Annotated in this window: 45 protein-coding genes and 2 tRNA genes (1 of these 47 running past the window's edge); 25 read left to right on the top strand and 22 right to left on the bottom strand. The window is 43.4% G+C overall.

Annotated elements, in window-relative coordinates; genetic code table 11:
- From K7G75_RS07685 to K7G75_RS14765, 7 genes are all read left to right on the top strand, one after another.
- Positions 1-301 carry the 3' end of a peptidyl-prolyl cis-trans isomerase gene (locus K7G75_RS07685; RefSeq protein WP_222983662.1) on the top strand. Its footprint begins 581 nt before the window's first position, so the window shows 301 of its 882 coding nt (coding positions 582-882); its start codon lies off the left edge, out of view; its stop codon occupies positions 299-301.
- Complete coding sequence (locus K7G75_RS07690) at positions 294-1,691, top strand: peptidylprolyl isomerase (protein WP_262420285.1); 1,398 nt, start codon at positions 294-296, stop codon at positions 1,689-1,691. Before K7G75_RS07685 ends, K7G75_RS07690 begins: the two co-directional genes overlap by 8 nt.
- Before the next feature lie 4 nt (positions 1,692-1,695).
- Entirely contained in the window at positions 1,696-2,649 is a 954-nt protein-coding gene (locus tag K7G75_RS07695; protein WP_222983664.1) for an AAA family ATPase, read from the top strand.
- Between the two features lie 101 nt (positions 2,650-2,750).
- On the top strand, positions 2,751-5,021 hold the full coding sequence (locus K7G75_RS07700; RefSeq protein WP_222983665.1) for an aconitate hydratase: 2,271 nt from the start codon (positions 2,751-2,753) through the stop codon (positions 5,019-5,021).
- Positions 5,022-5,093: 72 nt separating this feature from the next.
- The gene (locus K7G75_RS07705) at positions 5,094-5,654 is read left to right on the top strand and encodes a TlpA family protein disulfide reductase (protein ID WP_222983666.1); all 561 of its coding nucleotides are present in this window, start codon (positions 5,094-5,096) and stop codon (positions 5,652-5,654) included.
- 3 nt (positions 5,655-5,657) lie between these two features.
- Positions 5,658-6,005 (top strand): TlpA family protein disulfide reductase, encoded by a 348-nt coding sequence (locus tag K7G75_RS14760; protein ID WP_262420286.1) that lies wholly within the window; start codon positions 5,658-5,660, stop codon positions 6,003-6,005.
- Positions 6,006-6,027: 22 nt separating this feature from the next.
- On the top strand, positions 6,028-6,219 hold the full coding sequence (locus K7G75_RS14765; RefSeq protein WP_262420287.1) for a TlpA family protein disulfide reductase: 192 nt from the start codon (positions 6,028-6,030) through the stop codon (positions 6,217-6,219).
- Between the two features lie 7 nt (positions 6,220-6,226).
- Here K7G75_RS14765 and K7G75_RS07715 read toward each other — a convergent pair whose 3' ends face one another.
- The 7 genes from K7G75_RS07715 to K7G75_RS07745 form a co-directional block, all read right to left on the bottom strand.
- On the bottom strand, positions 6,227-6,679 hold the full coding sequence (locus K7G75_RS07715; protein WP_222983667.1) for a sterol desaturase family protein: 453 nt from the start codon (positions 6,677-6,679) through the stop codon (positions 6,227-6,229).
- Positions 6,680-7,519 (bottom strand): phytoene/squalene synthase family protein, encoded by an 840-nt coding sequence (locus K7G75_RS07720; protein WP_222983668.1) that lies wholly within the window; start codon positions 7,517-7,519, stop codon positions 6,680-6,682. It lies immediately after the preceding gene.
- Positions 7,520-7,523: 4 nt separating this feature from the next.
- On the bottom strand, positions 7,524-8,978 hold the full coding sequence (locus K7G75_RS07725) for a phytoene desaturase family protein (protein ID WP_222983669.1): 1,455 nt from the start codon (positions 8,976-8,978) through the stop codon (positions 7,524-7,526).
- Positions 8,978-9,895: a MerR family transcriptional regulator gene (locus K7G75_RS07730; protein ID WP_222983717.1), complete on the bottom strand. Its 918-nt coding sequence runs from the start codon at positions 9,893-9,895 to the stop codon at positions 8,978-8,980. Before K7G75_RS07730 ends, K7G75_RS07725 begins: the two co-directional genes overlap by 1 nt.
- A 149-nt stretch (positions 9,896-10,044) precedes the next feature.
- Positions 10,045-10,128: transfer RNA gene (locus K7G75_RS07735), tRNA-Leu, on the bottom strand.
- A gap of 140 nt (positions 10,129-10,268) precedes the next feature.
- On the bottom strand, positions 10,269-11,615 hold the full coding sequence (locus tag K7G75_RS07740; RefSeq protein ID WP_222983670.1) for a sensor histidine kinase: 1,347 nt from the start codon (positions 11,613-11,615) through the stop codon (positions 10,269-10,271).
- A complete protein-coding gene (locus tag K7G75_RS07745; protein ID WP_222983671.1) occupies positions 11,615-12,979 on the bottom strand; it encodes a sigma-54-dependent transcriptional regulator in 1,365 nt (454 codons plus the stop codon). Before K7G75_RS07745 ends, K7G75_RS07740 begins: the two co-directional genes overlap by 1 nt.
- 198 nt (positions 12,980-13,177) lie before the next feature.
- On the opposite strand from K7G75_RS07745, the gene K7G75_RS07750 reads away from it, so the two are divergent.
- From K7G75_RS07750 to K7G75_RS07785, 8 genes are read left to right on the top strand one after another with little or no spacing between them, the layout of a single operon-like run.
- Positions 13,178-14,521 carry a TolC family protein gene (locus tag K7G75_RS07750; protein WP_222983718.1) on the top strand — a complete coding sequence of 448 codons (1,344 nt, stop codon included), beginning with the start codon at positions 13,178-13,180 and terminating at the stop codon, positions 14,519-14,521.
- A 3-nt stretch (positions 14,522-14,524) separates the two neighbouring features.
- On the top strand, positions 14,525-15,775 hold the full coding sequence (locus K7G75_RS07755) for an efflux RND transporter periplasmic adaptor subunit (RefSeq protein WP_222983672.1): 1,251 nt from the start codon (positions 14,525-14,527) through the stop codon (positions 15,773-15,775).
- A gap of 13 nt (positions 15,776-15,788) precedes the next feature.
- Positions 15,789-16,484, top strand: coding sequence for an ABC transporter ATP-binding protein (locus tag K7G75_RS07760; protein WP_222983673.1), 696 nt, complete (start codon positions 15,789-15,791; stop codon positions 16,482-16,484).
- 32 nt (positions 16,485-16,516) lie between these two features.
- A complete protein-coding gene (locus K7G75_RS07765) occupies positions 16,517-18,916 on the top strand; it encodes an ABC transporter permease (protein ID WP_222983674.1) in 2,400 nt (799 codons plus the stop codon).
- A 20-nt stretch (positions 18,917-18,936) separates the two neighbouring features.
- Positions 18,937-21,321, top strand: coding sequence for an ABC transporter permease (locus tag K7G75_RS07770; protein WP_222983675.1), 2,385 nt, complete (start codon positions 18,937-18,939; stop codon positions 21,319-21,321).
- Positions 21,322-21,344: 23 nt separating this feature from the next.
- A complete protein-coding gene (locus K7G75_RS07775) occupies positions 21,345-23,774 on the top strand; it encodes an ABC transporter permease (RefSeq protein ID WP_222983676.1) in 2,430 nt (809 codons plus the stop codon).
- 17 nt (positions 23,775-23,791) lie between these two features.
- Positions 23,792-26,224 carry an FtsX-like permease family protein gene (locus K7G75_RS07780; RefSeq protein ID WP_222983677.1) on the top strand — a complete coding sequence of 811 codons (2,433 nt, stop codon included), beginning with the start codon at positions 23,792-23,794 and terminating at the stop codon, positions 26,222-26,224.
- Positions 26,225-26,234: 10 nt separating this feature from the next.
- Positions 26,235-26,906, top strand: a complete 672-nt coding sequence (locus K7G75_RS07785) for an ABC transporter ATP-binding protein (protein WP_222983678.1) — start codon at positions 26,235-26,237, stop codon at positions 26,904-26,906.
- Between the two features lie 142 nt (positions 26,907-27,048).
- On the opposite strand, the gene K7G75_RS07790 is transcribed toward K7G75_RS07785, so the two are convergent.
- Both K7G75_RS07790 and K7G75_RS07795 read right to left on the bottom strand, forming a co-directional pair.
- On the bottom strand, positions 27,049-27,204 hold the full coding sequence (locus K7G75_RS07790) for a hypothetical protein (RefSeq protein WP_222983679.1): 156 nt from the start codon (positions 27,202-27,204) through the stop codon (positions 27,049-27,051).
- Positions 27,205-27,246: 42 nt separating this feature from the next.
- Positions 27,247-28,020: a sterol desaturase family protein gene (locus K7G75_RS07795; protein WP_222983680.1), complete on the bottom strand. Its 774-nt coding sequence runs from the start codon at positions 28,018-28,020 to the stop codon at positions 27,247-27,249.
- Positions 28,021-28,130: 110 nt separating this feature from the next.
- Here K7G75_RS07795 and K7G75_RS07800 point away from each other — a divergent pair, with 110 nt between their 5' ends.
- Positions 28,131-28,748, top strand: coding sequence for a TetR/AcrR family transcriptional regulator (locus K7G75_RS07800; protein ID WP_222983681.1), 618 nt, complete (start codon positions 28,131-28,133; stop codon positions 28,746-28,748).
- Between the two features lie 449 nt (positions 28,749-29,197).
- On the opposite strand, the gene K7G75_RS07805 is transcribed toward K7G75_RS07800, so the two are convergent.
- A tRNA-Lys gene (locus K7G75_RS07805) sits at positions 29,198-29,270 on the bottom strand.
- A 106-nt stretch (positions 29,271-29,376) separates the two neighbouring features.
- On the opposite strand from K7G75_RS07805, the gene K7G75_RS07810 reads away from it, so the two are divergent.
- Positions 29,377-29,892: a shikimate kinase gene (locus tag K7G75_RS07810; RefSeq protein WP_222983682.1), complete on the top strand. Its 516-nt coding sequence runs from the start codon at positions 29,377-29,379 to the stop codon at positions 29,890-29,892.
- On the opposite strand, the gene K7G75_RS07815 is transcribed toward K7G75_RS07810, so the two are convergent.
- Positions 29,884-30,381, bottom strand: a complete 498-nt coding sequence (locus K7G75_RS07815) for a phosphoribosyltransferase family protein (protein WP_222983683.1) — start codon at positions 30,379-30,381, stop codon at positions 29,884-29,886. The genes K7G75_RS07810 and K7G75_RS07815 overlap by 9 nt on opposite strands.
- Positions 30,382-30,416: 35 nt before the next feature.
- Positions 30,417-30,788, bottom strand: coding sequence for an RNA-binding S4 domain-containing protein (locus K7G75_RS07820; protein WP_222983684.1), 372 nt, complete (start codon positions 30,786-30,788; stop codon positions 30,417-30,419).
- Positions 30,789-30,865: 77 nt separating this feature from the next.
- Between K7G75_RS07820 and K7G75_RS07825 the strand changes: the two genes are divergently transcribed.
- The gene (locus K7G75_RS07825; RefSeq protein WP_222983685.1) at positions 30,866-31,834 is read left to right on the top strand and encodes an FKBP-type peptidyl-prolyl cis-trans isomerase; all 969 of its coding nucleotides are present in this window, start codon (positions 30,866-30,868) and stop codon (positions 31,832-31,834) included.
- A gap of 54 nt (positions 31,835-31,888) precedes the next feature.
- Here K7G75_RS07825 and K7G75_RS07830 read toward each other — a convergent pair whose 3' ends face one another.
- Genes K7G75_RS07830 through K7G75_RS07840 form a run of 3 tightly spaced genes read right to left on the bottom strand, consistent with a single transcriptional unit; the run spans position 31,889 to position 34,367 of the window.
- The gene (locus tag K7G75_RS07830) at positions 31,889-32,500 is read right to left on the bottom strand and encodes an outer membrane beta-barrel protein (protein WP_222983686.1); all 612 of its coding nucleotides are present in this window, start codon (positions 32,498-32,500) and stop codon (positions 31,889-31,891) included.
- Between the two features lie 49 nt (positions 32,501-32,549).
- Positions 32,550-33,503: a transketolase family protein gene (locus tag K7G75_RS07835; protein WP_222983687.1), complete on the bottom strand. Its 954-nt coding sequence runs from the start codon at positions 33,501-33,503 to the stop codon at positions 32,550-32,552.
- An 18-nt stretch (positions 33,504-33,521) separates the two neighbouring features.
- Positions 33,522-34,367 carry a transketolase gene (locus K7G75_RS07840; RefSeq protein ID WP_222983688.1) on the bottom strand — a complete coding sequence of 282 codons (846 nt, stop codon included), beginning with the start codon at positions 34,365-34,367 and terminating at the stop codon, positions 33,522-33,524.
- 156 nt (positions 34,368-34,523) lie between these two features.
- Here K7G75_RS07840 and tgt point away from each other — a divergent pair, with 156 nt between their 5' ends.
- The 5 genes from tgt (at position 34,524) to K7G75_RS07865 (ending at position 40,775) form a co-directional block, all read left to right on the top strand.
- Positions 34,524-35,654, top strand: a complete 1,131-nt coding sequence (tgt, locus tag K7G75_RS07845; RefSeq protein ID WP_222983689.1) for a tRNA guanosine(34) transglycosylase Tgt — start codon at positions 34,524-34,526, stop codon at positions 35,652-35,654.
- Positions 35,654-36,736: an LptF/LptG family permease gene (locus K7G75_RS07850; protein ID WP_222983690.1), complete on the top strand. Its 1,083-nt coding sequence runs from the start codon at positions 35,654-35,656 to the stop codon at positions 36,734-36,736. Before tgt ends, K7G75_RS07850 begins: the two co-directional genes overlap by 1 nt.
- A gap of 76 nt (positions 36,737-36,812) precedes the next feature.
- On the top strand, positions 36,813-37,766 hold the full coding sequence (locus tag K7G75_RS07855) for an acetyl-CoA carboxylase carboxyltransferase subunit alpha (RefSeq protein WP_222983691.1): 954 nt from the start codon (positions 36,813-36,815) through the stop codon (positions 37,764-37,766).
- Positions 37,767-37,933: 167 nt separating this feature from the next.
- Positions 37,934-39,487 (top strand): replicative DNA helicase, encoded by a 1,554-nt coding sequence (dnaB, locus tag K7G75_RS07860; RefSeq protein ID WP_222983692.1) that lies wholly within the window; start codon positions 37,934-37,936, stop codon positions 39,485-39,487.
- A 10-nt stretch (positions 39,488-39,497) separates the two neighbouring features.
- Positions 39,498-40,775, top strand: coding sequence for an asparagine synthetase B (locus K7G75_RS07865; RefSeq protein WP_262420288.1), 1,278 nt, complete (start codon positions 39,498-39,500; stop codon positions 40,773-40,775).
- Between the two features lie 26 nt (positions 40,776-40,801).
- On the opposite strand, the gene K7G75_RS07870 is transcribed toward K7G75_RS07865, so the two are convergent.
- The 3 genes from K7G75_RS07870 to K7G75_RS07880 form a co-directional block, all read right to left on the bottom strand.
- Positions 40,802-42,160 (bottom strand): serine hydrolase domain-containing protein, encoded by a 1,359-nt coding sequence (locus tag K7G75_RS07870; RefSeq protein ID WP_222983693.1) that lies wholly within the window; start codon positions 42,158-42,160, stop codon positions 40,802-40,804.
- Positions 42,161-42,225: 65 nt separating this feature from the next.
- Complete coding sequence (locus tag K7G75_RS07875; RefSeq protein ID WP_222983694.1) at positions 42,226-43,113, bottom strand: dienelactone hydrolase family protein; 888 nt, start codon at positions 43,111-43,113, stop codon at positions 42,226-42,228.
- Between the two features lie 138 nt (positions 43,114-43,251).
- On the bottom strand, positions 43,252-44,043 hold the full coding sequence (locus K7G75_RS07880; RefSeq protein ID WP_222983695.1) for an HAD family hydrolase: 792 nt from the start codon (positions 44,041-44,043) through the stop codon (positions 43,252-43,254).
- A gap of 98 nt (positions 44,044-44,141) precedes the next feature.
- On the opposite strand from K7G75_RS07880, the gene K7G75_RS07885 reads away from it, so the two are divergent.
- Positions 44,142-44,564, top strand: coding sequence for a secondary thiamine-phosphate synthase enzyme YjbQ (locus tag K7G75_RS07885; RefSeq protein WP_222983696.1), 423 nt, complete (start codon positions 44,142-44,144; stop codon positions 44,562-44,564).
- Positions 44,565-44,614: 50 nt separating this feature from the next.
- Here K7G75_RS07885 and rplT read toward each other — a convergent pair whose 3' ends face one another.
- The 4 genes from rplT to thrS form a co-directional block, all read right to left on the bottom strand.
- Positions 44,615-44,959, bottom strand: a complete 345-nt coding sequence (gene rplT / locus K7G75_RS07890) for a 50S ribosomal protein L20 (RefSeq protein WP_222983697.1) — start codon at positions 44,957-44,959, stop codon at positions 44,615-44,617.
- Positions 44,960-45,056: 97 nt separating this feature from the next.
- Positions 45,057-45,254, bottom strand: a complete 198-nt coding sequence (rpmI, locus tag K7G75_RS07895; protein WP_222983698.1) for a 50S ribosomal protein L35 — start codon at positions 45,252-45,254, stop codon at positions 45,057-45,059.
- A 51-nt stretch (positions 45,255-45,305) separates the two neighbouring features.
- Positions 45,306-45,857: a translation initiation factor IF-3 gene (infC, locus tag K7G75_RS07900; protein ID WP_313777823.1), complete on the bottom strand. Its 552-nt coding sequence runs from the start codon at positions 45,855-45,857 to the stop codon at positions 45,306-45,308.
- Positions 45,858-45,893: 36 nt separating this feature from the next.
- On the bottom strand, positions 45,894-47,834 hold the full coding sequence (thrS, locus tag K7G75_RS07905) for a threonine--tRNA ligase (protein WP_222983699.1): 1,941 nt from the start codon (positions 47,832-47,834) through the stop codon (positions 45,894-45,896).
- Between the two features lie 74 nt (positions 47,835-47,908).
- On the opposite strand from thrS, the gene K7G75_RS07910 reads away from it, so the two are divergent.
- The coding region (locus K7G75_RS07910) for a hypothetical protein (protein ID WP_222983700.1) at positions 47,909-48,167 on the top strand (259 nt) is incomplete at its 3' end.

A 48,167-nucleotide genomic window follows, 5' to 3' on the forward strand; every position in this document is an offset into this window, starting at 1 on the left:
CATTTGGGTGGGCTCTTCCCGAGTAGTGCAGGAAATACCCCCACTGACCCCGATGAATGAGCAGCAGTACTTAAAAAAATCACAATTTTTTGAATTGCAGGATTCCTTAGAGGTATATTTGGGCAAGGTCACAGATGTGCTGGAAATCAACGATACTGCACCGTTTGAATATGTAATTCCCGATATAAAGCAGCTCATCCTGAACAAAAGAAGATTGGACTACGCACGAAGATTGGAAACAGATATTATTGATGAAGCCATTAAAAAGAATGAATTTGAGGTTTATGGAAAAAATGAATAGAAAGATACTTGCCTTGGCCCTGATTGCGACTATCGGTACGCTCAGCGCCCAGGAGGATATAGCGGAAGCGTCACCGGTAAAGGACTCTACCCGGGCAACGACAAGGATAAAGTTGGATGGGATTGCCGCTGTGGTGGGTGACTATGTGATTCTCGAATCGGACATTGACAAAACCCTTATCGATCTTAGAAGCCAAGGTGCCTCTACCGAAGATATAACCCGTTGCGGCCTTTTGGGCAAGTTGATGGAAGACCGTCTATATGCCCATCAAGCAGTGCAGGACAGTCTTTTGGTTTCCGATGATCAGGTGAACGCACAGAGCGATCGACAGATACAACAGCTTTCCCAGCAAATAGGTAGCATAGAGAAGATGCTCAAATATTATAAGAAACCGGATATTGAAAGCTTCAGACAAGAACTCTTCGAAATCAACAAACTGCGGATGCTATCCGAGAAAATGCAGAGCAAGATCGTGGAGGAAATTGAAGTGACTCCCGAAGAGGTTCGACAGTTTTTCAGCAAAATACCAGAAGATGAAAGACCAGTTTTTGGTTCAGAACTCGAAATTGCACAGATTGTAAAACAGCCCACAGCCCCGGAAGAAGAGAAACAGAAGGCCATAGATAGGCTGAAACAGATAAAACAAGATGTTGAGGAAAACGATGCCAGTTTCAACGTTAAGGCCATATTGTATTCACAGGACCCAGGATCAAAATCCAAGGGCGGTTTTTATAGCATGACTCGGGAGACACCCTTTGTAAAAGAGTTCAAGGATGTTGCTTTTAGTCTTCAAGAAGGAGAGATTTCAGAACCTTTCGAGACCGATTTTGGATACCATATCATTTATATTGAAAAGATTCGTGGTCAGGAAGTGGACTTGAGACACATTCTTCTTATTCCAGAAATTCCACAGAGTGCCATTGATGCTGCAGTGAAAGAACTGGACAGCATTCGAGGGCAGGTTTTGGATGGCAAATACACGTTTGCCGAGGCCGCTTTGAATTTCTCGGACGAAAAAGAGACCAAATTCGACGGAGGTCTTCTTCGGAACCCCATCAATTTTGATTCCCGCTTTGAGCTGACCAAGATGGACCCTACCCTCTACAATCAAGTGCGCAACCTCAAGGATGGTGAGATTTCCGGACCTATCCGGGAAGATGACCCAAGGGGAGGGGCGCCCAAGTTCAAAATCATGAAAATCTCCAACAGATTTGATGAGCACAAGGCGGATTTTGCAAAAGACTACCTAAAAATCCAAGAATTGGCGCTTCGTGAAAAACAGTTCAAGGCCATAAAGGAGTGGATGGACGATCATATAGACGATACCTATATCCATGTGAACACAGATAACAGGTATTGCAATTTTGCAAATGACTGGGTAAAGGAATAGATGCATGTCAGACGTAGCAGCAGTAGAAAACCTTGTAAGTAAACACCAGACCCTAAAAAAGGAGATTGCCAAGGTAATTGTAGGCCAAAACAAGGTAATCGAACAAATTTTGCTTTCCATTTACACCGGGGGGCACTCACTGTTGATTGGCGTACCGGGGCTTGCAAAGACCTTGATGGTCAATACCATAGCCCATACCCTGGATTTGGACTTTAAAAGAATTCAGTTTACCCCCGATTTGATGCCCAGTGACATTTTGGGCAGCGAGGTATTGGACCAAAATCGGAACTTCAAGTTCATAAAAGGGCCCATCTTTGCCAACATCATTTTGGCCGATGAAATCAACAGAACCCCTCCCAAAACGCAGGCGGCCCTTTTGGAGGCCATGCAGGAGCGGGCAGTGACCATTGCAGGCCAACGCTATCAACTTAGCATGCCCTATTTTGTGCTGGCCACCCAAAATCCGATAGAACAGGAAGGAACCTATCCCTTGCCCGAAGCACAATTGGATCGTTTCATGTTTGCCATCGAACTCAAATATCCTTCCATTGAAGAGGAGATACAGGTAGTGGAATCCACAACCACGGATGAAGAGATACAACTACAACCAAAGTTCAATGCGGACGAGATCATTGCCATCCAGCATTTGGTTCGAAGAATACCCGTCCCCCACAATGTGGTGGACTATGCCGTCAGATTGGTGAACAGAACACGTCCAGGAACCGAAGGTTCTTCAGAATTTATCAATACCTATGTGGATTGGGGCGCTGGACCTCGGGCCTCACAAAGTTTGGTTCTTGGTGCCAAGGCCCATGCGGCCATTAATGGAAAGTTTTCTCCTGATATTGAAGATGTAAAAGCCGTCGCCCATGGCATATTGCGCCACAGGATCCTTAAAAACTACAAAGCGGAGGCGGAAGGAATCTCCACGGACGACATTATCACAAAGCTGTTGTAAAACGTGAATAGCCCCGACTTTTAAAGCAATTCTAATTCTTTATTTCGTCGGTATTTTACTAAATTTACCGAATTACTAAAATCTTAAAATTTAATTGCAGCATGGCGTTTGACATTGATATGATTAAGGGGGTTTACGCTACCATGGGAGAGCGTGTTGAAAGGGCCCGTGAACTGGTAGGTAGACCTTTGGCCTTGGCCGAAAAAATATTGTATTCGCATCTGTGGGAGGGAACACCGACACAATCATTTACCCGCGGGAAGGATTATGTTGATTTTGCCCCAGACAGAGTCGCATGTCAGGACGCCACCGCCCAGATGGCCTTGCTGCAGTTTATGCATGCTGGAAAACCAAAAGTCGCTGTCCCTACTACTGTACACTGTGACCACCTTATTCAAGCAAAGGTGGGGGCAGAGGCAGATTTGAAAAGGGCCAATGAGAACAGCAATGAAGTTTTTGACTTTTTGGAATCCGTTTCCAACAAATATGGTATTGGATTTTGGAAACCAGGTGCGGGAATCATCCATCAAGTGGTTCTTGAAAATTATGCTTTTCCCGGAGGAATGATGATAGGTACGGATTCGCATACCGTGAATGCCGGTGGTTTGGGCATGGTTGCCATAGGTGTTGGAGGTGCGGACGCCGTTGATGTTATGGCCGGAATGGCCTGGGAATTGAAGTTTCCAAAATTGATTGGGGTAAAACTGACCGGAAAACTTTCTGGATGGACCGCCCCAAAAGATGTAATCCTCAAAGTTGCTGATATCCTGACGGTAAAGGGAGGGACAGGCGCTATAATCGAATATTTCGGAGAAGGTGCCACATCCATGTCCTGCACCGGAAAAGGGACCATTTGCAATATGGGTGCTGAAGTGGGAGCTACCACCTCTACCTTTGGATATGATGAGTCCATGGACCGATATCTACGTGCAACTGGCAGGGCCGATGTGGCAGATGCCGCTTTGAAGGTTAAGGAACACCTTACCGCCGATCCTGAGGTATATGCCAATCCAGAGAATTATTTTGATCAAGTTATTGAAATCGACCTGAACACTTTGGAACCTCATTTGAACGGTCCTTTTACACCGGATTTGGCCACCCCAATTTCAAAAATGGGCGAAGCCGCAAAAGAAAATGACTGGCCTATCAACGTGGAAGTTGGATTGATAGGATCGTGCACCAACTCATCCTATGAGGATATCTCACGTGCCGCTTCACTAGCCAAACAGGTTTCGGACAAGAACTTGAAGACCAAATCAAAATTCACCATCACCCCGGGATCGGAACAGGTTCGGTACACTATAGAGCGTGATGGCTTCATCGATACTTTTAACAAAATTGGGGCTACCGTCTTTGCCAACGCCTGCGGACCATGCATCGGTATGTGGGACCGTTACGGTGACAAAGCGGCCAACGGACCAAGAAATACCATTGTACATTCCTTTAACCGAAATTTTGCCAAACGTGCGGATGGAAACCCCAATACGCTGGCCTTTGTTGGTTCACCAGAGCTGGTAACCGCCATTGCCATTGCAGGACGTCTGGATTTTAATCCATTGACAGACAAATTGATCAATGAGGATGGACAAGAAGTGATGTTGGATGAACCAAGGGGGTATGAGCTTCCACCAAAGGGATTCGAGGTTGAGGATGCAGGTTTTATTCCCCCAAAGGAAGATGGAAGTGATGTAGAGGTTATCGTTTCCAAAGGCTCAGAGCGACTGCAGCTTTTGGATCCGTTTGAACCAATTAAAAATGAAAGTTTAAAGGGCATGAAATTGCTCATCAAGGCCTTTGGGAAGTGTACCACGGACCATATTTCAATGGCAGGACCTTGGTTGCGCTACAGGGGCCACCTGGACAATATCGCCAACAACACACTGATTGGAGCGGTGAACGCTTTCAACAAAAAGACCAATTTTGTAAAAAATCAGTTGACGGGGGAGTACGGCGGGGTGCCCGATACCCAGCGCGCATACAAAAAGGCTGGAATAAAGACAATCGTAGTGGGAGACCACAACTACGGTGAAGGTTCTTCCAGGGAACATGCAGCCATGCAGCCAAGACATCTGGGCGTTGCTGCGGTTTTGGTAAAATCCTTTGCCCGGATACATGAAACCAATCTGAAAAAACAGGGAATGCTGGCGCTCACCTTTGCCAATGAAAACGACTATGATCTGATCCAGGAAGACGATACCATTAATTTTGTCGATATTGATTCGTTCGCCCCGGACAAACCCTTGACCTTGGAATTGGTGCATGCGGATGGCAGTAAGGATACCATCAAGGTGAACCATTCATACAACGATGCACAGATCAAATGGTTCAGGGAAGGTTCCGCACTGAACTTGATCAAAAAGGAAAATGCATAATCAGAAACAAAATCAAAGCAAGAACTCCTGATTACGATCAGGAGTTTTTGATTTGTCCAAACCCAACATAAAATGAAAATCAGTAAAAAGACGGTCCTAAACATCCTTTTGATTCTTTTTGTGCTTTCATTTTTTGTGACCCCATTGGGATACTATGGCAAAATAGCCCTGAACCGGTTGTTTTCGTTTTCACCATCGATCATTGAAACATCGCAAAGAGACCGGATAATGGATTACGATTGGAAACTAAAGGACGCTGATTGGAATTTCTTCAATTTTGAAAAGTCCAAGGGCAATGTGGTCTTCATCAATCTTTGGGCATCTTGGCGACTACCCTGTGAAGCCGAATTGGCCAGTATTCAAGAGCTCTATGATCAATACAAGGGCAAGATTGACTTTTACATCATCACCAATGAAAATAGACCTCCGGTGGAGGAATTCATGGAAAAACACGAGTTCACCTTTCCAGTGACCTATTTGATCATTGGAGAAAAAATGCCCATCGACCCTGATAAGGTACCATCCTCGTATCTTATTGATAAACAAGGGAATATTGTTGTCGATAAAGAAGGTATAGCAGATTGGAGCAATGCGAAGGTCTATGATTTAATTGACGACCTTTTGGCCGAATGACCCATGAAATTATCCAAAGAGCAGATAGGCAATGGCATCTGGATTTTGGTCATAGTCCTCATTATTTTCACTCCCATAGGTTTCCACATGAAGGTTTTGGTAAACAAAATTATCGCGGGAAGCGCATCAACGGTACCTTTGGATGAGCAACAATCCTTGAAAAACTATAACTGGGAGCTTATTGACCTGAAGGGGAATGGGTATAATTTTGAATCAACGAAAGGGAAGGTGGTAGTGTTGAACTTTTGGGCAACCTGGTGTCCGCCCTGTGTGGCAGAGCTTCCAAGTCTGGATAAATTGTATGCGGATTATGGGGGGTCAGGTGGCATTTATCTTTGTTGCCAACGATAAAACGGACCGGGTAACTGCTTTTATGGAGAAGAAAGGGTACAATTTGCCAATCTACTTTCAGATGACCAAGGCCCCAAACCAGTTTGAACATTCCAGCATACCCACTACTTATATTTTGGGCAAATCGGGTAGAATTGTGGTGGATGAAAGTGGTGCCGCCAATTGGAATTCATCGGCCACACGGATGTTATTGGACAGTCTTTTGCGTGAATAGGGCTATCTCACCTTTTCTTGAAATATTTAAAGGGAACAAGCAACATTCCAAAACATTCACCCTCTTCTTTCCCCAAATGCTTATGATGGATTTTATGGGCCCTTCGTATTCCACGGGCATACCAGTTATCCGCATTTCTAAACAGCTTGAACCTTTGGTGAATAAAAATATCATGGACCATGAAATAGGCAATGCCATAGGCCAAAATACCAAAACCTAAAGGCCATCCGTACCAAAACCAAGTATAATTTCCCAAAAAGAATAAGGTCATGCTCACCACGGCATAAAAAATGAAGAACGCATCGTTCCTTTCAAACCATGAATCGTGGTCTTTCCGGTGGTGGTCCCTGTGAAGGCTCCACAAAAAACCGTGCATCACGTATTTATGGGTAAACCAGGCCATGAATTCCATAAAGCAAAAGGTGGCAAGGAAAATGAGTATCCAAAGTGCTATGATCATTTATACGAGTTGTAATTTATAATTGAGGTATGAGTGCGCCAACAATCCAAATTTTTGGTAGTTGGACACCCTGATCCGTTTGTTCTTTATTTCGAGTGGGGGAGTGCTCTGTAACTTTTGCAGCAGTTTTTTATAATAGCGATATGCTGTGTATACCCCAAACTTGGCTTGGTCTGGCAATTTGGCTATTCCAGAGAACCCCAGGGCAAAGTCTGCCTTTATTTCATCCACTATCCTTTTTTTGGAACTTTCGTCCAATTGGGTCAAATCGATATTTGGGAAATAGGTCCTGTTCAACTGTTCATAATCCGATTTTAGATCACGCAAAAAATTCACTTTTTGAAAAGCTGAACCGAGGGCCATGGCCGATTCCTTCAATTCTTCATAGTTTTTCTTGTCACCATCCACAAAAACACAAAGGCACATGAGTCCCACCACATCGGCAGATCCATAAATATATTCCTTGTACTCTTCGTAGGTGTTGTATTCCTTTTTGGTCAGGTCCATCCGCATGCTTTTCATAAAGGCTTCAACCAAATGATGGGGAATCCCAAATTTATGGTAGGTATGCTGAAATGAGTTTAGGATTGGGTTCAGACTTATTTTCTTTTCTAGGGCATCTTCCAGGTCTTTTTCAAATTTGTTGAACAATGTTTCCTTGTCATAATCATGGAAGGTATCCACAATTTCATCCGCAAACCGGACGAACCCATAAATATTGTAGATGTGTGAACGGATTGGGGCGGCCAGCATTTTGGTCGCAAGCGAAAAAGATGTGCTGTACGATTTGGTCACGAGCTTGCTGCAGCTGTAGGAAACGTGGTCAAAAAGAGTTTTCATGGTCTTACTTAGTTTTAATGATCAAGTCAGACACCAACTTACCAGAAATCAATGATGGGGGAACCCCTGGACCTGGAACTGTCAACTGCCCTGTAAAAAACAGATTTCTTACTTTATCACTTCTAAGGTTGGGGCGCAAAAAAGCTGTTTGCCTTAGCGTATTTGCCATGCCATAGGCATTGCCTTTGTATGAATTGTATTGTTCCACAAAATCATTTACACAAAAGCTCTCCTTAAAAATAATGGATTTTTTGACAGCTTGCCGCGTTCTTTGCTCAAATCTGTCCATAATAATGTCAAAATATTGCTCCCGGAACTCTAGTGTGTCCTCTAGACCTGGAGCGATTGGCACCAGAAAAAACCCTGTCTCACAATCTTTTGGTGCCATGGATACATCCGTTACCGAGGGAAAATTGGCATAAAAAAGCGGGTCGCTTGGCCATTGGGGATCATCATAGATTTCTTGGGCATGCTTTTCAAAATCAGTATCGAAAAACAAATTGTGATGTTCAATGTTCTCGAGCTTTTTGTTGAATCCGATATAGAAAAGCAGGCAGGAAGGCGCATAGACCTTTTTGGCCCAATAGGATTCTGGGTATTGCCTGTGCTCCTTGTTGAGCAAGGTTTCGGAGTGATGGTAGTCCGCGCCGCTTACCACATAATCGGCCCTGTGGTCCTTACCGTTACTTTGAATGCCCACCACGGTGTTGTCATCGACCAAAATTTTTGAGACTGGACTGTTGGTGTTGATTTTAACCCCAAATTCCTCAGCTACGCTTTTCATGGCCTTGATGATCTCATACATGCCTCCCTTTGGATGCCAGGTTCCCAGACCAAAATCAGCAAAGTTCATGAAGTTATAGAATGCTGGGGTTTTACTTGGTTTGGCACCAAGAAACAACACGGGAAACTCCAAAGTTGAGACCAGTTTTGGATTTTTGAATCTTTTTCGCACCTCTTGGCTTATGGTCTTAAAGAATTGATCCACGCGCAGCACGGTTTCCTTTGTTACCAGTTCCAATGGAGAGAGTCCGGGTCGGAGGACCACCTTGTTTATGGCGATATCATAATTCTCCTGGGCCTTTCCAATAAAATGCCTTAAATGTTTGGCACTGCCCGACTCAATACGTTCAAACTCCTCGCAAATCTTGTCCAAACTATCACCAACGGTTATGATCTCATCTTTAAAAAAGATTTGGTACGCGGGGTCCAATTTGTCCAATTGATAGTAATCGGAGGTTTTTCTTCCAAAATCACAAAAGAACTTTTCAAAGATATCGGGCATCCAATACCAGCTCGGACCAATATCAAATGTGAAGCCTTCCTTTATCAATTGTCTGGCCCTTCCGCCAACGGTGCCGTTTTTTTCAAAAATCTCAACCGCATATCCAGCTTTTGCCAGATAGCAAGCAGCTGAAAGCGATGAAAAACCGGAACCGATTACAATAATCTTTTTCATTAGGATGCAGTGCCCAGTAGAATGGAGTCCATCAGTTGCTCAATGGAGTTGAATGTTTTTATGTTTTCCGGAAGGTCATCTTTCACCACATATTGTATTTGGTGGCCCAAGACGTATAGTTTGCACCTGCCCAACGGGCTTAGTGCTTTTGTAAACTGATCAAAGTAGTTGTTCAGCTCGTCCTTGGTTGGGGAAACGGTGAAATACGAAATGAAATGCACATTGTCGTAATATTTCAAAAGATCGACCAAGCTTTCTATCGGCATGGTCTGCCCAAGATACACTGTTTTGTAACCATGCAGGGCAATCTCATAGTTGACATATAAAAGTCCAATTTCGTGGATTTCGTTTTCCGGCAAAAAAAGCACAAATACCTTATCCTTTTTGGTTGGCTCCAGCACCTGTAGCTTTTCGGTATTGATATATATTTTTTGTTTGATCAAATTGGTTATGAAGTGCTCATGGGCTGGGCTTATGGTATCGGTTTGCCAGAGCAGGCCAAGTTCATTCAAAAGCGGTATGAAAATCTCGTTGAAAATCTCTCGGAACGACCTTTCGGACAACAGGCTGGTGTATGTATTGAAAAAAAGATTCTGGTCAAAATTGACCATGGCAAGTTTAAAAGCATTTATAGCATGGCTCTTTTTACTGTTGTTGGCAACAATTTCCCGAACCATGACAGGAATCTGGGGCTCTTCCAATTTAGCGATCTTCGATATTTTGTAGCCGCTGTTATAAAGTAAGGTAACGTTCAATAGCTTTTGAAGATTAGCTAAATCGTAGGTCCTTATGTTGGTCTCCGTTCTTTCGGGGGAAAACAGGTCGTATCTTTTTTCCCAAATTCTTATTGTGTGGGCCTTAATGCCAGAAAGATTTTCAAGATCACGGATACTGAAGGATTTCTTAACGTTGTTCATCATTTTGCATATAAACGTTAAACAAATTTACACTTTTAACGTTCACGACCTAATGATTGTCTAAAAAATTATTCAAGATTTAAGAAGGGAAGACAGGATTGAGGGACAAAATCAATTCCACAAAAAAACCGCATGAATATGCGGTTTTGTGCCCACGACTGGAGTCGAACCAGCACGTCCTTGCGAACACTACCCCCTCAAGGTAGCGTGTCTACCAATTCCACCACGTGGGCAAATAAGGCGCGAAGATACCAAAGTTACTTCAATGATTGTCGATGTTCACACCTAGGTTTCCAGAACATCAACCCAATTTTGCCATGTACCTAAGCGAGTGCAAATGTAAATAAATATGTTATTTTTTACGTCCGACCGCTTAGAAATTTAAAACAAATGAAGTCTTCTCAAAAGGTTTGGAATGTACGGCAATATTACCACCGTGAAGATGCATGATCTGTTTTGAAAGACTCAGGCCTATGCCGGTTCCCTTGTCCTTTGTGGTAAAAAACGGGACAAAAATGTCTTCAACAATTTCTTGGGGAATTCCAGGGCCGTTGTCCGATACTTCAATCACCTTTTTTCCGGAATTATCAACAAAGGCGATTACCTGTACTTTGGCTTTTTCCATTCCGTTTAGCGATTGAACCGCATTTTTGACCAAGTTGACCAAAATCTGTGTAATCTGCTTTTCATCAATAAAAAGCTCCAAATCCTCAGGTGTTGAATGCCAGATAATTTCAACATCATCCCCCGTGTTTCGCTGTGTCAGCACCGTTACTTTTTCAAACAGTTTTTTGCAACTGACCAGTGTCCTATCTGGTTTTGGCACATTTAAAAAGCTTCTATAGGATTGGACAAAATCCATAAGGTCGTTGCCCTGACCGCTTATGACCTCCAGCCCTTTCACCGTGTTCCTTATCTTGTCTTCGGTCAACTCATTGGGGGAAACCAGATGCCCATGCTTTCCAAAATACTTTAAAATGGATTCTGATATGGAGGTGATTGGAGTGATTGTATTCATGATCTCGTGGGTCAATACCCGTATCAAACGAATCCAGGAATCCGTTTCCTTTTCATCCAGTTCCCTGTGGATGTCCTGGACCACTACCAAAAGCAAATCTTGCCCATCCAACTGCAAAGGGGTTGACTTAAGCGCCAGTTGTATCTGCTCACGCTCGTTGGTCAATTGCACCAACTTTCTATCAAAAGGTTCCATAGAGGCAAAAATTTGGTACAGCTGAGCGTCTATTTGGTTCAATTGCTTGATATGGTTCAATGGTCTGTAGTTCAACAAGTTTTCCAGGGTAGGATTTGAAAAAAGAATATGGCCTTTCTTGTTGAAGGTCATGATGCCAATATTAGCCTGCCTCATTATCTCCTGATAATAACGTTCCCGTATTTGCAACTGCATGTGAACCTCTTGAATCAGTCCGTTTACCCTGTTCAAGCTTTGGTTCAGTTCCTTGAAGGATTTTATGGAAACCTTTTCGGGAAAACGAAGTGTGAAATCCTCATTTTTAATCGCATCAAAAAAATAGGCTATTTTGCGGTTGGTGCTATTGATGAATAAAATTAGCCAATAGGTCTGCGCAACGAACAACAAGATAAAAAGTCCCAAGACAAGATAGTGTCCCCGGACCACGGCAAAAGCCAGGGCCAATGCCGATAATGCAATCAGCAGAACCCTTACAATGAGGTTGAAATAGAAGTTCCTACTTGCCATTACGTTTTTAGTTTCTTCATTTTGTTATAGAGGGTCTGCCTTGAAATACCAAGTTGTTCCGCAGCTGCGCTGTAGTTACCGTCATGTTGCTCCAAGGCCTTGGAAATCATTTCCTTTTCCATTTCATCCAAGGTAGTGGCTCCCATCTGCAACAAAGGGGTGCTTTTTGAACTGAGCAAAAAGTCCTCTGCCTTTAAGATGTTACCTTCGGACAGAATTACGGCCCTTTCAATAATGTGGTGCAGTTCGCGGACATTGCCCGGCCAACTGTACTGCATCAACTTTTCCTGGCCGGCACTGTTAATCCTAAGACCCGGTTTGTCGTATTTGTTGCCCAATCGCTTTAAATAGAACTCGGACAGGATCAGTATGTCCTCATCCCGCTGGCGCAAAGGGGGTATTTCCACATGAATGGTATTGATACGGTATAGAAGGTCTTCACGGAAAAGACCATCGGCGACCATATGTTGCAGATTGCAGTTGGTTGCACATATAAGTCGAATATCCACAGGGATGGTCTTGTTTGACCCCACGCGCACTATGGTTTTATTTTGGATGGCTGACAGCAGTTTTGCCTGCGTTTGGAGCGAAATATTTCCAATTTCATCCAAAAATAGAGTACCCTTGTTCGCGGCCTCGAATTTTCCGATCCTATCATTTTTGGCGTCGGTAAACGAACCCTTTACATGGCCAAACAACTCACTCTCAAATAGGTTCTCAGAAATGGAACCCATATCCACTCCAATGAAAACCTCGTTCTTTCGTTTGGAAGTACGGTGCAGTTCACGGGCTATAAGTTCCTTTCCGGTGCCGTTCTCTCCGGTGATCAACACGTTCACATCGGTTTTGGCGACTTTTCTTGTGAGGTTAAGAACACTGTGCAACGCCTTTGAATTGCCAATGATGTAATTTTTATCCTCATTGATGACCTGCTTTAGGGAACTCTCTTTTTTCTTCAGATTATGAATTTCCAGTCTTGACTTTCTCAATTCGTAGGCGGACTTCACGGTGGCCAGAAGCTTGTCGTTGTTCCATGGTTTTAGAATGAAATCAGCTGCACCTTCCTTAAGCGCCTTCACCGCCAAGTCAACGGCACCGTAGGCCGTCATCATGACCACCGAAGTGTTGGGAGCCCTTTTTTTGATTTCCTTCAACCAAAAGAGACCTTCATTACCCGTATTGACCCCTGCGGAGAAGTTCATGTCCAGTAAGATGATGTCAAATGTCTCAAGGTCTGGAAAGGACGGGATTTGGTTCGGATTGAAGACCGTTTCTACACTTTTGTATTCGAATTGCAACAAGATCTCGAGAGCGCTGAGCACACTCCTGTTATCGTCAACAACTAAAACTTTCGCATCGGTCATTATACATGGGTATAAAACACTAAACTACAAATAAGGAATCCAGAAATTCAAATCACTGTAAAATAATTGGACAGTTTTTGTATAAAAATTTTACATACTACCAACTGCTTACTTACCTTTATAATTATAATATATTGAAAATCAATTAAATATAAAAATGGCACAACAATAGTGTATATTTTGGCACAGTATATAAACATGCACTTGAGAAAACACATCTTGATCCTGACAATGCTTATTTCAACTTCCGCCTTTGCACAAAAGATATGGACGTTGGAAGCGTGTATCGATCATGCCATAGAACATAATCTTCAATTGAACGATTTTGCATTTAACGCAGAATCCAACCGTGAGACCTACCGGCAATCCGTGAGAAATCTTTTGCCCGTCGTCAATGGTTTTGCAGATTATTCCATCAACTTTGGGCGGTCAATCAACCCCGAGGATAACAGTTTTGTCAATACCGAGTTTTTTTCCAACAACTATGCCCTGCAATCTTCTTTTGATCTGTTTCAGGGTTTTCAGAAGTTAAATGGTATAAAGGCCTCCAAGTTTTTGTACAAGGCGGCCATCGAGGAAAATGTGCAGCAGAGGTTTCTTTTGGCATTTCGGGTCATGTCGGCTTATTACGATATTCTGTTCGTTGAGGGACTTCTGGAAATCTCAAGGGAACAGGTCGACATTTCGCAGACAAACTACGATCTTGTTGAAAAGCAAGTGGAACTGGGAGTTATGGCGGGGGCAGATTTGTATGAAGCGGAATCGCTGCTTCTTGCCGACAAGCTGTTGTTGACACAAAACGAAAATCGCCTGAAAGCCGCCAAGCTTACCTTGCTCCAGACCATGAACATACAGGATGAGACCGACATTTTGTTGATGCCGGAATTAATGCCCCTAACCGAGGTCACCCATGAAGAACCCATTGTTTCCGACTCCATTTTTATGAAGGCAAAGGGATTCATGCCCTCGATCAAGGCACAGGAATTTAGGGTAAAAGCCGCAAAAAAGGACTTGGCCGTTGCTCGAGGCAGCCTTTATCCCTCATTGACCTTGCGCGGTAGCATTGGAACGGGGTATTTCGAGACCATAACGGACACTTTGGGGGTAACCATACCCTTCAGGGATCAATTCAGGGACAATACCTTTAAATTTATCGGAGCGTCCTTAAATGTTCCAATTTTCAATGCATGGGCGTCTAGATCTAGAATAAAGCAACAAAAGATTGCCCTTGATAGAGCCAAGAACAACGCCAAGATCCAAGAACAGGAGCTGTATCAAATCATTCAGCAACTGGTACAGGAAAACAATGCATTGATGGTCGAGGTGACACAAACAGAAAAAAGGGCAGTCTCTCAAGAAATAGCTTTCAAGATTGCACAAAAAAGATATGAAAAGGGCATGATCAACGCAATAGCGCTGGGACAGGCAAAAAATTTGTTCGCCACGGCCCAAAATGAAAATTTGCAGGCACGGTTAAGGTTTAGGGTCAACACAACCACCTTGGATTTTTATAAGGGCATGTCAATTTTTAACATCAATTAGAAAATGGATATACAGTTAGAAAAGAAAAAAGGATTGCGCCCAAAACACTTGGGGTACATAGCACTTGGAATTTTGTTGTTGTTTGTGGGATGGAAGCTGCTTTTTGCCAAGTCCGTCTCCACGTTTAGGACTGAAAAGGAAAAATTGTCCATTGCCGAGGTGGTCGATGGCAAGTTTGACGATTATATTACCATAAACGGTTCAGTGGCTCCAATTTCCACAATTTACATGGATGCCTATGAAGGTGGTCGGGTGACTGAGAAGCTTATTGAGGAGGGGGCCATGGTCAAGAAAGGCGATATCATCCTCAAGTTGGAAAACATGAACCTTTATGAGCAGATATTGGCCAGTGAGAGCAACCTGGCGCTGAAACAAAACGATCTACGTTCCACCCGGTTGACATTTGATGCCCGCCAAGTGGAGGGAAGAAGGTCATTGGCGACCGCAAGTACCGATTTGCAACGGTTGAAGCGAAATTTTGAACAAAATACCGCTCTCTATGAAGATGAGCTGATCTCACAAGAGGTCTACCTGACTTCCAAGGAAAACTATGAACTGGCACAAAAACAACACGAAATCGTGAAGCTTCAGACCGAACAGGACGATGCACTCAGAAAAACATCCCTTGCAGGTTTGGATACCGACCTAGAGCGCATGAAAAAAACACTTTCCATGGTGTATCAACGATTGGATCACTTGAATGTACGGGCTCCCGCGGATGGGCAATTGGGCTTTTTGGATGCCGAGATTGGTCAAAATATAGCACAGGGGCAACGCATAGGCCAAATCAATGTATTGACCGATTTCAAGATTGAGGCCGCCATTGACGAACATTATATAGACCGAGTAAAACGTGACCTGATTGCCGTACTGGAGCGGAATGATTCCATCTATCCCCTTAGAGTTCGCAAGGTGTATCCCGAGGTACGGAATGGGAGGTTTCAGGTTGATTTGGTATTTACCGAGAATAGACCAACCACCATCAGGACCGGCCAAACCTATAATATCAAGCTACAGTTGGGAGCTTCCAATGATGCACTCCTACTGCCAAAAGGAGGTTTTTTCCAGAGCACTGGTGGGCAGTGGGTATTTGTGCTTGACAATAATGAAAATGAAGCTGTTAGGAGGGATATAAGAATAGGAAAGCAAAACTCTAGATATTATGAGGTTTTGGAAGGGCTACAGCCCGGCGAGAAAGTTATTACCAGCAACTATGACAGTTTTGGGGAAGCACAAAGAATCGTATTAAAATAAAATCAATCAAAAAATGATACAGATAAAGAATCTTAAAAAGAGTTTTAGAACCGAGGAAGTGGAAACATTGGCCTTGAACAACGTGAACCTGAAAGTTGAGGAAGGGGAGTTCGTCGCGATAATGGGGCCGTCAGGCTGCGGCAAGTCAACCTTGCTCAATATCATTGGCATGCTGGACAACCCCACCGAGGGCAGCTACAACTTTGCCGGCCACGAAGTGGCAGGACTTAGGGAAAGTCAACGTACCCAGTTAAGAAAGGGAAACCTTGGCTTTGTGTTCCAAAGCTTCAACCTGATCGATGAGCTTACTGTTTTTGAAAATGTGGAACTGCCGCTCATTTATTTAAAGATGAGCAAAAGTGAGCGTAAAGAAAAGGTGATGGCAGTTTTGGAACGCATGAAAATTGCCCATCGGAAGAATCACTTTCCGCAGCAACTATCAGGTGGACAACAACAACGGGTCGCAATTTCGCGGGCGGTGGTCACCAATCCCAAGTTGATCCTTGCCGATGAGCCCACGGGTAATCTGGACTCCAAAAATGGGATAGAGGTCATGAACCTGCTTACCGAACTCAACCAAGAGGGCACCACCATAGTAATGGTGACACACTCAGACCGTGATTCGCACTATGCGCACAGGGTGGTCAATCTATTCGACGGTCAAATAGTCACTGAAAGTCAAAACAGGGCCATAGGGGCTATTATATAAGGAAGTTTATTCATCAATCAATTCAATCAATCATGATCAAGAACTATTTCAAAATCGCTTGGAGAAACCTTTTAAAGAACAAGGGATATTCCATTATCAACGTGGGAGGACTGGCATTGGGTATGGCCGTCACGTTGATCATTGGTCTATGGATTCATGATGAGCTCACCTACAACAGCTACTATAAAAACAGGGACAAGATAGCGCAGGTATTCCAATCCCAGACCTTTAATGGCCAAACGGGAACAGGACCTGCCATTCCGCTTCCCCTTGAACCTGCACTGCGAGATGGCTATGCCGACAATTTTGAGCATATCATGATGTCGTCATGGACCATGGATAGTTATATCAAATACAAGGAGAGCAGCATTGCCAGGCCGGGCAACTACATGCAGCCCATAGCACCAGAGTTTTTGAACCTTGAGATAGTAAAAGGGGAAAAAGACGGTCTTCGCGAAATCAATTCCATTATGCTTGCTGAGTCTACCGCGGAGGCTCTTTTTGGGAATGAGGATCCCATTGGCAAAATAGTCAAGCTCAGCAACCAGCATGATTTGATGGTCACCAGCGTCTACAAGGACATTCCCTTCAACAATGCTTTTAATGACACCGATTTTATCATTCCTTGGGACAACTATGTGGCCCAATGGGAGTGGATCAGAAATTCTTTGGATAATTGGGGCAACAACTCCTTTCAACTTTTTGTACAGATTGCGGACAACACCACTTTTGAAAAGGTGACCGATGCCATTATCGATATTAAAAAGAATGCTGATGAAGAAGTGGCTGAGTTCAATCCAAGAATATTTCTGCTGCCCATGGAAGATTGGCATCTGAGGAGCAATTTTGAGAACGGAAAGCAAGTAGGGGGTCGCATCAAATATGTGTGGCTCTTTGCAATAATTGGAATTTTTGTCTTGCTTTTGGCCTGCATCAACTTTATGAACCTGAGCACGGCCAGGTCAGAAAAAAGGGCCAAGGAAGTGGGCATTCGTAAATCCATAGGCTCCCAGAAAGGACAGTTGGTGAACCAATTCTTGAGTGAGTCTTTTCTTGTGGTATTTTTTGCCTTCGTGGTGGCAGTCGCCATTGTTTTGTTGTCTTTGAACGGATTTAATGAACTGGCACGAAAAGAGATTAGCTTTCCTTGGCAAAATGGCAATTTCTGGGCCATTTCCCTGGTGTTTATCGTGTTCACAGCATTGCTTGCGGGCAGTTATCCGGCTCTTTATCTATCATCATTTAGACCTGTCGAGGTATTGAAGGGCACGTTTCAAACTGGAAAGTATTCGGGTCTTCCCCGAAAGATTTTAGTGGTGTTGCAATTTACCGTGTCCGTTGCCTTTATCATAGGCACCTTTATTGTGATGCAGCAAATAAACTATGCCAAAAATAGACCTGTCGGGTACAACAAGGAAGGATTGATTCAAATACCCACCTTTGCTGCGGAGTTCAGTGGCAAAACCGATTTGATGCGAAGTGAATTTATTAAATCGGGAGCTGCCATTGAAATGGCAACTTCAAGCAGCCCCACCACTAGAATTTGGTCCAACAGAAGTGGTTTTACCTGGGAGGGCAAGCCTGAAGGATTCCAGGAAGATCTTGCCTGGACCGAGGTTTCTGCGGAATATGCGAAGACACTCAATCTAAAGATTGTGGAGGGAAGGGATTTTTCGCGGGACTATGCGTCCGATTCTTTGGGCGTATTGATCAATGAGACCGCAAAACGATACTTGGGGATGGAAAATCCGGTCGGTAAGCTCCTGAAAGATTCGGATGAAGAAGATCCAGGTCCACCATTGAAAATAATCGGGGTGGTCCAGGACATGATTGCCCAATCCCCTTATGAGCCGGTCAAGCAAGGCGTTTATGTTTATGATAGGGAGGACAATTTCAGCTACTACAATCTCAGATTGAATCCAAACAAAAGCGCAAGCCAGAATATTGCCATAATTGAGCGCGTCTTCAAGGAGCATTTTCCTGACATACCTTTTCAATATGATTTTGTGGATGAGGAATATGGAGAAAAGTTTGCGGCCGAGGAACGCATCGGAAGCCTGTCAGGTATTTTTACGGCCCTCGCGATTCTTATCAGCTGCCTTGGCCTCTTTGGGTTGACCTCCTTCGTTGCAGAACAGCGAACCAAGGAAATCGGGGTAAGAAAAGTACTGGGCGCCACTGTTTTCAATGTGTGGAACATGCTTTCCAAGGACTTTTTGAAACTGGTGATCATCTCTTGTTTCATTGCCGTTCCCATTGCCTATTATGTTATGAACGGTTGGCTACAGGAATATCCCTATAGGGTCATATTGAAGTGGTGGATCTTTGCCTTGGCCATGTTGGGCGCCATGGGCATCACCATACTTACGGTAAGTTTTCAGGCCATACGGGCTGCCAGACAAAATCCAGTCAAGAGTTTGCGAACGGAATAGATCATCGAGAAACGAAAAAAATGATAAAGAGCCTTTTTAAAATAGCCTGGAGAAATCTTATCAAGAGAAAGGTGTTTTCCTCTATCAGTATTTTGGGACTTGCCATTGGTTTTGGAAGTGCCATATTGATCTATCTTTTTTTGAGCTACCACCTTTCCTTTGATGATTTTCATCCCAACCAAGACCGTATCTATAGGATGGCGACCGAAGAGCATATGGACGACATTAATTATTCTGCAAGTGTTCCCCCGGCCTTCGCCAAAGTATTTAGGGAAGATTATGCCTATGCTGAAAAAGTGGCCAAAATAGTGGACAGGGAAGGTTTGGTCCTCGATGTGGAGCAAAATGGGGGAATCAATAAATACAGCAAGAATATCATGTTCGCCGAGGAAGATTTTTTCAAGATCTTCAATTTTCCCTTGAAGAACGGTGGCAATGCTGTTTCCCTTTCGGCACCAAATACTGCGGTGATCACTGAAAGCGAAGCGCTTGAAATGTATGGAACTACCGATGTGGTCGGCAAGACCTTTGTTTTGGAAAACGATGCGACCATTGAAATTACCGGGGTTCTAAAAGATATTCCCAACACCTCCTTTTTGAATCACGAAATCTTTATCTCTTTTGAAAACCTCGAGAAGTATTCTGAGTTTGCCCACGGCGAAAATTGGGGGGGCATCACTACCAATCTTCAATGCTATGCCCTATTAAAGCCAAATCAGGACATCGCTACCATAGAAAATGCACTCCTGGAACTTCCCAAGCAGCACAGGCCGAACAGCAAAAACACCCATATATACAAACTTCAGCCATTGTCCGATATCCACCTTAATTTGGAGTATGGAGGTCTTAATCCAGTTTTTCTGGTTGTTTTTGGCATCATCGGTCTTTTTTTAATCGCCATTGCGTGTATAAATTTTGTAAATATCTCAACGGCCCAGGCCTTTTATCGTTCCAAGGAAATAGGAATCCGCAAGGTACTGGGAAGTTTTAAGCGACAGCTGTTTTGGCAATTTTTGAGCGAGACTTTTCTTATCAGTCTGTTCGCCATGATATTGGGGATTGTCCTGGCCATTCTCTTCCTGCCGGCGTTCAATGCCCTGTTTGAAATACAATTGACCATGGAAAGTCTTGTTAGTGTCCAGTTTTTTGGTTTTCTGCTGGCATTGCTGTTATTGGTTTCCATTTTGTCAGGAAGCTATCCAGGTATACTGCTATCGCGGATAGTACCCATTTTGGCGCTAAAAGGGAAACTTAACCATAACGATACTGGTGGTGCCACAACAAGGAAAGTCTTGGTGGTAACACAGTTTGTGATTTCCATTTCCCTTATTGTAGCCACTTTGGTCATTTCGAGACAAATCGAATATGCGACCCAGACGGATTTGGGTTTTGATAAGGAATCGATTGTAATGTTGCAGGTTCCGGAAACCATGGACTCAGCTAAGTTTTACGATTTAAAGGAACGATTGAAGCAGGTGGTGGGTGTGCAACAAGTTTCGGGTTGTTTGACCAGTCCGGGAGCGGGGGACACCTTTTGGGATACCACTGTAAAATATAATAATCGGCCGGAACGTGAAGATTTTAGTATTTCGGTAAAGGTGGGGGACGAGGACTATTTGAATACCTTCAGCATTCCGCTGGTTGCAGGGCGTAATTTCTTTAAGAATGACTCGATAACTGAATTGCTCGTGAATGAAAAGTTCGCGGAAAAGTTGGGAATTTCATCATCGGAAGAATTATTGGGCAAAACTTTGGCCGTGAACGGCGACCGTGTTGAAGCCACGATTGTGGGTGTGGTAAGAAACTTTCATGACAGCAGCTTTACAGATGAAATAAAACCCGTATTTATTGCGCCCACCGTACGATGGTATAACGAACTCGGTATTAAAATCAACCATCTGAACACCAAGTCCACCTTGGAGCAATTAAAAAAAGAATGGTCCCAAACTTTTTCCAACCACATTTTCGATTATCGCTTTTTGGATGAGCGGGTCGCTGAACAGTATGAGACCGAACAGCGGTACCTGTCCTTATCCAAGGTATTTTCAGGATTGGCCATTTTTATTGGCTGTATGGGACTATACGGACTCATACTTTTTTTCGTGGGACAGCGAAAAAAGGAAGTGGGCATAAGAAAGGTCCTAGGCAGCAATATCACTGGCATTCTGACCTTGTTTTCCATAGACTTTTTAAAATTGGTGCTCATTGCCGGTGCCATAGCCGTACCGTTTGCTTGGTATTTTATGGATGTTTGGTTACAAGGATACACCTATAGAACCCAAATTCACTGGTGGTATTTTGCCATTTCGATAGTGGCCGTATTGGTTCTTACACTACTTACCATCAGCTATCAAACCATTAGGGTAGCGATTAAAAATCCAGTGAACAGTTTGCGTACGGAATAAAAATCATCAAAAAACGAACAGTCATGTTTAAAAATCACCTAAAAATTGCTTGGAGAAGCTTACGGAAGCAACCCTTTTTAAGCGTTCTCAATACCTTGGGACTGGCCATTGGCATTGCCGGCACCTTATTGATATGCCTATACATATATGATGAGTTGACCTATGACCGGATGTTCGCTGATGCCGAGCGCATCCATCGCATTAATGTGGATATGAAATTTGGCGGGCCCGACAAACAGGTGTCCCAAGTTTCAGGACCCATGGCCGCCGCAGTGCTACAAGATATTCCCCAAGTTGAACAGACGCTGAGGTTTAGGCCCTGGGGCACGGCTTCCTTGAGTCGTGCGGACAGCAAGGAACTTGTATTGGAAAACAATACAGCTTTTGCAGATAGTACTTTGATTGATATGTTGGGATTAAAGGTATTATATGGAAATCCAAAGGATGCATTGTCAGGTCCAAATAAGCTGTTGTTGACCAAATCTGCTGCGGAAAAACATTTCAATCTTTCCGATGCCGTGGGCCAGGAGGTGGTATTTAACGAGAGTCAGACCTACACCGTAAGTGGGGTTATCGAGGACCTTCCAAAAAACTCCTTTTTATCTACCTATTCCGTATTCATGTCCATGCTCAGTCACCAAGACCAAAATGTGAATTGGGGTAACCATAATTATAACACCTTCATCAAACTAAAGCCGAACACGGACCCAGAGGATATTGCTGCGCCGCTACAGGGGATGGTGGAAAAATATTTGATTCCTTATGCGCAGGAGTTTTTTCCAGGAATAACCCTGGAACAGTTTGAGGCATCTGGCAATTACGTAAGGTATTCTACAATCCCTTTGGTTGACATTCATTTACATTCCAATCGGGAAGCTGACATGAGCCAAAATAGCGACTATAAGGACATCTACATTTTGTCGTTCATCGCACTTTTTCTTATTCTATTGGCAAGCATCAATTTTATGAATCTCTCCACTGCATACTCCTTAAAGCGTTCCAAAGAAGTGGGCATTCGCAAAACACTGGGTTCAAACAAAATGACATTGGTCCGTCAATTTCTTACCGAGTCTGGGTTGATGACTTTCGGATCTATGGTTATCGGAATCGCTTTGGTAATTGTTGTGCTCCCCTATTTTAACGATCTCGCCAATAAATCCATAGCATTTCCCTATCTCAATCCTGTTTTCTGGGGAATATTGTTGCTCTCTGTACTTATATTGGGCCTATTTTCTGGGAGTTACCCAGCCTTTTTCATGTCGAGATTCGTGCCAATAAGGGTTCTCAAGGGCACTGGGGAAAATACTGTTGGTGGTTCCAAATTGCGAAGCACCTTGGTTGTTTTCCAATTCGTGGTTTCCGTTTTTCTTATTATCGGAACCCTGGTAGTTTCCCAACAATTGCAATTTATTCAAAATAAAGATTTGGGATATGAGAAGGATCAGGTCCTGTTGGTCAATAACGTAAACCGTTTGGGCTCTGAGCTGCCTGCTTTCAAGGAACGCGTAAAAAGTTTGGCGCAGGTGGGCAATGCATCGCTAAGTGGCTTTTTGCCAACACCTTCCTACAGAACGGATTCCTCCTATTTCTTGGAAGGAAAAATGAACCAGGAATCGGCAATAAACATGCAGGGGTGGCAGGTTGATTTTGATTACATTAATACCCTTGGTCTTAAGATGCAGGCCGGGCGTACCTTTGACCCTTCAATAACAACTGATTCCTCCGCAGTGATCATCAATGAATCTGCCTTGGCAGTAATGCAGATGGAGCCGGAAGAAGCTCTGGGTAAGCGAATTTTTAATGGAATTGGGGAAGAGGGCTTCAGCCACTTTACCATAGTCGGGGTGGTCAAAAACTTTCATTTTGAAAGTATGAGAAACCAAATTCGTCCATTGGCGCTGCACATAGGCAACAGCAGTGGCCTTATGGCCATAAAACTTAAGAGCGGGAATTTCGAAGGTGCAATAGCGCAAATACAGACCCTTTGGGATGCAACGGCCCCGGGAATTGCATTCGATTATGAATTTATGGATGATTCCTTTGATAGGGTATATCAAAACGAGCGAAGATTGGGCACCATATTCATAATTTTCACATCGCTTTCCATTTTTATAGCCTGTCTTGGCCTATTCGGGTTGGCAGCGTTCAATGCCCAAAAACGAATAAAGGAAATCGGGGTACGCAAAGTTTTGGGAGCCTCGGTAAGTCAGATTACCTACAGATTGTCCTTTGATTTTCTGAAGTTAGTATTCATTGCCATATTGGCGGCCGTGCCCATAGGATGGATAGCCATGGACAGATGGCTGCAAGATTTCACCTATCGGATAGACATTGGTTGGACTGTTTTTGTACTTGCGGCCCTTTTGGCCTCCGGCATAGCAATCCTTACCGTAAGCTATCAAAGCATAAAGGCCGCTGTCATGAATCCCGTAAAAAGCTTGCGGACGGAATAATCAAAAAACGAACAGTCATGATAAAAAACCATTTAAAAATTGCCTGGAGAAACCTGAAAAAGCAACCTTTTTTTACCTTTTTGAATGTATTTGGTTTGGCCATAGGCATTGCAGGGGGACTCCTTATCTCCATCTATATTTATGATGAACTGAGCTATGATACCGTATTTGCCGATGCGGACCGTATACACAGGATCAATCTTGACGTAAAGTTTGGGGGAACTGAATCCCAATCGGCTGTAACGGCGGCCCCCATGGGACCGGCAATGGAACAGGATTTTTCGCAAGTGGAATTGACCACCCGATTTCTGGAAGTCGGAAGTCTACTTATCCGAAAGGAAAATGACATAAACAACGTAAAGGAGCTCAAGGCAACCTATGCCGATTCCACATTTTTTAAGATGTTTGGCCTCGAACTACTTTATGGGGATACTGCAACAGCCTTAAAGGATCCCAATACTTTAATATTGACCAAAGCAGCGGCTGAAAAACATTTCGGCATCGATAATGCCGTGGGGCAGAGGGTGGTGCTGAACGATACTGACACGTACTCCGTGACAGGGGTGATTGAGGATATGCCCAAAAATTCATTCTTGAGGGAGCATTCCGTTTTCCTGGCCATGTCCGGTACTCCCGAGGCCAATGAGGGCAATTGGGGCAGTCATAACTTCCCCACCTTCATAAAGTTTTTGCCAGATACCGATGTTGATGCGTTCCAAGAGCCGTTACAGGGTATGTTTGGAGATTATGTTATTCCATATATTCAGCGTTATTTTCCGGGAATCACGGAAGAGGAGTTTTTGGCCTCTGGCAATTATTTTAAATTCAGCACTATTCCCCTTACGAATATTCATCTGTTTTCCGACAGGGATAGTGAAATGAGCGCCAACAGCAGCATGCAGAATATCTACATTCTAACCTTCATTGCCATTTTTCTGATAGTACTGGCCAGTGTCAATTTTATGAACCTATCCACAGCGCACTCACTTAGGCGCGCAAAGGAAGTGGGTGTTCGGAAAACTTTGGGATCGGACCGATCCAGTTTGATAAGACAGTTCTTGGTCGAATCTGGATTGATTACCCTATTGGCACTTGTAGCAGGGATTACCATGGCAATGCTTTCGATGTCCTTTTTCAATTCATTGGCCGGAAAATCCTTGACCATCCCATTCATGAATCCATGGTTTTGGGCCATTTTATTGGGCGCAACAATTTTGCTGGGAGTGCTTTCGGGACTCTACCCTGCCTTTTTTATGTCCAGATTCATTCCGGTAAAAGTGCTTAAGGGAACTGGTGAAAGTGCCATTAGTGACAGTAAGGTCAGAAATCTGCTTGTCGTTTTTCAATTTGCAGTTTCCGTTTTTTTGATTTTGGGCACTTTGGTGGTTTATCAACAATTGGACTTTATCCAAAATAAGGATTTGGGATACTCTAAAGAACAAGTTCTGGTTGTGCAGGACCTATCTGCATTGGGAGAAAGTGCTCCTTTTTTTAAAGAGCAGGTACGACAACTGGCCAAGGTCAAAAGTGTAACGCTGAGCAGTTATCTGCCAACACCTTCGGGTAGGGCCAACACTTCATTTTTTCAAGAAAATGCTCCTAGTCAGGAAGATGCCATCAACATGCAAGCATGGCAAGTGGATGAGAACTATCTATCCACCTTGGACATGGTCTTGGTAGCAGGTCGCGGTTTCGACCCAAAGATTACAACGGATTCCACTGCGGTAATTGTCAACGAATCCACAGTGGCCATTCTTGGGGTGACACCAGAAGAAGCTTTGGGTATGCGAATATCGCACGATATTGGCGAGTCCAACCCTGTTTATAATCCAATTATTGGCGTGGTAAAAAACTTCCATTTTGAGTCACTCAGGAAAGATATTGGCGCTTTAAGTCTTTTTCTGGGAACCTCGGCCGACAATATGGCCGTAAAATTGGAATCGGGAGATTTTTCAAAGACCATCTCGCAAATAGAGTCCATTTGGAAAAGAATCGCTCCCGGGCAACCTTTTGGCTTTAACTTCATGGATGATGCCTTTGATACTACCTATAAAGCCGAGCAGAATCTGGGCCGTGTTTTTATGACGTTCACCATACTGTCCATCATTATAGCTTGTTTGGGCCTGTTTGGCCTGGCGGCCTTCAATGCCAAGAAGAGAACCAAGGAAATTGGTGTTAGAAAAGTGCTTGGAGCATCAGTGGGCCAAATTACCTATAGGCTTACCATGGACTTCCTGAAACTGGTGGGCGTAGCCATTCTTGTTTCACTTCCGTTGGGGTGGTTTGCCATGAACAAGTGGCTGGAAGATTTTTCATATCGGATAGCAATTGATTGGCAGGTCTTTGCAGTTGCTGCCATTTTGGCCGTGGGAGTGGCAATTCTTACGGTAAGTTACCAAAGTATCAGGGCAGCCTTGACAAACCCGACCAAAAGCCTAAGAATGGAATAAAGGATAAATTATGCTTTTACAACTCAAGAACATCTTTAAATGGGTCAACTCAGGGGGCCAACGTATTTTTTTGTTGAAGGACATCAATCTGACAGTCGAAGAGGGGGAGTTTATATCTGTAATGGGGCCTTCCGGTTCAGGAAAATCGACCCTGCTGAACGTGATTGGCATGTTGGATAATTTTGATGAAGGGGAATACCATTTTTTGGACGAATCGGTGCACACACTGAAAGAGAAGCACAGGGCCAATTTGTATAAGGAATACATTGGCTTCGTGTTTCAATCCTACCATCTACTTGATGACCTCACCGTTTACGAGAATCTGGAAATGCCCCTGCTCTACAAAAAATACAGGTCATCGGAGCGAAAGGCCATGGTGGCCGATATGTTGGATAGATTCAATATGGTTGGAAAAAAGGACCTGTTCCCTGCCCAATTGAGTGGTGGCCAACAACAACTTGTAGGTGTGGCAAGGGCTTTGATTGCTGGGCCTAAGCTTATTTTGGCCGATGAACCCACGGGAAACCTTAATTCGCAACAAAGCGAGGAAATAATGCAATTGTTCAAAACGCTGAACCAAGAAGACGGTGTTACCATTATCCAAGTAACCCATTCTGAAATGAATGCTGCTTACGGTTCCCGAATAATCAATCTACTGGATGGAAGAAAGATAGGGGATTGATTACCCAGATTTTGTGGATTAAGAAACATTAAAAGCCCGTAATCCTTGGATTGCGGGCTTTTTTAATACTCCATAAAGTCTAAAAGTGAAGGTGATTAACTAGCAGTTACACATGGCCATCGCTGTACATATGGTCCTTCATTTAATATTTGGAACTCTTTTGGGACCATCTGTGAATCTGTTTTTCAACCGATTTGCCATGTTGTTCCCTCTGCAACGTTCCTTGCGCGGCACTGCTATTGAAACTGCTTTTCCAGCCAAACCACATGAGCTGCGTATGCTTTAAAGGCTTATCCATGGGCGGTTCATGTGATTTTATAATCGGTCTCTTAATACTTTGCTAATCTTCTTTTGAAATATCCTTGAACAGGAGCATCTCTTTTACTTTGGACGAAGCACCTTCGTAAAAGCCGGTCTCATGAGTGTAACCCTTAGGATTTTTGAAGGTACCGAAGAGGATGTCGAACAGGGCAATGCCAGCATAGTTATGGGCGTGGATTCCCTTTGCATGATGTATGGTATGGGATTCTGGCCGCTGTATTAGATATCCAATCCAGGCTGGTGTTTTAATGTTGCTGTGTTGGAAAATGGATAAAAACGTGGTTATCAGAATAATTAATGTAGTGGCCTCTGGTGTAAACCCTGCAATAAGAACAAGACAGACACTGCTTACCATGATCCAACCAATCATATCGAATGGACTAAAATAAAAAGCGCCATAACTATCCAAGCGCTCGGCACTGTGGTGCATTTGGTGCATTCCTCTCCATAGAAAATTACTGTTATGCATGGTCCTATGCCATACGTATTCTCCGAACTCGTACACCAGGACTCCCACCAAGGCTCCCCAAATGGTTCCCAGGCTTGTCAAGTCAAAAACTTGATATTGGGCAAAGTAACCGTCCCAAATAATGGGAAGATAGGAAGAGAGAAAAAAGAATAATACAAAAGCAAGCATGCCCCTAAGTTTCCAAAATTTAATGTGGGGAAGCTTCCGGGCAGGAAAAAGGGCCTCCCACAACATCAATCCACCATACATGGCGAATATGATATAGGAGATGGGGTCAAAGATTAGATCAAAAGGGTTTGGTAATTGAGAAATGAATTGTTCCATAATAATTGATTTTTTGATATTTTTCTTAATTTATACCGACTAGATTGTACAAATATAAAATTAATTTTAATTGTACCAACTAGTTTGTTTAAAATTTTTATCTTTACTGCATGGCAAGAGATGGTAAACCTACAAGGGACAAAATATTGACTGAGTCAAAGGCCTTGGTATTCGAAAACGGATTTTCCGGAACCAGCATAGATCAGATACTCGAAAAAACGGGTATCACAAAGGGTGCATTCTTTTATCACTTCAAAACAAAGAATGCTTTGGCAAAAGCGCTCATTGAAGAATATGCCCGGGAAGACATTGCCCATATGGAAGAGTTTTTGAAAAAAACAGAACATCTGAAGGGAAATGCTTTGGACCGACTTTTACAGTTTATACAGGAATGTATCAACATGATGGAGGGTTTGACCGAGCCACCGACATGTCTTTATGCCTCTTATACCTATGAACCTAACAATTTCGAACCAGAAACATTGAAGCATATTTCAGATACGTTGTTGATTTGGAGAGCTACAATGAAAGAATTGATAAATGATGTCTTAAAGGAACACGATATGAAAATAGAGGTCGACCTTCAATCATTGGCAGACCATACGATCGTTATCTTTGAGGGCGCTTTTGTTGTATCGAAAGCGTTGAATGCCCCAGACATTACCGCAAAGCACTTAAAGCACCTAAAAAATTACTTCGAATTGATTTTTGAGCCTAAAGAGAAGTAAATCCAATATCTCTTAAGATATATTTCGATTACCGAAAGTTAATATCAAAAATGGGGCACCCTATCTTGAAAAATTATGGTTACTGAAAAGTTCAGCCCCAATTGTTTTGAATAGATTAATGAAAGATCTAACAAAGAACAGAGATTGCTGTGCGTATATATTATCTTCATTCTTGGGCGAATAAGGATAGGATTGTATGTTTCAATTAATGGAGGCCAAGGATGAGGGTTTGAGTGCTATTTGGACCAATAAATGAAAAGAACTGTCAATTTTGACATCTTCCCAATTGACTAATGATATAGCCAGATGTTATGAATAAAAAATAATGGTGATACAACCACAGAAACAAACTCGCAGGAGAATCTAATCAAAAATCAAATACTTAAAAATAAAAAAGTCTGTAAACTAGCTATTTACAGACTTTTTGAATAATTGTGGAACCTTGAAAGTGACCCGACTGGGGCTCGAACCCAGGACCCCAACATTAAAAGTGTTGTGCTCTACCAACTGAGCTATCGAGTCATGACATTTCTCCAATGCGGGTGCAAATATAAGTCCATTAATTTATTAGACAAACCCAATTAATGATAAATTTGTGTTTTTTTGAAATCATCCAAATAGCAAACAAATGAAGGTAGTTCTGGTCGGATATATGGCAAGTGGCAAGACTTCGGTCGGAAAGTTGTTGGCCCAGGAACTTGATATGGAATTTATTGATCTCGATGATCATATTGAAAACGAACTCCAAAAACCGGTGAAGGATATTTTTGCTGAAAAGGGGGAAATCCATTTTAGGAGGGTAGAGCACGAAATGCTGCGCACTGTATTGAATAGGAAAAAGAACATTGTTCTTTCCACTGGAGGAGGCACACCCTGTTATGGAAACAATATGGACCTGATCCTAGAAAAATCCGACCATTCCATCTATTTACAGTTGCCAGTGCAGATATTGGTGGACCGCATTAAAAAAGAAATGGAGCACAGGCCCCTGGTTAGCCATCTCAATGTCCAGGACCTACCAGAGTTTATCGGAAAGCATCTTTTTGAACGAAGACCGTTCTACATGAAAGCCAAGCATACGGTCCAAGTTGGAAATAAAGATGTACAGACCCTGTTGGATGAAATTAAGGACATTTTACTCTAGATAAACTGCATCATCCTTCGTTTTAAACTCCACTTTGATGTGTTCATTTAGTGATGTGGAAAGCGAAATTCCCTTATAATCCGCCTTTATTGGATATTTTTTATGGTTTCTGTTCACCAGAACCGCTGTCCTAAGTTGTTTTATGGGGGTTTTTAGAAAATGGTGTACCCCATAGATCAGTGTGGTTCCCGAGTTCAGTACATCATCAATCAACACAATGGACCTGTTCCTGTAATCTTCCTCTGGAATCGATGCACTTACCCCACTTTTCAAAGGATTTTGTTTGTCCATTTCAATTTTGCAAAAAGTGATATCGGCATCCGTGATCTTTTCAAGCATTTTGGCCACTTTCTTAGCAAACAGTACACCCCCTCCGGCTATACCGGCCACGATGATTTCTTTCTCGTTCACGTTCACCTCATATATTTGGTACGCAATGCGCTTAATAATGTGCTGTATTTGCTCGTGGGTAAGAATGCGGTTCGTCATGACGGATTTTAATATTTCCAAAGATATAAAACAGATTAGTCCGATTCGTCCAAATAATCGTTTATGTCCCTTCGCTCCTTTTTTGTGGGACGGCCCAGCCCTTTTTTTCTGTACAGTGTTTTGGTATGTTGTAGCAACTCCTTGTGATCAAAGGCCTCCTTGGGTGTTGTATCCTTTCGGTAAATATCCACCAATTTTGGTCCCACCCTGCTTTTTGGAATATCTAGCACAGTGAGCTGGTAATCGATTTGGTCCTTTCTCAGTACTATTTCATCCGTTGGGTAAACCTCACGGGATGGCTTGGCAATGGCACCGTTTATCCGCACATGACCTTTTTTTACGGCTTGCGCAGCAACGTTTCGCGTTTTGTAGTATCTAATACACCAAAGGAACTTATCAATGCGCATGAACTCTGTAAATGTTTGTTAATCCAAGAACAAAAATAACGGAAAATTGTATCTTGCGCAGCTAAACAATATAGCTGATGAAGTACGGGAAATTGGCCCTTTTGGCATTCACCGCTTTTATTTTCTCTTGCAATAACGACGATAACGGACCAGATGTGATATCCGTGCCACCGCGTTTGCTTGCCGAGGTGGCGCCCGAAAATGATGAAGAGATCCGGGAGTTTTTGGAGACCCATTTCTATAACTATGAGGAATTCCAATCGCCACCGGCCGACTTCGATTTTAGGATAAAAATTGATACCATTGCTGGGGCAAATGCGGATAAGACCCCCTTGATGGACTTTGTTGGAAGTACCGAGATAAAAGTCTCATCATTTGAATTTGGACGTTTGTCTGAAGAGGAAAATGATGTGCCGCATACCATATACTATTTGGAAGCCAGACAAGGTGTTGGCCCAGCTCCAACGGTAGCCGATTCCGTTTTTGTCAGATACGAAGGAAAGACCTTGGATGGTAACTCCTTCGATGCGTCATTGAATAACCCGGTATGGTTCGATTTGGCCCGAATACAAGACCTAACCCAAGGTTTTCGCGGATTCGCGGAGGGTGTACCCTTCTTTAAAACTGGTGGGCTTATAACTGATAATGGGGATGGTACAGTCTCCGTAGAAGGCTATGGGGTGGGATTGATCATTTTTCCCTCAGGTTTGGGGCGATTTGATTTTTTATCTAACGATATACCACAATATAGCCCATTGATGTTTATTGTAGACTTGTTTACCTACAATCCCACTGACCATGACAATGATGGTATTCCTTCCATCCAAGAAGATGTAAACGGGAATGGCTTCCTATATGATGACAACACGGACTTGGACACCGAGTCTTCGGGTGCGAGGTTTGCAAACTTCCAAGATGCCGATGATGATGGCGATGGTGTTTCCACCAGAAATGAGATTACCGATGATCAAGGAAATATAATATTCCCTTATCCTGATGCCGATAATGATGGCACTCCGGATTATTTAGATCCCGATACAAATTGATACAAAACAAAAAAGCCCAACTTTAGTTGGGCTTTTTCCTTCCTAAAATTCCTTTTATAGTTTCAAGGAAAGGGAGAAGATAACCTGTGATGGTCTCGAGTCCACCCTCCCAGAAATATCAGTGATGTTGTTTCCGATAAATTCCGCTTCATTTTCAGAGAATCCACGCTCATAGCGGACATCCAGGCCCACCTTTCCAAGATTCACGCCGACACCAGCATTCAATCCGACAGTAAAATCGCTTTCAACATCCTCGACTTCCAAATCCCCCAAATCATTGCTCAAAGTGTATTGGAACGCAGGTCCGGCAAAAACGTGCAAGGGACCGATAAGTTTGTATCCCAACAGCACCGGCAAATCCAATTTGGAAACATCGTAGTCCTCAGAACCCCCATTTACATCGTAGCTACTTTTGGTTTTGGTGTAGACCAATTCCGGCCTTAAATAGATTTTGGGAAAATCCAGTTTTCCCCAAAAACCAAAATGAAACCCAGCCTTGCCTTCGGCTCCTTCCCTAATGTCCTGTCCGGCGTCGCCTACGGAACCAATCAGATCGCCGTTCTTGTTATAGCTTAAACCTGCCTTGATACCAAAACCAGAGCCACTTTGGGCCATAGCGGAAAATCCCATTAAAATGACCGTGGCAATAAGAAATGTTTTTTTCATAAGTGTTTCTTTTAAAGATTGAAATAATCAACATTTAGTGATGATGAAACTACTTGCGTTTCAACACCCTTAAAACGGCCGCCTCAATGGCTTTATTGTTCAATCCGTATTTATCCATAAGCTGTTCCGGTGTGCCACTTTCTCCGAAGCTGTCCTGCACCGCCACAAATTCCTGTGGAGACGGGTAGTGGGTGGCAAGCACACGGGCCACGCTTTCACCAAGGCCTCCCAAATAGTTATGTTCCTCGGCGGTGACAACACATCCTGTTTTTTTAACGGATTTCAAAATGGCCTCATCATCTAAGGGCTTGATGGTATGGATGTTGATGACCTCCACGGAGATTCCCTGATTCTCCAAGTTTTCCGCGGCCAACAGGGATTGCCAAACCAAGTGACCCGTCGCCAAAAGGGTTACGTCTGTCCCTTCGCTTAGCATCAGGGCCTTTCCTATTTCAAATTTTTGATTTACAGGAGTAAAATTGGCCACTTTCGGCCTACCAAAACGAAGATATACAGGACCATGATGTTCCGCAATGGCCAAGGTGGCCGCCTTCGTCTGATTGAAATCACATGGATTGATCACCGTCATCCCTGGAAGCATCTTCATTAAGCCAATATCTTCCAAAATTTGGTGCGTGGCACCATCCTCACCCAATGTTAGTCCGGCATGTGAAGCACAAATTTTTACATTCTTATCCGAATAGGCAATGGATTGACGTATTTGGTCGTACACCCTACCCGTTGCAAAATTGGCAAAGGTCGATGCAAATGGGATTTTTCCACCAATGGTCAGTCCGGCGGCTATACCCATCATGTTGGCCTCAGCGATGCCGACTTGAAAAAAGCGGTCTGGGTTTTCCTCGATAAAAGTTTCAATCTTCAGTGAGCCAACCAAATCGGCACAAAGTGCCACCACATTGGGATTTGTTCTTCCCAACTCTGTCATTCCTGCTCCAAAACCACTTCGGGTGTCCTGTTTTCCTTGATCTATATATTTTGTCATTTTTGTATTGCTTCTGGATTAATAATCGCCTAGGGTAACCGGATTCTGCGAAAGTGCTATGTCCAATTGTTCGTCGTTGGGCGCTTTTCCGTGCCATGCGTGGGTGTGCATCATAAAATCGACCCCATGCCCCATAACCGTGGTCATGACGATGCAGATGGGCTTGCCCTTTCCGGTTCTTTTTTTCGCTTCGTTCAATCCTGTTATCACTTGGTCCAAATCATTGCCATTTTTGATTTCCAACACATCCCATCCGAATACCCTGAATTTTTCTGCCACATCGCCCAGTGGCAACACTTCTTCCGTGGCTCCATCAATCTGCTGTCCGTTGCGGTCGATGGTTGCGATCAAATTGTCCACTTTGTTGCCCGCGGCAAACATAATGGCCTCCCAATTTTGGCCTTCCTGCAGCTCACCGTCACCATGTAGGCTGAAGACGAGATGGTCATCCCCATTAAGTTTTTTTGCAAGTGCCGCTCCTATGGCCACGGACATTCCCTGTCCTAGGGAACCTGAGGCCACGCGTACACCGGGAAGCCCCTCATGCGTTGTTGGGTGCCCTTGTAGGCGGGAGTTTATCAACCGGAAGGTATTCAATTCTTCAATGGGAAAATAGCCTTTTCGGGCGAGCACGCTATAAAAAACGGGAGAAATATGTCCATTGGAAAGAAAGAACAGATCTTCACCTTTCCCGTCCATATCAAATCCTTCCTTTAAGTCCATTATTTCATTGTACAGTGCTACAAAAAACTCCGTGCACCCCAAAGAACCTCCCGGGTGACCAGAATTTACCTTATGGACCATCCGAAGGATATCCCTACGCACCTGGATCACCAGATCCTGTAAATTTTGATTGTTTGGCATCGTATTTATTTTAGAATACCAAAAGTAACGGCATTCCTTCGGCTGAGCAAACACTTATGGATTATTTTACCGTTGGTCTGATGGACCAAACTTTATTTTTTTGTTAAGGTTTGGTGGAAAGGAGTTGGTTATATTTGCGGCCTAAACCAGATATCTTTGAAGTTTACCCTGGAACAAAAGGATGCGTTGAGCAAGGCCCGCGCCGGAACGCTGACCACAGATCATGGTACCATAAAGACTCCCATTTTTATGCCTGTGGGCACTGTTGCTTCCGTAAAAGGAGTGCACCAAAGAGAACTGCGCGATGAAATCGACCCTGATGTGATCTTGGGAAACACCTACCATTTGTATCTGCGTCCGGGCACCGGTATTTTGGAAGAGGCAGGCGGTTTGCACAAGTTCATGGGCTGGAATCGGAATATTCTCACCGATAGCGGGGGATATCAGGTCTACTCCTTATCGAACAATAGAAAAATAAAGGAAGAAGGGGTTAAGTTTAAATCCCATATTGATGGCTCCAACCATGTTTTCACTCCAGAGAACGTAATGGAAATACAGCGGGTCATCGGTGCGGATATCATTATGGCCTTTGATGAGTGCACCCCATATCCCTGTGATTATGATTACGCCAAACGTTCCATGCATTTAACCCATCGCTGGCTGGACCGATGCATTGCCCACTTGGACAAGCTTCCATATAAATATGGATATTCCCAGAGCTTTTTTCCCATTGTACAGGGCTCTACCTACAAGGACCTGAGGAAACAATCCGCCGAGTACATAGCTTCAGTAGGGGCTGAGGGAAATGCCATTGGCGGGCTTTCAGTTGGTGAACCTGCCGAGGAGATGTATGAGATGGCTGAGTTGGTCTGCGACATTCTACCCGAAGATAAACCAAGATACCTTATGGGAGTGGGCACGCCCATCAATATACTTGAAAACATTGCCTTGGGTGTGGATATGTTTGACTGTGTAATGCCCACACGAAATGCCCGAAACGGGATGCTGTTCACGGCCCACGGGACCATCAACATCAAAAACAAAAAATGGGAGGCTGATTTTTCACCCATCGATGAGATGGGGATCACTTTTGTGGACACGGAGTACACCAAGGCATATTTACGACATTTGTTTGCCGCAAACGAATATTTGGGCAAGCAAATAGCTACCATACACAATCTTGGATTTTATTTGTGGTTGGTGCGAACCGCCAGAGAACGTATTTTAGCGGGGGACTTTTTGGATTGGAAAAACAAAATGGTTCAACAAATGGACAAAAGATTATAATGTTTACCATTCTTGATAGATATATCTTAAAACGTTATCTGATCACGTTCCTGGGAATGTTGATGCTTTTCGTGCCCATTGGTATAATGGCCAACCTAGCGGAAAAAGTGGGCAAGATCATTGATAATGAGGCACCCTTATCCGAAGTCATCGTTTTCTACGGTAATTTCACCTTGGTGATAGGAAATCTATTGTTGCCTATTTTCCTGTTCTTGTCAATCATCTTCTTTACCTCCAAATTGGCGAGCAACACCGAGATCATTGCCATATTGAGTTCCGGGGTTTCCTATTGGCGCTTTCTGAGGCCCTATTTTGTGGGGGCCACTTTAGTGGCCATTCTCATTTTTATGATGGGGATGTTCATTGTGCCATATGCCAGTATTGGTTTTAATGAGTTCGAGTACAAATATTTTAAACGGGGAAGGCAAGATCGGGTCACCGACAATATCTTCACCCAATTGAATGAGACCGATTATATCTACGTGAGTAGTTTTGACCCCAACAGGAAGATTGGGTATAATTTTACCTTCGAGCATTTCAATCCAGACAGGCAGCTCGAGTACAAAATTTCATCTTCCAATATCAGGTGGGTAGAAAAGGACAGTGTTTATAGGCTCACCAATTATGCCAAGAGAAAACTCCGCGATGGGGTGGAAATGATCGAGACCAAACGCCACCTGGATACCCTCTTCACATTCGAAATAGACGACCTTACCCCAGTTTCCTACGTTGCAGAAACCAAAAACCTGTTTGAGTTGAACAGTTTTATCGAGGATCAAAAACGCAAAGGGGCATCCAACATCAACACCTATATATTGGTGAAATACAAGAGATGGGCCTTGCCCATTGCCGCATTTATTTTGACCATTATAGCAGTGGCCGTATCGTCGGTCAAAAGACGGGGCGGCATGGGCCTCAATCTGGCCTTTGGTATAGGTATGGCCTTTATTTACATATTTTTCGACAAGGTATTTGGCACCTTGGCGGAACAATCTGGATTTTCCCCGCTGTTGGCCGTACTGATACCGAATGTCATTTTTGGTGCATTTGCTGTCTATATGTTGATGAAGGCCAAGCGATAAATGCCCTTTTCATTTTGAAGCCGTATTCTTTTAAAGTTATATATTTGTCTCCATTATTTTTTAGAAAATCACTTCAATGGAGTATCTAGATTTTGAACTTCCCATAAAAGAATTGGAAGACCAACTGCAAAAGTGCATGGTGATAGGGGAGGAGAGTGATGTGGATGTGACGGAGACCTGCCAGCAAATCGAAAAGAAACTGGAGGAAACCCGAAAAGATATTTACAAAAACCTGACCGCATGGCAGCGCGTACAGCTGTCCAGGCATCCAAACAGGCCCTATACAATGGACTATATCAGGGCTATTTGTGGGGACACTTTTTTGGAACTACACGGGGATAGAAACGTCCGCGATGACAAGGCCATGGTGGGTGGACTTGGCAAAATAGGTGACCAAAGCTATATGTTCATCGGGCAGCAAAAAGGCTACAATACCAAGACCAGACAATTTAGAAACTTCGGAATGGCAAATCCCGAGGGATACAGAAAAGCCTTACGCTTAATGAAATCTGCAGAAAAATTCGGAATTCCTGTGGTATGCTTGATTGACACCCCTGGAGCCTATCCAGGTATAGAAGCGGAAGAAAGAGGGCAAGGGGAAGCAATTGCGCGTAATATTTTGGAGATGACCCGGCTAAAGGTGCCCATTATCGTGGTGATCATTGGCGAGGGAGCCTCAGGAGGTGCACTGGGAATCGGAGTGGGTGATAGGGTATTGATGTTGGAGAACACTTGGTATTCGGTTATCTCACCAGAATCTTGTTCCTCCATTTTATGGAGAAGCTGGGAGTTCAAGGAACAGGCTGCAGAAGCACTAAAACTGACCGCCAAGGACATGAAAAAACAGAAGTTGGTGGATGAAATTGTTCGCGAGCCCTTGGGAGGGGCACATACCAACAGAGAAAAAACCTTTGAGATTGTAAAAAACAAAATTTCGTCCACGTACGAAGAGCTTAAAAAGTTATCACCAAAAGATTTGGTGAACTCCCGAATGGAAAAATATGCCGGAATGGGGGTTTTCCATGGGTAATTCCTGTTTTTCAGCGGGTCACTTTTTTTATTAGGTTTTATCCTCAATTTTTTTTATGTTATTAACAGGAATTGGAAGTTATCCACATTCATTTTGTTGAATTCCTGTGGATATCGCACCTTGTCAAATTAAAGTTAACTTAAGGTTAATTAGCTACTTTCGCAGTTATGGATAAACCTAGCCCAATTGTTGGACACAGAGTGGACAAATCGACCCTTATCAATCTCGAGAGGGGCAAAATACCACCGCAAGCAGTTGATTTAGAGGAAGTTGTGCTAGGAGCGATGATGATTGACAAAAAAGGGGTGGACGAGGTAATAGATATCCTACATCCTGATGTCTTCTATAAGGATGCCCACCGTTTTATCTACGAGGCCATCTTCAAATTGTTCGAATCTTCTGAACCAGTGGATTTATTAACCGTTTCCGCTCAATTGAAGAAAGAGGGAAAACTGGAATTGGTGGGAGGCGACTTTTACCTCATAAGATTGACCCAAAAAGTGGCTTCTTCGGCACATATCGAGTTCCACGCCCGCATCATTCTCCAAAAGTATATACAACGTAGCCTTATCAAGATTTCCAATGAGATAATCGAAGACGCCTACGATGATGCAACGGACGTTTTTGACCTACTGGATAATGCGGAGGCCAAACTGTACGACGTTACCCAAGGCAATTTGAAGCGTTCTGCCGAAACGGCGCAAAATTTGGTTATCCAGGCCAAAAAGAAAATAGAGGAGATCTCCAACAAGGAAGGTTTGAGCGGGGTTCCCTCCGGGTTTGACAAGGTAGATAGGCTAACATCGGGTTGGCAGCCCAGTGACTTGGTTATAATAGCTGCCCGTCCCGGTATGGGAAAAACGGCCCTTACCCTTTCAATGGCACGAAATATTGCCGTGAATTCGGAAATACCAGTAGCCTTTTTTTCCTTGGAGATGTCATCCGTACAGCTGATTACCCGATTGATTTCCGCAGAAACCGGACTGTCCTCCGAGAAATTGCGTACCGGCAAACTGGAGAAGCACGAGTGGGAGCAGTTGAACGTAAAGGTGAAAGCGTTGGAAAATGCCCCATTGTTCATTGACGATACGCCCTCACTTTCCATTTTCGACCTTAGGGCCAAGGCACGCCGTTTGGCATCGCAGCACAAGATTAAATTGGTCATCATAGATTATTTGCAATTGATGACGGCGGGAAGCAGCCAAAAAGGGGGGAACAGGGAACAGGAGATTTCCACCATTTCCCGTAACCTAAAGGCCCTGGCCAAGGAATTGAACGTTCCCGTGATTGCATTGTCGCAGCTTTCAAGGGCCGTGGAAACCAGAGGTGGGAGCAAACGCCCCATACTTTCCGATTTGAGGGAATCCGGGGCCATTGAGCAGGATGCGGATATTGTTTCGTTCATTTACCGACCGGAATACTATAAAATTGACGAGTGGGACGATGAGGAACGCACCCCCACACAAGGACAGGCAGAGTTCATTGTGGCCAAGCACCGTAATGGCGGTTTGGATAATATTAGGTTAAAATTTGTGGGTGCTCTGGGTAAATTTGATAACTTGGATGACTTTGATTCCCCATTCGAATTTCAGTCAAAGATGAATGCGGACGAAGAAAATCCCTTTGCGCCATCCAGTCTCCCTAGTGTTGATGAGGCTTTTGGCAGTGCAATGAACAGTGATGACGATGACCTTGAAGAAGATAACGACGTGCCATTTTAAACCTCCGCGATTGTCATTTCGAGCGCAAGCGAGAAATCTTACCACAGCCTTTTTCTTGCTCTTTCTTATACAAGCCTTTGCCTCCGTGATTTTGATCCCCATGGATGCCGAAAGCCAACAAAACCACTTGAAGGCCTATGGAATAACGTATTGGGTGCTCACCAAGCAGCAAAAGGTGCAATGGCTCCTGAACTATCGGGGAGGCTCTTTTCTATTGCCAGACGGGGAAATAATCCGAAAAGAATGCCAAATCCGAGGAGTATCTTTCGAGATTCTTTCGGACAACCAGGCAGAGCAACTTATGGATGACATCAGCAGTCCTTCCAGAAACCAAGATGCGGTAATTCTGGAGAAAGCGCCCAAAATTGCGGTATATTCCCCAAAGGGAAACCAACCTTGGGATGATGCGGTGACCATGGTACTTACCTATGCCGAGATTCCCTATGCCACCATTTATGATGAGGAGGTACTGGATGACAAGCTGGTGCTCTATGATTGGCTTCACCTGCACCACGAGGATTTTACCGGACAGTATGGAAAATTTTATGGAGCCTATAGGGCAGCCCCTTGGTACATAGAGGACAAGAAAAATGCAGAGGCCTTGGCGCAGCAGCTAGGTTTTTCCAAGGTGTCCGAGGAGAAAAGGGCAGTGGCCATCAAGATCAGGAACTATGTGATTGGGGGCGGGTTTATGTTTGCCATGTGCTCGGCCACGGACAGTTTTGATATTACCCTGGCCGCAGAAAATGTGGACATCTGTGAGCCCATGTTTGATGGGGACCCTTCTGATGCCAACTATCAGGGGAAGCTGGATTTTGGCAAAACCTTCGCCTTTACCGATTTTGTTCTGGAACGGAATCCATTGCGCTACGAGTTTTCATCCATAGACATGACCAATCAGCGCCAAAACTTGCCAAAGGAATCCGATTATTTTTCATTAAAGGAATTTTCGGCCAAATGGGATCCGGTACCAACTATGTTGACACAGAACCATACCACCTTGGTAAAAGGATTCATGGGTCAGACGACCGCTTTTGCCCGTAACCAGGTAAAGCCCACCGTTATGGTGTTGGGGGAAAACAAGATCAATGGGGAAGCTCGGTACATTCATGGGATAAAGGGCAAGGGTTTCTTCACTTTTTATGGAGGACACGATCCCGAAGACTACCAACATAGGGTAGGGGATCCCAAGACCGAATTGGAACTGCACCCGACCTCACCGGGGTACCGCTTGATTTTGAACAATGTGCTGTTTCCTGCTGCTCGAAAGAAGAAGCAAAAGACTTAAGTTAAGGCTGTAATTGCTTTCAGGGTTCAGTCGATTTTTACTCCTTTATGTTCATCGAACATCATAGTTACAATATTTCCTTTTTCATTTTCAACAAATTCAATAGTAGACCAGAAAGTACGTATGATATACTTCAAGGTTTTGGAAGTACCATCGTGAACAGGAATGAATGGACCCCACTCACAGAACAACCTGCCCTCCTTTTCCTTTATCTCCAATTTGTGATTTGGGACATAAAAGTCAGCATCAAATTGATAATTGCCGACAAGGCTTTTGGATAAATAGCCCTCCAATTTGTCCCTGGAAAGATTTAAAGATTGATAGGGCTCGTTAAAAATGATGGCTGCTATTGACATACCGATATTCGACGGTAATGAAATGTAATTATTGGAAAGAACAACGACAATCAATCCCTCTTCCGGATAAATGGCCAGATAGGACGAAAATCCAGGAGACCGTCCATTCATTTGATATCTCTTCTTATTTAAGTGGTCACGGATAAACCAACCATAACCCACATTGTTCCCATGATCTGTAAGTATTTGTTTCCAGGAGTTGGCACTCAATAATTTTTTGTCCAATATAGCCTTGGCGAACTTTTGAAGGTCAGAGACAGTTGAATATATGGAGGCATGCCCCGTTTTTGAGGACCAATCGATTTGGTAGGCCGATTCAACATCATAAATGTCTTTTGGGGCATATCCTTTAGCTAGATTTTGGATGATTTCTTTTTCGCTATTAAAGTGACCGGAATTTTCCATACCAAGGGGTTCAAAAATTTCATCCCTTAAATAAGTCCCAAAGGATTTGTTGGATAACTTTTCAATCAGATGGGCGAGTAGTATGTATTCTGAACGACCGTGATTGTATTTTGAGCCCGGGTTGAATAACAGATCGTATTCTTTGAAATAATCCATCAGTGCCTTGGTGTCATGGGTAAACTTTGTTATGCTGTCATAATCAACATTGTTTTCCCGGCCGATAGCTGGAATTCCCGAACGCTGGGACAACATTTGGTGTATGGTAATTTTACTGGCTTCTTTGTACCAAGGCAAGTGTTTGTCCAAGGTATCGTTCAAATCCAATTTGCCTTCTTCATAAAGCTTTAAAATTGCAGCTGAGGTGAAAATCATGGAAACTGATGCAAGGAAAAATTTTGTATCAGGTTGGTTTTTCAAATTGTATTCCCTACTCATTTCCCCATATGAATTCTGGAATAAGATTGAATCATTCCTACTAACCATAATGCTGCCGGAATAGTTGTTTGTTTCAACGAGGGGCGCTACCAGAAGGTCAATCTCTTTTTTAATGGATTTTCCTTCTTGGGCACTGAGGCTAAAAGACAAAACCAATAAAAGCAGTAATAGTCGTTTTTTATTTTTCATATCGTATGTATAGAGAATAAATTTTATGGAAGATCTTTCCAATTTCTAAACGTTGAATAAAGAAATCAGCGCAACTTTTGATCAAAAAAGCTAATTGTCCGTTGCCAGGCCAAATCTGCGGCTGCCTCATCAAACCTAGGGGTAGTATTGTTATGGAATCCGTGGTTTGTTTTGGGATAGAAATGCGCTTGGTACTCTTTTCCCGATGCTTTGAGCTTGGCTTCATAATCGGGCCAACCTTGGTTGACCCTCTCATCCATCTCGGCATAATGTATCAATAACGGGGCATTTATCTTTTCCACATGGTCAGCATCGGGTTGTCCGCCATAAAAAGGAACCGCTGCTGCCAAATCGGGCACGTTTACCGCCATCATGTTCGAAATCCATCCACCAAAGCAAAAACCCACCACGCCAACCTTGCCGTAACAATCCGGGTGATTTTTTAAATAGTTGAAAGCGGCGATGAAATCTTCCAACATTTCCAAACGGTCCCGTTGCCTTTGTAGGGCCCGGCCATCGTCATCGTTTCCTGGATATCCACCCAACGGGGTAAGCGCATCCGGGGCCAAAGTGATAAAACCCTCCAGAGCGGCCCGGCGCCCAACATCTTCTATATATGGATTGAGCCCACGATTTTCATGGACCACCACAATCCCACCTAGCTTGTCGGTCACATCTTTGGGTTTGGACAGCAATCCACGGATTTCACCCCCTCCCTTTGGGGAATCATAGGTGATAAATTCGGAGCTCAAACGGGGATCATTGGGTTTCACAAGCAGTGTGTCCACGTAGTTGGGCATTACAAAACTGAGTAAGGAGGGGAGTGTAATGCCCCCAACGGCGTACAGCGATAATTTTTTCATGAACTGTTTGCGGTCTATCTTATTATGCGCGTAGTCGTCGTACAGGTCAAATACCTCTTGATTGATATCCTCTTTTTTGATTGGTTTCATACGGTGTCCATTAGCTAATCCTTAATGTACAAATAATCTTATTGTAATTACCGGACGCATTTGAAAAAATGCGCATTCAATGAAGTCATTCAATGGCAGAATTAAGACAAAAAGGACCTATTGAAGCAGAGCAGTGTTTTAAATCAGCTTTTCCAATATCCGCTCCACCCCATAATCATCATTGCTGGCCGTTTCAAAATTTGCCACTTTTTTTACATTGGGATGGGCATTGGCCATGGCAAAGCTATATTCCGAAAGTTGGAGCATTTCCAGGTCATTGTTGTAATCCCCAAAGACCAGTACTTCACTTGTACTGATGCCGATACGGTCAATCAACTTTTGAAGCGCATTTCCCTTATTGGCCATTGGATGGTTTAAATCTACCCAGTGCTTGCCGGAAACCTTCACCTTTACCTGCTGTTCCATTTTTTGGAGTTCCGGATAGATGTATTCCTCGGCATTCAATGTATGATATACCGCTATCTTGATAATTTCATCGGAAACATGGTTCAGGTCGTCATGAATTTCAAATTGTTCATAATACTCCTTGATCTGGTCCAGGAATAAATTTGAACGGCCATCAAAGTACGCTTTGTATTTGCCACAGAGCATGGCGTGGGCACCATCAATCTCCTCGATGGATTCAAGAAGTGAGTTTTTTAACTGGTTCTGGATGGGAATGACCAATAGTTCTTCTTCCTGTCTTTTCACCAAGGCGCCGTTTTCAGCGATGACATAGATATCCTCTTTGATGGGTCTCAGCTTTTCAACAATACTATGATATTGTCTACCACTGGCGGCCACAAATTGTATCCCCTTTCTGTTAAGTTTATGGAAGAGCTCAAAAAACTGGTCACTGACCTCATGGTTGGAATTCAGTAAGGTGCCATCCATATCGGTGACCACCATTTTAATATGTGAAAGATTCATGGATAAAGAATAAGGGACAAAGTTATTTTTAATTCGGAAGTGGGGACCATTACGGCGTAAAGTTTGTATTAAATTCGTTGTATAAGATAAAGGAGGTCATGGATTTTTATCAATCGGAGCTGCAGTTGAAACCATTTTCAAGGGGATTTCATTTAATAACGGAGTTTATAGTCGATGCCATGCCCCAAATAAGGAATATCCAGGTTGGGATGATGCATGTGTTCATAAAACATACATCGGCCAGTTTGACCGTCAATGAAAATGCCGATCCCACGGTGCGGATGGATTTTGAAAGCCATATCAACAAAATGGTACCCGAAAATGCACCTTACTACATACATAATTATGAAGGCCCGGACGACATGCCCGCCCATATCAAAGCCTCATTGATGGGGGCGTCCGTGCAGATACCCATTACCAAAGGAAGGCTTAACCTGGGAACATGGCAGGGAATTTACCTTTGTGAGCATAGGGACTGTGCTTCTGGCAGGAAGTTGGTCTTGACGGCATTTGGAAAATAAAAATCCCGCTGATTGCAGCGGGATTCTATTAGCGGAGTGTTTTTTGATATTTATTTTACCTTCTCAACAATGGCTTTGAACGCATCGGGATGGTTCATGGCCAAATCGGCCAATACCTTTCTGTTGAGTTCTATTCCGTTGGCCTTTATTTTACCCATGAACTGGGAGTAGGACATACCGTGGATCCTTGCACCTGCATTGATACGGGTTATCCAAAGCGCTCGGAAATTACGTTTTTTGTTTCTTCTGTCACGGTAGGCATAGAGCATTGCCTTTTCCACCGCATTTTTGGCTACGGTCCAAACGTTTTTACGTCTACCAAAGTAACCTTTGGCCTGCTTCATTACTTTTTTTCTTCTTGCTCTAGAAGCAACTGAATTTACTGATCTTGGCATAATGTTTCATTTTTTTGTAGTAGGCGCCCTGGTCTGTTCCAGGAACTTTCATGGCCTAACTCCATGGTTAATAATTAATGATTTACCGAGAGAACAATTATTTTAATCGCAATTGTTCCTTGATGTTGTCCTCATCCGATGGGTGTACCAACGTGGAATGGGTCAACTTAAGCTTACGCTTTTTCGATTTTTTGGTCAAAATGTGACTTTTAAAAGCGTGCTTCCTTTTGATTTTTCCAGAACCTGTAACCTTAAATCGCTTCTTGGCACTGGATTTTGTTTTCATTTTAGGCATTTTCCTCGTATTTATCTCCGCTTGTTACACTGAACAACGTTCAGTTTCTTTTTATTTCTTGTTTGTCTTTGGTGCAATGAACATGGTCATCCGTTTGCCCTCCAAGCGCGGCATTTGTTCAACCTTGCCAAGCTCTTCAAGTTCTTGCGCCAGTTTTAAAAGCAAAATTTCGCCTTGATCCTTGTACACGATAGATCTTCCCTTAAAAAACACATAGGCCTTGAGTTTGGCTCCATCTTTAAGGAACTTTTCGGCATGTCGCTTTTTAAACTCATAATCGTGGTCATCCGTTTGGGGACCAAAACGTATTTCCTTTACGACAACTTTGGTGGCTTTGGCCTTCATGGCCTTTTCACGCTTTTTCTGTTCGTAAAGAAACTTTTTATAATCAATGATCTTGCATACAGGAGGTTCCGCGTTCGGCGAAATCTCAACAAGATCCAATTCAAGTTCGTTGGCTTTTTCCAAAGCTTTGGAAATCGGATAAACTCCAATTTCCACATTGTCCCCCACCAGCCTTACCTCAGGGGCCTTAATATTTTCATTGATATTGTGGGGATTCTTGTTTTCCCTTCTGGGTTGGGGTCTAAATCTTCTTCGTATTGCTATGGCTTACAATTTTTAATTAAACTTAATTTTTTAGAACGACTTTAAGGTACTATTTATTTCAGTGGATACCAAGTCGGAAAACTCGCTAACGCTTAAGCTACCTATATCCTCGCCCCCGTGCCTTCGTACCGAGATAGTTTCTGACCCTTCTTCCTGTTCTCCCACGATCAGCATAAAAGGAATCTTTTGGAGTTCGGCTTCACGGATTTTTTTCCCTACCGTTTCATTCCTATTATCAATGAGCGCGCGAATTTCGTGATTTTCTAATGAACTAAAAACTTTTTCAGCATATTTTTCATGTTTCTCGCTCACAGGCAGTACAATGGCCTGTGTGGGAATCAGCCATAAAGGAAAATTTCCACCCGTGTGCTCCAACAACAGTGCTATGAAGCGCTCCATACTCCCGAAAGGTGCCCGGTGTATCATAACGGGCCTGTGGAGTTCATTGTCACTACCTTTATATGTAAGATCAAATCGTTTCGGGAGGTTATAATCAACTTGAATGGTGCCCAACTGCCAGTTTCTGCCAAGGGCGTCCTTCACCATAAAATCCAATTTTGGACCATAGAAAGCAGCTTCGCCAGTTTCAATAACATAGTTGAGCCCCTTTTCTTCTGCAGCATTGATGATGGCCTGCTCAGCTTTTTCCCAATCCTCGGCATTGCCGATGTACTTTTCGGGTTTTTCAAGATCACGTATGGATACTTGGGCGGTAAAATCCGAAAAGCCCAGCGAGTTCAATACATATAATGATAGGTCTATTACTTTTTTGAACTCATCGTTCAATTGTTCGGTAGTGCAAAAAATATGGGCATCGTCCTGGGTAAATCCCCGAACGCGGGTAAGTCCGTGTAGTTCACCACTTTGTTCGTAGCGATAAACGGTACCAAATTCGGCATATCGCTTTGGAAGGTCCTTATAGCTAAAGGGGGTACTGTTGAAAATTTCGCAATGGTGTGGGCAGTTCATCGGCTTCAACAAAAACTCCTCATCCTCCTTGGGTGTGCGGATGGGCTGAAAACTGTCCTCTCCATATTTGGCATAATGCCCAGAGGTGACATAGAGTTCCTTTTGGCCGATATGCGGGGTCACCACCATTTCATACCCTGCCTTTTTCTGGGCCTTTTTTAAGAATTGCTCCAAACGTTCCCGAAGGGCGGCACCTTTTGGCAACCATAGTGGAAGGCCTTGCCCAACTTTTTTGGAGAAAGTGAAGAGTTCCAGATCCTTGCCCAATTTTCTGTGGTCCCTTTTTTTGGCCTCTTCTAAAAGTTCCAAGTATTCCGTAAGCTCTTTTTGTTTTGGAAAGGAAATACCATAGACCCGGGTCAGCTGTTTGTTGTTTTCATCACCCCTCCAGTAGGCGCCGGCAACGCTCAATATTTTAATGGCCTTGATAATGCCCGTATTAGGAATATGGCCACCACGACACAAATCGGTAAAGGTGCTGTGGTCGCAAAAAGTGATGGTCCCATCTTCAAGGTTTTCAATAAGCTCTATTTTATACTCATTGCCATGTTCCTTATAAAACCTTAGGGCATCCGCCTTGGAAACGCTCCTCATGTTATAGTCGTGTTTTCCTCTGGCTATTTCCATAGCTTTTTGCTCTACTTGCAGGAAATCCTTTTCTGATATGGTATGATCCCCGAAGTCGACATCATAGTAAAACCCATTTTCAATCGCTGGCCCAATGGTAAGTTTGATTCCCGGGTAGAGTTCTTCCAGTGCTTGAGCCACAACATGGGATGTGGAATGCCAAAAAGCCCTTTTTCCTTCAGTGTTGTTCCAAGTATATAAGGTGAGTTTGCCATTCTCCATTAAAGGTGTTGTGGTCTCAACAACGGTATCGTTGAATTGTGCCGAAATAACGTTTCTAGCCAACCCTTCACTGATGCTCTTTGCTATTTCCATGGGGGTTGTGCCTTTGGAAACCTTTTTGATAGCGCCATCAGGCAATGTAATTTCAATCATTCGTTCTCCATAATTTTGGATGGTGCGCAAAGATACACCGTTGATTTGATGCTTACAACAGTTAAAAAGCTACAGTGCGAAATGGACAAAAAAGCCCCTACACTGGTTTTGAACAGATTTTGCATGAGCCAAAATATTTGGCTAGCATCAATTTTGAATTGTTTAAAATATTGATTATCAATCAAATGAAAGAAAAGAAATTTTTTTTTGAAAATTGTTTTGTTGTATCATTTAAACCTCTCTATATTTGCACCCGCTTAGCTGGGAAAGCTTTGCGTTTTTCCGGGGTGATTTTTTGGTCCTTAGGCCAATTTTTTTTCGGGAAACCTGGAT

This window comes from Flagellimonas meishanensis, from assembly GCF_019880545.1.
Lineage (GTDB): Bacteria > Bacteroidota > Bacteroidia > Flavobacteriales > Flavobacteriaceae > Flagellimonas > Flagellimonas meishanensis.

Coding starts and splice junctions, on each gene's coding strand:
- K7G75_RS07690 (WP_262420285.1), top strand. CDS start 294: ATGAATAGAAAGATACTTGCCTTGGCCCTGATTGCGACTATCGGTACG.
- K7G75_RS07695 (WP_222983664.1), top strand. CDS start 1,696: ATGTCAGACGTAGCAGCAGTAGAAAACCTTGTAAGTAAACACCAGACC.
- K7G75_RS07700 (WP_222983665.1), top strand. CDS start 2,751: ATGGCGTTTGACATTGATATGATTAAGGGGGTTTACGCTACCATGGGA.
- K7G75_RS07705 (WP_222983666.1), top strand. CDS start 5,094: ATGAAAATCAGTAAAAAGACGGTCCTAAACATCCTTTTGATTCTTTTT.
- K7G75_RS14760 (WP_262420286.1), top strand. CDS start 5,658: ATGAAATTATCCAAAGAGCAGATAGGCAATGGCATCTGGATTTTGGTC.
- K7G75_RS14765 (WP_262420287.1), top strand. CDS start 6,028: ATGGAGAAGAAAGGGTACAATTTGCCAATCTACTTTCAGATGACCAAG.
- K7G75_RS07715 (WP_222983667.1), bottom strand. CDS start 6,679: ATGATCATAGCACTTTGGATACTCATTTTCCTTGCCACCTTTTGCTTT.
- K7G75_RS07720 (WP_222983668.1), bottom strand. CDS start 7,519: ATGAAAACTCTTTTTGACCACGTTTCCTACAGCTGCAGCAAGCTCGTG.
- K7G75_RS07725 (WP_222983669.1), bottom strand. CDS start 8,978: ATGAAAAAGATTATTGTAATCGGTTCCGGTTTTTCATCGCTTTCAGCT.
- K7G75_RS07730 (WP_222983717.1), bottom strand. CDS start 9,895: ATGAACAACGTTAAGAAATCCTTCAGTATCCGTGATCTTGAAAATCTT.
- K7G75_RS07740 (WP_222983670.1), bottom strand. CDS start 11,615: ATGGCAAGTAGGAACTTCTATTTCAACCTCATTGTAAGGGTTCTGCTG.
- K7G75_RS07745 (WP_222983671.1), bottom strand. CDS start 12,979: ATGACCGATGCGAAAGTTTTAGTTGTTGACGATAACAGGAGTGTGCTC.
- K7G75_RS07750 (WP_222983718.1), top strand. CDS start 13,178: ATGCACTTGAGAAAACACATCTTGATCCTGACAATGCTTATTTCAACT.
- K7G75_RS07755 (WP_222983672.1), top strand. CDS start 14,525: ATGGATATACAGTTAGAAAAGAAAAAAGGATTGCGCCCAAAACACTTG.
- K7G75_RS07760 (WP_222983673.1), top strand. CDS start 15,789: ATGATACAGATAAAGAATCTTAAAAAGAGTTTTAGAACCGAGGAAGTG.
- K7G75_RS07765 (WP_222983674.1), top strand. CDS start 16,517: ATGATCAAGAACTATTTCAAAATCGCTTGGAGAAACCTTTTAAAGAAC.
- K7G75_RS07770 (WP_222983675.1), top strand. CDS start 18,937: ATGATAAAGAGCCTTTTTAAAATAGCCTGGAGAAATCTTATCAAGAGA.
- K7G75_RS07775 (WP_222983676.1), top strand. CDS start 21,345: ATGTTTAAAAATCACCTAAAAATTGCTTGGAGAAGCTTACGGAAGCAA.
- K7G75_RS07780 (WP_222983677.1), top strand. CDS start 23,792: ATGATAAAAAACCATTTAAAAATTGCCTGGAGAAACCTGAAAAAGCAA.
- K7G75_RS07785 (WP_222983678.1), top strand. CDS start 26,235: ATGCTTTTACAACTCAAGAACATCTTTAAATGGGTCAACTCAGGGGGC.
- K7G75_RS07790 (WP_222983679.1), bottom strand. CDS start 27,204: ATGGATAAGCCTTTAAAGCATACGCAGCTCATGTGGTTTGGCTGGAAA.
- K7G75_RS07795 (WP_222983680.1), bottom strand. CDS start 28,020: ATGGAACAATTCATTTCTCAATTACCAAACCCTTTTGATCTAATCTTT.
- K7G75_RS07800 (WP_222983681.1), top strand. CDS start 28,131: ATGGCAAGAGATGGTAAACCTACAAGGGACAAAATATTGACTGAGTCA.
- K7G75_RS07810 (WP_222983682.1), top strand. CDS start 29,377: ATGAAGGTAGTTCTGGTCGGATATATGGCAAGTGGCAAGACTTCGGTC.
- K7G75_RS07815 (WP_222983683.1), bottom strand. CDS start 30,381: ATGACGAACCGCATTCTTACCCACGAGCAAATACAGCACATTATTAAG.
- K7G75_RS07820 (WP_222983684.1), bottom strand. CDS start 30,788: ATGCGCATTGATAAGTTCCTTTGGTGTATTAGATACTACAAAACGCGA.
- K7G75_RS07825 (WP_222983685.1), top strand. CDS start 30,866: ATGAAGTACGGGAAATTGGCCCTTTTGGCATTCACCGCTTTTATTTTC.
- K7G75_RS07830 (WP_222983686.1), bottom strand. CDS start 32,500: ATGAAAAAAACATTTCTTATTGCCACGGTCATTTTAATGGGATTTTCC.
- K7G75_RS07835 (WP_222983687.1), bottom strand. CDS start 33,503: ATGACAAAATATATAGATCAAGGAAAACAGGACACCCGAAGTGGTTTT.
- K7G75_RS07840 (WP_222983688.1), bottom strand. CDS start 34,367: ATGCCAAACAATCAAAATTTACAGGATCTGGTGATCCAGGTGCGTAGG.
- K7G75_RS07850 (WP_222983690.1), top strand. CDS start 35,654: ATGTTTACCATTCTTGATAGATATATCTTAAAACGTTATCTGATCACG.
- K7G75_RS07855 (WP_222983691.1), top strand. CDS start 36,813: ATGGAGTATCTAGATTTTGAACTTCCCATAAAAGAATTGGAAGACCAA.
- dnaB (WP_222983692.1), top strand. CDS start 37,934: ATGGATAAACCTAGCCCAATTGTTGGACACAGAGTGGACAAATCGACC.
- K7G75_RS07870 (WP_222983693.1), bottom strand. CDS start 42,160: ATGAAAAATAAAAAACGACTATTACTGCTTTTATTGGTTTTGTCTTTT.
- K7G75_RS07875 (WP_222983694.1), bottom strand. CDS start 43,113: ATGAAACCAATCAAAAAAGAGGATATCAATCAAGAGGTATTTGACCTG.
- K7G75_RS07880 (WP_222983695.1), bottom strand. CDS start 44,043: ATGAATCTTTCACATATTAAAATGGTGGTCACCGATATGGATGGCACC.
- K7G75_RS07885 (WP_222983696.1), top strand. CDS start 44,142: ATGGATTTTTATCAATCGGAGCTGCAGTTGAAACCATTTTCAAGGGGA.
- rplT (WP_222983697.1), bottom strand. CDS start 44,959: ATGCCAAGATCAGTAAATTCAGTTGCTTCTAGAGCAAGAAGAAAAAAA.
- rpmI (WP_222983698.1), bottom strand. CDS start 45,254: ATGCCTAAAATGAAAACAAAATCCAGTGCCAAGAAGCGATTTAAGGTT.
- thrS (WP_222983699.1), bottom strand. CDS start 47,834: ATGATTGAAATTACATTGCCTGATGGCGCTATCAAAAAGGTTTCCAAA.